General features: G+C 61.4%; 65 protein-coding genes and 1 tRNA gene. 23 read left to right on the forward strand and 43 right to left on the reverse strand.

The features are described from left to right. From HUK84_RS00750 to HUK84_RS00795, 11 genes are all read right to left on the reverse strand, one after another. A partial coding sequence (locus tag HUK84_RS00750) for a hypothetical protein (protein WP_176638493.1) occupies positions 1 to 205 on the reverse strand: 205 nt, incomplete at its 3' end. A 78-nt stretch (positions 206 to 283) separates the two neighbouring features. After that, the gene (locus tag HUK84_RS00755) at positions 284 to 655 is read right to left on the reverse strand and encodes a hypothetical protein (protein ID WP_176638494.1); all 372 of its coding nucleotides are present in this window, start codon (positions 653 to 655) and stop codon (positions 284 to 286) included. Next, positions 652 to 1,143 (reverse strand): hypothetical protein, encoded by a 492-nt coding sequence (locus tag HUK84_RS00760; protein WP_176638495.1) that lies wholly within the window; start codon positions 1,141 to 1,143, stop codon positions 652 to 654. The genes HUK84_RS00755 and HUK84_RS00760 overlap by 4 nt, the downstream gene beginning before the upstream one ends. After that, positions 1,140 to 1,409, reverse strand: a complete 270-nt coding sequence (locus HUK84_RS00765) for a hypothetical protein (protein WP_176638496.1) — start codon at positions 1,407 to 1,409, stop codon at positions 1,140 to 1,142. The genes HUK84_RS00760 and HUK84_RS00765 overlap by 4 nt, the downstream gene beginning before the upstream one ends. Positions 1,410 to 1,446: 37 nt before the next feature. Next, positions 1,447 to 3,051 (reverse strand): hypothetical protein, encoded by a 1,605-nt coding sequence (locus tag HUK84_RS00770; protein WP_176638497.1) that lies wholly within the window; start codon positions 3,049 to 3,051, stop codon positions 1,447 to 1,449. Positions 3,052 to 3,067: 16 nt separating this feature from the next. After that, complete coding sequence (locus HUK84_RS00775) at positions 3,068 to 3,256, reverse strand: hypothetical protein (RefSeq protein WP_176638498.1); 189 nt, start codon at positions 3,254 to 3,256, stop codon at positions 3,068 to 3,070. Between the two features lie 10 nt (positions 3,257 to 3,266). Then, on the reverse strand, positions 3,267 to 4,550 hold the full coding sequence (locus tag HUK84_RS00780; RefSeq protein ID WP_176638499.1) for a hypothetical protein: 1,284 nt from the start codon (positions 4,548 to 4,550) through the stop codon (positions 3,267 to 3,269). 11 nt (positions 4,551 to 4,561) lie between these two features. Continuing rightward, positions 4,562 to 5,179: a DUF2612 domain-containing protein gene (locus HUK84_RS00785; protein WP_176638500.1), complete on the reverse strand. Its 618-nt coding sequence runs from the start codon at positions 5,177 to 5,179 to the stop codon at positions 4,562 to 4,564. A gap of 1 nt (position 5,180) precedes the next feature. Beyond that, a complete protein-coding gene (locus HUK84_RS23005; RefSeq protein ID WP_246285257.1) occupies positions 5,181 to 5,816 on the reverse strand; it encodes a hypothetical protein in 636 nt (211 codons plus the stop codon). Further along, positions 5,792 to 6,394: a baseplate J/gp47 family protein gene (locus tag HUK84_RS23605; protein ID WP_317135197.1), complete on the reverse strand. Its 603-nt coding sequence runs from the start codon at positions 6,392 to 6,394 to the stop codon at positions 5,792 to 5,794. The genes HUK84_RS23005 and HUK84_RS23605 overlap by 25 nt, the downstream gene beginning before the upstream one ends. Before the next feature lie 19 nt (positions 6,395 to 6,413). Then, positions 6,414 to 6,764: a hypothetical protein gene (locus HUK84_RS00795; RefSeq protein WP_176638501.1), complete on the reverse strand. Its 351-nt coding sequence runs from the start codon at positions 6,762 to 6,764 to the stop codon at positions 6,414 to 6,416. Positions 6,765 to 7,211: 447 nt separating this feature from the next. Here HUK84_RS00795 and HUK84_RS00800 point away from each other — a divergent pair, with 447 nt between their 5' ends. Further along, positions 7,212 to 7,655: a DUF29 domain-containing protein gene (locus HUK84_RS00800; protein WP_176638502.1), complete on the forward strand. Its 444-nt coding sequence runs from the start codon at positions 7,212 to 7,214 to the stop codon at positions 7,653 to 7,655. Positions 7,656 to 8,059: 404 nt separating this feature from the next. Here HUK84_RS00800 and HUK84_RS00805 read toward each other — a convergent pair whose 3' ends face one another. From HUK84_RS00805 to HUK84_RS23025, 22 genes are all read right to left on the reverse strand, one after another. After that, positions 8,060 to 8,428: a DUF2442 domain-containing protein gene (locus HUK84_RS00805; RefSeq protein WP_317135206.1), complete on the reverse strand. Its 369-nt coding sequence runs from the start codon at positions 8,426 to 8,428 to the stop codon at positions 8,060 to 8,062. 22 nt (positions 8,429 to 8,450) lie between these two features. Further along, positions 8,451 to 8,831 (reverse strand): DUF4160 domain-containing protein, encoded by a 381-nt coding sequence (locus HUK84_RS23015; protein ID WP_176638504.1) that lies wholly within the window; start codon positions 8,829 to 8,831, stop codon positions 8,451 to 8,453. Positions 8,832 to 8,891: 60 nt separating this feature from the next. Beyond that, positions 8,892 to 9,533: a phage baseplate assembly protein gene (locus tag HUK84_RS00815; RefSeq protein ID WP_246285261.1), complete on the reverse strand. Its 642-nt coding sequence runs from the start codon at positions 9,531 to 9,533 to the stop codon at positions 8,892 to 8,894. Then, positions 9,533 to 10,426 carry a baseplate hub protein gene (locus HUK84_RS00820; protein WP_176638505.1) on the reverse strand — a complete coding sequence of 298 codons (894 nt, stop codon included), beginning with the start codon at positions 10,424 to 10,426 and terminating at the stop codon, positions 9,533 to 9,535. Before HUK84_RS00820 ends, HUK84_RS00815 begins: the two co-directional genes overlap by 1 nt. Continuing rightward, positions 10,423 to 10,725 carry a phage baseplate plug family protein gene (locus HUK84_RS00825; RefSeq protein WP_176638506.1) on the reverse strand — a complete coding sequence of 101 codons (303 nt, stop codon included), beginning with the start codon at positions 10,723 to 10,725 and terminating at the stop codon, positions 10,423 to 10,425. Before HUK84_RS00825 ends, HUK84_RS00820 begins: the two co-directional genes overlap by 4 nt. Then, positions 10,725 to 11,423, reverse strand: a complete 699-nt coding sequence (locus tag HUK84_RS00830) for a hypothetical protein (protein ID WP_176638507.1) — start codon at positions 11,421 to 11,423, stop codon at positions 10,725 to 10,727. The genes HUK84_RS00825 and HUK84_RS00830 overlap by 1 nt, the downstream gene beginning before the upstream one ends. Positions 11,424 to 11,433: 10 nt before the next feature. Next, on the reverse strand, positions 11,434 to 13,443 hold the full coding sequence (locus tag HUK84_RS23610; RefSeq protein ID WP_317135198.1) for a hypothetical protein: 2,010 nt from the start codon (positions 13,441 to 13,443) through the stop codon (positions 11,434 to 11,436). Between the two features lie 145 nt (positions 13,444 to 13,588). Continuing rightward, positions 13,589 to 14,068: a hypothetical protein gene (locus HUK84_RS00840; protein ID WP_176638508.1), complete on the reverse strand. Its 480-nt coding sequence runs from the start codon at positions 14,066 to 14,068 to the stop codon at positions 13,589 to 13,591. Then, positions 14,065 to 14,502 (reverse strand): phage tail fiber protein, encoded by a 438-nt coding sequence (locus tag HUK84_RS00845; RefSeq protein WP_176638509.1) that lies wholly within the window; start codon positions 14,500 to 14,502, stop codon positions 14,065 to 14,067. The genes HUK84_RS00840 and HUK84_RS00845 overlap by 4 nt, the downstream gene beginning before the upstream one ends. After that, on the reverse strand, positions 14,502 to 15,887 hold the full coding sequence (locus HUK84_RS00850) for a DUF3383 family protein (protein ID WP_176638510.1): 1,386 nt from the start codon (positions 15,885 to 15,887) through the stop codon (positions 14,502 to 14,504). Before HUK84_RS00850 ends, HUK84_RS00845 begins: the two co-directional genes overlap by 1 nt. Before the next feature lie 4 nt (positions 15,888 to 15,891). Continuing rightward, entirely contained in the window at positions 15,892 to 16,446 is a 555-nt protein-coding gene (locus HUK84_RS00855; RefSeq protein ID WP_176638511.1) for a phage neck terminator protein, read from the reverse strand. Then, complete coding sequence (locus HUK84_RS00860) at positions 16,398 to 16,781, reverse strand: hypothetical protein (RefSeq protein ID WP_176638512.1); 384 nt, start codon at positions 16,779 to 16,781, stop codon at positions 16,398 to 16,400. The genes HUK84_RS00855 and HUK84_RS00860 overlap by 49 nt, the downstream gene beginning before the upstream one ends. Then, positions 16,778 to 17,275, reverse strand: a complete 498-nt coding sequence (locus HUK84_RS00865; protein WP_176638513.1) for a hypothetical protein — start codon at positions 17,273 to 17,275, stop codon at positions 16,778 to 16,780. Before HUK84_RS00865 ends, HUK84_RS00860 begins: the two co-directional genes overlap by 4 nt. Next, entirely contained in the window at positions 17,275 to 17,706 is a 432-nt protein-coding gene (locus tag HUK84_RS00870; RefSeq protein ID WP_176638514.1) for a DUF4054 domain-containing protein, read from the reverse strand. The genes HUK84_RS00865 and HUK84_RS00870 overlap by 1 nt, the downstream gene beginning before the upstream one ends. Then, the gene (locus HUK84_RS00875; RefSeq protein WP_218064115.1) at positions 17,706 to 18,158 is read right to left on the reverse strand and encodes a hypothetical protein; all 453 of its coding nucleotides are present in this window, start codon (positions 18,156 to 18,158) and stop codon (positions 17,706 to 17,708) included. Before HUK84_RS00875 ends, HUK84_RS00870 begins: the two co-directional genes overlap by 1 nt. Before the next feature lie 3 nt (positions 18,159 to 18,161). Then, a complete protein-coding gene (locus HUK84_RS00880) occupies positions 18,162 to 19,226 on the reverse strand; it encodes a DUF2184 domain-containing protein (protein ID WP_176638516.1) in 1,065 nt (354 codons plus the stop codon). Then, the gene (locus HUK84_RS00885) at positions 19,226 to 19,969 is read right to left on the reverse strand and encodes a structural cement protein Gp24 (RefSeq protein ID WP_176638517.1); all 744 of its coding nucleotides are present in this window, start codon (positions 19,967 to 19,969) and stop codon (positions 19,226 to 19,228) included. The genes HUK84_RS00880 and HUK84_RS00885 overlap by 1 nt, the downstream gene beginning before the upstream one ends. A 12-nt stretch (positions 19,970 to 19,981) precedes the next feature. After that, the gene (locus tag HUK84_RS00890; RefSeq protein WP_176638518.1) at positions 19,982 to 21,184 is read right to left on the reverse strand and encodes a DUF2213 domain-containing protein; all 1,203 of its coding nucleotides are present in this window, start codon (positions 21,182 to 21,184) and stop codon (positions 19,982 to 19,984) included. A 1-nt stretch (position 21,185) separates the two neighbouring features. Beyond that, positions 21,186 to 21,992 carry a phage head morphogenesis protein gene (locus tag HUK84_RS23615; RefSeq protein ID WP_218064116.1) on the reverse strand — a complete coding sequence of 269 codons (807 nt, stop codon included), beginning with the start codon at positions 21,990 to 21,992 and terminating at the stop codon, positions 21,186 to 21,188. Position 21,993: 1 nt separating this feature from the next. Next, positions 21,994 to 23,379: a phage portal protein gene (locus tag HUK84_RS00900; protein WP_218064117.1), complete on the reverse strand. Its 1,386-nt coding sequence runs from the start codon at positions 23,377 to 23,379 to the stop codon at positions 21,994 to 21,996. Between the two features lie 203 nt (positions 23,380 to 23,582). After that, positions 23,583 to 24,992: a phage terminase large subunit gene (gene terL / locus HUK84_RS00905; protein WP_176638520.1), complete on the reverse strand. Its 1,410-nt coding sequence runs from the start codon at positions 24,990 to 24,992 to the stop codon at positions 23,583 to 23,585. After that, positions 24,907 to 25,350 (reverse strand): hypothetical protein, encoded by a 444-nt coding sequence (locus HUK84_RS23025; RefSeq protein WP_317135201.1) that lies wholly within the window; start codon positions 25,348 to 25,350, stop codon positions 24,907 to 24,909. The genes terL and HUK84_RS23025 overlap by 86 nt, the downstream gene beginning before the upstream one ends. 562 nt (positions 25,351 to 25,912) lie before the next feature. Here HUK84_RS23025 and HUK84_RS00915 point away from each other — a divergent pair. The 5 genes from HUK84_RS00915 (at position 25,913) to HUK84_RS22770 (ending at position 28,098) form a co-directional block, all read left to right on the forward strand. Next, positions 25,913 to 26,182 carry a BrnT family toxin gene (locus HUK84_RS00915; RefSeq protein WP_246285258.1) on the forward strand — a complete coding sequence of 90 codons (270 nt, stop codon included), beginning with the start codon at positions 25,913 to 25,915 and terminating at the stop codon, positions 26,180 to 26,182. Beyond that, on the forward strand, positions 26,170 to 26,505 hold the full coding sequence (locus HUK84_RS00920) for a helix-turn-helix domain-containing protein (RefSeq protein WP_176638522.1): 336 nt from the start codon (positions 26,170 to 26,172) through the stop codon (positions 26,503 to 26,505). Before HUK84_RS00915 ends, HUK84_RS00920 begins: the two co-directional genes overlap by 13 nt. Before the next feature lie 523 nt (positions 26,506 to 27,028). After that, positions 27,029 to 27,259: a hypothetical protein gene (locus HUK84_RS00925; protein WP_176638523.1), complete on the forward strand. Its 231-nt coding sequence runs from the start codon at positions 27,029 to 27,031 to the stop codon at positions 27,257 to 27,259. A 135-nt stretch (positions 27,260 to 27,394) separates the two neighbouring features. Further along, a complete protein-coding gene (locus HUK84_RS00930) occupies positions 27,395 to 27,772 on the forward strand; it encodes a type II toxin-antitoxin system RelE/ParE family toxin (protein ID WP_176638524.1) in 378 nt (125 codons plus the stop codon). Next, on the forward strand, positions 27,769 to 28,098 hold the full coding sequence (locus HUK84_RS22770; protein WP_218064118.1) for a helix-turn-helix domain-containing protein: 330 nt from the start codon (positions 27,769 to 27,771) through the stop codon (positions 28,096 to 28,098). Before HUK84_RS00930 ends, HUK84_RS22770 begins: the two co-directional genes overlap by 4 nt. Positions 28,099 to 28,792: 694 nt before the next feature. Here HUK84_RS22770 and HUK84_RS00940 read toward each other — a convergent pair. The 8 genes from HUK84_RS00940 to HUK84_RS00970 form a co-directional block, all read right to left on the reverse strand. Then, on the reverse strand, positions 28,793 to 29,185 hold the full coding sequence (locus HUK84_RS00940; protein ID WP_218064119.1) for a hypothetical protein: 393 nt from the start codon (positions 29,183 to 29,185) through the stop codon (positions 28,793 to 28,795). Between the two features lie 22 nt (positions 29,186 to 29,207). Further along, positions 29,208 to 29,396, reverse strand: coding sequence for a hypothetical protein (locus HUK84_RS22775; RefSeq protein WP_218064120.1), 189 nt, complete (start codon positions 29,394 to 29,396; stop codon positions 29,208 to 29,210). Further along, a complete protein-coding gene (locus tag HUK84_RS00945; RefSeq protein WP_176638527.1) occupies positions 29,393 to 30,775 on the reverse strand; it encodes a helicase RepA family protein in 1,383 nt (460 codons plus the stop codon). The genes HUK84_RS22775 and HUK84_RS00945 overlap by 4 nt, the downstream gene beginning before the upstream one ends. Continuing rightward, entirely contained in the window at positions 30,772 to 31,773 is a 1,002-nt protein-coding gene (locus HUK84_RS00950; protein ID WP_176638528.1) for a CHC2 zinc finger domain-containing protein, read from the reverse strand. Before HUK84_RS00950 ends, HUK84_RS00945 begins: the two co-directional genes overlap by 4 nt. After that, positions 31,770 to 31,985, reverse strand: coding sequence for a helix-turn-helix domain-containing protein (locus tag HUK84_RS00955; RefSeq protein WP_176638529.1), 216 nt, complete (start codon positions 31,983 to 31,985; stop codon positions 31,770 to 31,772). Before HUK84_RS00955 ends, HUK84_RS00950 begins: the two co-directional genes overlap by 4 nt. Next, complete coding sequence (locus tag HUK84_RS00960) at positions 31,982 to 32,284, reverse strand: hypothetical protein (RefSeq protein WP_176638530.1); 303 nt, start codon at positions 32,282 to 32,284, stop codon at positions 31,982 to 31,984. The genes HUK84_RS00955 and HUK84_RS00960 overlap by 4 nt, the downstream gene beginning before the upstream one ends. A 118-nt stretch (positions 32,285 to 32,402) precedes the next feature. Then, positions 32,403 to 32,822, reverse strand: a complete 420-nt coding sequence (locus HUK84_RS00965) for a RusA family crossover junction endodeoxyribonuclease (protein WP_176638531.1) — start codon at positions 32,820 to 32,822, stop codon at positions 32,403 to 32,405. A gap of 118 nt (positions 32,823 to 32,940) precedes the next feature. Then, positions 32,941 to 33,291: a hypothetical protein gene (locus HUK84_RS00970; RefSeq protein WP_176638532.1), complete on the reverse strand. Its 351-nt coding sequence runs from the start codon at positions 33,289 to 33,291 to the stop codon at positions 32,941 to 32,943. Between the two features lie 68 nt (positions 33,292 to 33,359). Between HUK84_RS00970 and HUK84_RS00975 the strand changes: the two genes are divergently transcribed. The 17 genes from HUK84_RS00975 (at position 33,360) to HUK84_RS01050 (ending at position 42,958) form a co-directional block, all read left to right on the forward strand. Next, the gene (locus tag HUK84_RS00975) at positions 33,360 to 33,641 is read left to right on the forward strand and encodes a hypothetical protein (protein WP_218064121.1); all 282 of its coding nucleotides are present in this window, start codon (positions 33,360 to 33,362) and stop codon (positions 33,639 to 33,641) included. A 115-nt stretch (positions 33,642 to 33,756) separates the two neighbouring features. After that, positions 33,757 to 34,026, forward strand: coding sequence for a hypothetical protein (locus HUK84_RS00980; protein WP_176638534.1), 270 nt, complete (start codon positions 33,757 to 33,759; stop codon positions 34,024 to 34,026). Positions 34,027 to 34,188: 162 nt separating this feature from the next. Further along, entirely contained in the window at positions 34,189 to 34,692 is a 504-nt protein-coding gene (locus HUK84_RS00985) for a hypothetical protein (RefSeq protein WP_176638535.1), read from the forward strand. A 490-nt stretch (positions 34,693 to 35,182) separates the two neighbouring features. Then, positions 35,183 to 35,944, forward strand: coding sequence for a helix-turn-helix domain-containing protein (locus tag HUK84_RS00990; RefSeq protein WP_176638536.1), 762 nt, complete (start codon positions 35,183 to 35,185; stop codon positions 35,942 to 35,944). A 353-nt stretch (positions 35,945 to 36,297) separates the two neighbouring features. After that, on the forward strand, positions 36,298 to 36,438 hold the full coding sequence (locus HUK84_RS00995; protein ID WP_176638537.1) for a hypothetical protein: 141 nt from the start codon (positions 36,298 to 36,300) through the stop codon (positions 36,436 to 36,438). After that, positions 36,435 to 36,902, forward strand: coding sequence for a hypothetical protein (locus tag HUK84_RS01000; protein WP_176638538.1), 468 nt, complete (start codon positions 36,435 to 36,437; stop codon positions 36,900 to 36,902). The genes HUK84_RS00995 and HUK84_RS01000 overlap by 4 nt, the downstream gene beginning before the upstream one ends. Continuing rightward, the gene (locus HUK84_RS01005) at positions 36,899 to 37,747 is read left to right on the forward strand and encodes a Rha family transcriptional regulator (protein WP_176638539.1); all 849 of its coding nucleotides are present in this window, start codon (positions 36,899 to 36,901) and stop codon (positions 37,745 to 37,747) included. The genes HUK84_RS01000 and HUK84_RS01005 overlap by 4 nt, the downstream gene beginning before the upstream one ends. Further along, complete coding sequence (locus tag HUK84_RS01010; RefSeq protein ID WP_176638540.1) at positions 37,747 to 38,286, forward strand: hypothetical protein; 540 nt, start codon at positions 37,747 to 37,749, stop codon at positions 38,284 to 38,286. The genes HUK84_RS01005 and HUK84_RS01010 overlap by 1 nt, the downstream gene beginning before the upstream one ends. A 38-nt stretch (positions 38,287 to 38,324) precedes the next feature. Then, positions 38,325 to 39,773, forward strand: coding sequence for a hypothetical protein (locus HUK84_RS01015; RefSeq protein ID WP_176638541.1), 1,449 nt, complete (start codon positions 38,325 to 38,327; stop codon positions 39,771 to 39,773). Further along, positions 39,770 to 40,048, forward strand: coding sequence for a hypothetical protein (locus HUK84_RS01020; protein ID WP_176638542.1), 279 nt, complete (start codon positions 39,770 to 39,772; stop codon positions 40,046 to 40,048). The genes HUK84_RS01015 and HUK84_RS01020 overlap by 4 nt, the downstream gene beginning before the upstream one ends. Continuing rightward, a complete protein-coding gene (locus HUK84_RS01025; protein WP_176638543.1) occupies positions 40,048 to 40,248 on the forward strand; it encodes a hypothetical protein in 201 nt (66 codons plus the stop codon). The genes HUK84_RS01020 and HUK84_RS01025 overlap by 1 nt, the downstream gene beginning before the upstream one ends. Beyond that, positions 40,245 to 40,520 (forward strand): hypothetical protein, encoded by a 276-nt coding sequence (locus HUK84_RS01030; RefSeq protein ID WP_176638544.1) that lies wholly within the window; start codon positions 40,245 to 40,247, stop codon positions 40,518 to 40,520. Before HUK84_RS01025 ends, HUK84_RS01030 begins: the two co-directional genes overlap by 4 nt. Then, complete coding sequence (locus tag HUK84_RS01035) at positions 40,517 to 41,086, forward strand: hypothetical protein (protein ID WP_176638545.1); 570 nt, start codon at positions 40,517 to 40,519, stop codon at positions 41,084 to 41,086. The genes HUK84_RS01030 and HUK84_RS01035 overlap by 4 nt, the downstream gene beginning before the upstream one ends. After that, positions 41,083 to 41,364, forward strand: a complete 282-nt coding sequence (locus tag HUK84_RS23030) for a hypothetical protein (RefSeq protein WP_246285259.1) — start codon at positions 41,083 to 41,085, stop codon at positions 41,362 to 41,364. Before HUK84_RS01035 ends, HUK84_RS23030 begins: the two co-directional genes overlap by 4 nt. After that, positions 41,361 to 41,597, forward strand: a complete 237-nt coding sequence (locus tag HUK84_RS23035) for a ClpX C4-type zinc finger protein (protein ID WP_456306654.1) — start codon at positions 41,361 to 41,363, stop codon at positions 41,595 to 41,597. Before HUK84_RS23030 ends, HUK84_RS23035 begins: the two co-directional genes overlap by 4 nt. A gap of 78 nt (positions 41,598 to 41,675) precedes the next feature. Then, positions 41,676 to 41,900 carry a helix-turn-helix transcriptional regulator gene (locus tag HUK84_RS01045; RefSeq protein WP_317135205.1) on the forward strand — a complete coding sequence of 75 codons (225 nt, stop codon included), beginning with the start codon at positions 41,676 to 41,678 and terminating at the stop codon, positions 41,898 to 41,900. 11 nt (positions 41,901 to 41,911) lie between these two features. Further along, positions 41,912 to 42,958 (forward strand): site-specific integrase, encoded by a 1,047-nt coding sequence (locus HUK84_RS01050; protein ID WP_218064122.1) that lies wholly within the window; start codon positions 41,912 to 41,914, stop codon positions 42,956 to 42,958. A 31-nt stretch (positions 42,959 to 42,989) separates the two neighbouring features. On the opposite strand, the gene HUK84_RS01055 is transcribed toward HUK84_RS01050, so the two are convergent. Then, positions 42,990 to 43,065 (reverse strand) — tRNA-Glu (locus HUK84_RS01055). A 67-nt stretch (positions 43,066 to 43,132) separates the two neighbouring features. After that, on the reverse strand, positions 43,133 to 44,756 hold a 1,624-nt coding region (gene recJ, locus HUK84_RS01060), incomplete at its 5' end, for a single-stranded-DNA-specific exonuclease RecJ (RefSeq protein ID WP_176638549.1).

Below are 44,756 nucleotides of genomic sequence, written 5' to 3' on the forward strand. Positions count from 1 at the left end.
CGGCCAGACCGCCGAACACCCGGGCCAGCGCCGCGTCGACGGCGCTGAGGTCGAGCGTCGGATCCAGGCGCGGGACCAGCGTCTGCGCCAGCAGGGACACGGCCGTGCCGGCGATGGCGATGTCCGCCTTGACGGCGGCGCTTTCGCTCTTACCCGCGACGTCGGTGATCAGGGTTTCGAGGGCGGTGACAGATTTCAGATTCATGGGGATCTCCAAATGCAAACACCGCCCTGGGGGCGGTGCGAATTGAATGAACGAGGCGCGCGCGCCGGATCCGTCCAGTCAGCCAGGATCGGGCGGCGGCATGCCGGGCAGCCCGTGCGACCGCAACAGTCGGCGCGGGTTGGCCTGGCCTGGATCCAGGCCGATCCTAGCTGCCAGGGCGCCGCGATCGGCGTCGGCGGGGATCGCAAGGCTCTTGATCCCAGGTTGGATGACCGGGGCATTGCGCCCCCGGGCAGCGTTCAGCCAGGTCAGCAGCCGCCACAGCCATGTCAGTCGCGAGCCCGCGGCGGGCGTCCAGATCTGCAGGATCACGCCAGCGCCGCAGCTACACGCGAGCGCGAACAGCGGAATTGCCTGCTGCCAGTGCTGCGGCAGCATCGGCGCGACCAGCGACCATACGGTCGCCACCAGGGAGGCAGAGTCGTTCATGCGTCAATTGCCTGCTGAAAGAGTGCGATACGATCGCGGTCGACCGCACCGGCGCCGAGGGACGTGTTGTAGCCGGCCTTCCACGCTCGGCATTGAGATGCCGCGTCGCCGCGCGGCGGAAGGGGCACGGGGCTGCGCCAAAACACGATCGCCGACATCGCGGCGGCATAAGCGTCCGACTCGATCATTGCCGGCGCGGCGCCGACCGGCTGCCCTCTAAATCGTGCGGGCAGATATCCCAGCACGACCTGTCTCAAGGGGGGCTCGACGACCAGAAAATTGCGCCAGACGTCGTCGTGAGTGCGCGGCTCTACCTGCCAAAACCCCAACGCGGGGCCGCCTTCCTGCACCTTGGTCCGGTATCCGGTTTCGGCATTGCCGATGCCGGTCGCCAGTTGCAGGCGTGCGACTGGATCGCCGGGTAATGCCAGCGCCGCCAGGACGGGCAGGATGATGCGGGCCTTGATGTCGCTGATCAGACCGGTCATGGCGCCAGCCCCAGCAGCTTGGCCGCACCAAGTGCGAACCCGGTTCCAACCGCCGCCCACCCCCCGTTGATGATACCGCGCAGGGACTGGCTCTTCTTGACCTCCGCCAGCAGGTCTCGCAGTCCCTGCTTGAGGTCCTGCAGGTCCGCCTTCGTGCTACTGACCTCGTTTTTCAGGATTGCGATCTGACGGTCAATGTCGCGCACGTCCTCGCGCATCGCGTCGAATTCCGGCCGCCGGATATAATCGGCAGTCTCGTCGGCCATCCGGCCCTCCAATAAAAAAGCCGCCCGGTGGGCGGCATCAATTCTGGCTAGCGGTCTGAGTGGCCCACGTCAGGGTCTGGTTGGGCGATCCGTTTTGATAGGTCGCGGGCGCTGATCCAGATCCGTAATAGCGCTCGGGGGGCACAGCCAGGTTAATGACGTTCTTCGTGGATCCCGTTGAGCACGATGCCCCTGACGTCACATACATGGTGCCATCGTTGAAATCATGATCATCGATGATCAGACTGCCCCCATGGACGACACTACAATTTGACGTCGAATTAAACACGATGGACGCGACAGCAGGGTGCTGCGTGTAAATCCGACCAAACTGGACAAACGCGCTGCCGTCGAGAGCGATATCTCCGCTGTTTGCAATAGCCGCCGGCGTCGCTGCCGTCAGATCGAGATGTTGGGTTTCCATTTGATCGATCTGGAATGATGCCCCATCACTACCATTCCAGACACACCGTAATCCCTGGTCGCAATCGATCGTCCCGATCTGGACTTTGGTTGCTGTGCCGCCTGGCCGTGTCGCGCCGGTAGCGTCGGCAGCCGATCCGTCTGCAAGGGTCCTGACCCCGGACGCCACCCCAAATACGAATATTTTATCCAGCATGGGGCTATCGACACGCCCAAGCTGTATAACGTTCGTATTGGTTTGTTGGTATTTTAAGACATCTAGTCCACCCGAGACGTAATCCCATTCGTGTATATTATAGATACGGTCCACATCATATGAATGATGAATGTCGGAGAGATAAATGTAAACTTGCCCGAACTGATTGTATATGCTCACTCGTCCTGAGAAATCAGCATGAATACCCCTCGTCACGCCCATCCACGTCAAATCACTGAACTCGATGCTTCCAGGGACCGTTTCAACGTCAAAGACGGGCGGATAATTGTTCGGCGTCCACGACGGTATCGAGCCCCCGGGCGATGGATTTGCAGATGGAGGCTGTCCCTCATAGATCTCGCATCCCCGTATCTTGGTGCCGATCACGCCAGATCCTGTAAAAAGAAATGGAGACGCGGTAGAGCCAATGAAGGACGACGAAATGCTGAATATCGTGCCTCCCCCAAGCGCATTTGCCTGCTGGAGAGACGATGGGACGCAGTCAAACACGCCCGGATTAAGCGCAGAAATTTGCGAGGCAATATTGTAAACACGTGGAAGGAATTTAATCCTTACCCCGCCTCCGTGGCTGGTGGCTGAGTTTATCGCGCGTTGGATCGAAGGCGCATCGTCCGATCCATCTGCAGGAATCTTCAGAGAATCAGGAACAACAATGAATTGTTCGGTGACATAGCTACCCGCTGAGACGGTCGTTGTGCTGGAAATGGACGGCGAAGAGCTTATTGTTGCGCTAGTGACGGTCCCGCCATTAATTGCCGGCGCCGTCAACGTCTGATTGGTCGACGCTCCGCCTTGCCGCAGCACCAGCCCCGCCTCGGCCTCCGTTGCACGCTGGATCTCGGCCGTGAGGCCGGACAGGTCTGCCTTGCCCTGCTGCATCGTGTTGAGCGCCGCCGCCGTGAGCACGGTGCCCGGAGCGAACGGCACGATCTGGGACTGTGCGTGCGCAGCCCCAATGCCCAGGGTGCAGCACAGCAGGGTTGCTGTGAGGATTCGGATCATGTCGTGCCTCTGACAATCACGACGTAGGCGCCGTGTAGGTGCTGCCGATCGGATATTGGGCGGTCGGGTCTGCGACGGCGGCGCTACCGGCTGGGGGCGCCCAGGTGGACGATCCGTCCCACATCACGCGGTTCCAGACGTAACCAGCCGCGCCGCCGTCAGTCTCGGTGGTGTAATAGACTGCATATTGTGTTGCTGTGGCCATGTCGGGTGCCTCACGCGCTGTAACATTCTATCTCGACAAACCCTGCGCCCCCGCTCCCGCCGGAGACCCCTGGAGAGTTTCCCGACGACGCAACGGTAGGGCACGCCCCAGATCCCCCCGCACCGACGGAACCCCCGTTGCCAGCGCTGCCCGTCCCTACTGAGCTACCGCCGAGCCCAAACGGCCCAGAGCCGCCGGAGCCGGAGAACCCGTAAAAGCTGCCGGATGGGTCGATCGCAATACCGAACCCGCCGGGCGCTCCAGGCAGATTGACCACCAAATTGAATGATCCTGCGGGGAACGAGCAAAATGCGGGTGACGGCGCCCCCGAACTCAGAACGGACGAGCTGTTGCTATTGGGCGCCGGCGCGGAGATTCCGCCTGGAGCGATCACGGCGTTGCCAATACTGGTCTGTCCGCCATTGCTCGCCTGGCCGCCGCCGGCGCCGACGGTCACCGGGACGGTCGTCGCCGATGTGCTGCCGAACAATTCGGCGTAGGTGAACCAGGCCTCGAACGAAGACCCGGCCGAGCCGCCACCAGATGGATTCGCCTGCCCAGCAGGTACGCCGCCGGCGTAGTAACCGCCGCCTCCGCCCCCCGTGCCGCGAACTCGGAATTTGCTGTTCGCCGTTGCGCCGGTGGGCGCCGTGTAGGTGCCGCTAGCGGTGAATTGCTGTGTCGCGATCAGGCGTCCGGGGTTGACTGCGGCTTGGGCGGCAGTCACATCCGCGTAGTTGGCGAGATCTTCTTCGTCCGTATTGTCGATCTGATACCGGAGGCGACCGGATCCAGTGTTGTCCCATCCAAGATAGACCTTGTTGGATCCTTGATTTGCTCCGCCGCCCTGCTGGACGGGGGTGAAGCCGAGGGCCGGCTGAAGGCCTGCGAACAATGACTGCCAAGTAGCACCTGATGCGCCCGGCACCGTCGTGTTGTTGTCCGCGGTCGAAACCCAGAACTGCCCCGGCGTCGACCCGGCGAGCACCGCGCCCGCCGGATATCCGCCGATCGCCGTAGCAAATGCCGTATCGAACTGCGGCCAGTTTCCCGCGCAAAATGCCTGATCGACCGCAGACGTCATGTTGAGGATGCCGTTGACGTCTCTCCCGTCCTGCGGGGTTCCGCCCGAGCCTAAGGGCTGGAATGTCTGGGGCGGAAACCCGTCCGTTAACGACGCCGCACCAGGATCGGTGGAGATCTGAGAGGCCGTAGGAATCTGGCGGATGTAAGCGTTTCCCGCTCCGCTCGCGAATGGAACGGAGATCTTGGTCGGGAAGTCGGACTGTTTCATGGGATCGCTGCCTACGACATGGGACTGACGTCGAGGTAAAAATCATTGTCGAGAGTGGTGCCGGTCGCCGTCTGGCGGTACGATATCTGCACGCCCGCGGGCCTGGGCAGGATGCCGGACGTCACGACCACAGACACATCGACGGGCGTCAGGACGAATTCGAAAACATAGGTCATCGTCATGTTGCCGCTGTCTGCGACGTAGCAAGCCCCGCGGCCGGAAAAGAGGATGGCCAGGATGGCATTGATCGAGGTGATCGACCCGTTCGTGATATTCGCCGCCGCCTTCGCCATGATGAGTTGGCGATAGGCATCGTCGGTCAGGGAGTAATTCCCTGTGGTGGCGCCGCCGCTGTAGAGGATACCAGATCCAAACGTCGTGACGGTTGGCGACTGCTGGGCGAATCCGATGTAGGAGGTGTTCGCGACCTGGAGCACCCGCCCCACACCGACGATCCTGCCCCAGACGTCCAGGCCGTACCCGGTGGCGGTCTGGACGTTCCAAATCAGGTCATAGAAGTTCTGGATATCGCTCGATGGGTCGATCGACTGGTTCCAAGCTTCAATCAGCGCATTGATCGTCGGTGAATTCGCATATTGCGAGATGATCGTCTGCTGGACATTGTCCATGTCATGCTAGGCTCATCGTTATGTTGGCATCAGCGATCGTCGGGACCTGATTGATGTTCAGTTGGGCCGTGAAGCCAACCGGGTTCACTGCCAGGCCGATCGTGATTTCGACCACCTGTGCCCATGCGCCAAGCGCGATGATGCCGGCCATGTAGCGACTGGCAAGCAGTTTCGCGCCGATCCGTGCCCGCGTGCCACCATCCGATCCGGTGAAGGCATTGATGACCGCCACCTGGATATCTTCCAGTGCGGTGGATGGAACCGAAGTTGAGTTCACGATCACCACGTTGATGTAGATCGGCGTCGGTTGCGCAACGTCATAGAGCACATTGTAGCTCGGCCCATTGCCTCCGTAGACCGGGTTAGGGTCTTGGACGGTTACCGACGTGCCACCAGTGTAGGAGCAGCCTGGCGGCTTCTTCTGGATAATCGCGACGCCGATATCGGATGGTGCGCCGCCGGCAACGCAGCAATAAAGCGAATTGGCGGCCACAGAGACGCCACCGATGGTCTGCGCCTCGTTCGTCGGGTTATCGACCACGTACGCGTCAGTGACGCCAGGCACGCCAGGCGCGCCGGAGCCGCCGAGGATATTTCCCAAGACCGAGGCGTTCATTCCGGCGGAATTGGCCGCCACGGTCTGCTGCCGGCGCGCTTCGAATGCCGCGCGGCTTCGACGTCAGACCCGATCACGCCTTCGGATGGATTCGTCACGCTGGTCAATCCTGGCACGGATTGCGCCAGAGAAATAGCACCCGAAGCGCAAGGGATCGGACCGGTCGTCGTGCAAGCGAACTGGACGGTAACCGATCCCGATGCCGATATCGTTGCCGCAGCAGACGAGGTGTATGTGTTGCCCGAGGTATCCTGGGCGAGCGTTCCTTGATTGATGACCGTGCCCGGCGCGCCTGCACAAATGCATGCCACGGTCGTGGCCGTGGCGGGCAGGCGGGTCATGAAGTAGATGAGGCCGATAGCATCCTGCCAGATCCCCGACGATGTCGCGGGGTCGACCATAGCGGTCAGGGAAAGGAACGCGCCGTTCTTGTCCTGGATGATGGCCGCCAGAGAGCCTGCAAGCTGACCTTGAGGCGTCCGGTCGTCCATGTTCAGCGTGCCGCCGAACGCACCATTGATATCGCTCTCTGTCCCTGTGACGACATCCGTTACCGCGGGGGCTACGGGTCCGGCGGCCGAGAACGTGATGTCCGGCACTGACGTGGTTAGGGACGTGCTAGAACCCGACACTCGCGGTCGCTCCGGTTACGCTGGTGATCTGGATTTGCCCGCTCAGGGCGCGAGCGTTGAATGCTGTGAAGAAGCACTGCGCCGACGCGACGTCAGGCACCTGCTCCGCATTGCTGATGATGTAGGATCGGACCAGATTCGCCGGCGGCAAATATCCCAGGATCTGGGCGAAGAATGGGATGCCAAGATCCTGGTTGAACCAGCATTCGTTGGAGAATGTCCGGACATAGCTCGACGCGTCTTGAGCCAGGGAATACGGTTCCGACGCGACCGCTATGTTTCCGCTGGCGTCAGATACCAAATCCCACGTCGTGCGATCGAGCAGGAGGGTTTGCATCTGGCCTCTGCAACAAAAAAAGCCGCCCCGAAGGACGGCTCTGGACGCAAGTATGGCGTCAAGAACCATAGATGGTTCGCGGACCGGGTGTCAAATGAAAAGGGCGGCCGATTCACACCCACTCCGTGATCCGTGTTATGGCGAAGCGTGATCCCGCGACCCAAAGATTCGCAGCCCTCGAAGCTGACGCAGAATGAGCAGATCAAGCTGACGGCCGGATTGGCGACCCATGCTATTGCCCGCACCAACTTACGGAGTCTGAAAGAATGAGCCCGAGAGATATATTGGATTTTGGCCCTCCGATCGCCGTAATCGTTATCGGATTGATCTCCATCGCAGCCCTTCGGTGGGGGCACCGTCACTGAGCTTCGCCGCTCATTGACCCGCCACGCACTCGCCTCGTGATCGATACTACGGCGCCAGTCAGACACACAAGGGACCACGACCATGACGGTCAGCTACGATCAGGACATCGTCGCATGGGCTGCCGAGCAGGCGCGGCTCATTCGCGCCGGGCAATTCGACAAGCTCGATATCGAGCATATCGCGGACGAGATCGAAGACGTGGGCAAGGGCGAGCAGCGCGAATTGGCGAGCCGCATGGCGATGCTGGTTACTCACCTGCTCAAATGGCTCTATCAGCCGGCATTTCGGTCGGCATCTTGGTCCGGTTCGATCCGCGAGCAGCGGCGACGTATCCGGCTGGCCCTGAAGAGGACGCCAAGCCTTAAGGCATCGCTGATCGACCCAGACTGGCTCGAGGAGGCATGGAGCGAAGGGCTTACGAAGGCGATCACCGAGACTGGACTCGATGCCTTCCCTGAGGCGCCGATCTGGACGGCCGACCAGATGTTGACCGAGGGATGGCTGCCGGGCGGAGCCGAAGACTGATCACCAAAGATTCGGCTCAAGACCCCAGAGCCCAGCGTGTAGGGCCACAAAGAACGCCAGCCCGTTGAAGGCTGATTGAGCGTTCCCAAATCGGAAAGCTCAAAATCTCGCCCTCAGAAGACGAAGGAATACCGTCTCACGCTTGACGCGGCGAACATATCGCCATGGTCGAGAAAAAGGGCCAGCCGCCTTGGCGAAGCTGGGCGCGTGCCTTACATTCCGCTGCGCCAGTTCCGCGACTAGCTGTGTCATTCGCGGTGTCATAAGCGGCGGTGTCCGTCCTAGCGCCGCTTCTGGCTCCATCATTCCTGCCGGCACTGCCGCGCGCGCCTGATAGAATCGGCTGCGGGTGCGGCACAAGAGCAATGAAGCCACCTGCAGCAGTATATGATCCCCTTTTTGCGTCACGCTGTCTTGCGTGGACGGCCGCCTTTCTTTCCGTTCTCACGCGCGGCTGTTGCTTTCGCTACGCTGCGGGAAGATCCGCCGGTGCGCCCCATCTGCTGGGCCATCCACTTTCGCGAGCCAAAAATCCCCTGCATCAGCCCCTCAACGGACACGTCAGCATCCAAGTTCGGCCAGTGCAGTCCCGTCCCGAGCGGCGTGATTTCGATTGCTGACAGATCCGCCGGCGTGGCCCCCTTCAACCCCTCGATCAGATCAGTCGGGACCGTCAATTCCACCCCATTGTTGAGCGTGACAAGCAGGCGGCGGCGGCTTCGGATATAGCGGGCCTGTGTTGCCTGGGGGGTTTGCGACAGATATTCGTCCATCGCCGCTTCGGCGCGGCGAAGTTCACTCTCGGTTACCATGAATGTTCTCCCATTCGCGCAGCAGAAGCGCCGCATTGTCTTCGACAAGAGATATCGCCAGCGTCAAATCACGGGCTTTGAAGCCAGCGACACGAATGACTTGAGCCGCCTTCCCAATTTCGATTACGGCCTCGCCACCGGCGCCAATCACATGAACATGCGGCGGCCGATGATCGTTCGGATAGATCGTCACTCGAAAGCCGTAAGCGCGGATGATCGTTGGCATGGCCATTTCATAGCATAAACCCAAGCGTTTGGGAATAAGGAAAATCGATACTGGAATCGTCGGCTTACCCGACGCTTGCGTGAGATTCCCCTTCCGCCGCGGGCTGGCGCACAACTGTCGTTCTATCAGTCCGGCCATGCCGCCGGCGAGATCCAGCGCCAGCGTGACGTCGACGGTGCCAAGAGTGGGGCGAGGGGGCTATTGAGGCTTCCCCGTCGACCCGCTACCCGGCTGGACTCCGGTGTGGGTGTGGTTGTCCAAGCTGATGCTGCCGCCCGTCACGTCGTCGGTTGCGTTGATCGTGCCGTTCACCTGCACCGGGCAGTTGAACACGGCCTGAGCCGCGTCGACCTCGAACGCGCCGGCTGTCTTTACTTTCACCCCGCTGCCGGTCATCCAAATGTATTCGTTTGGGGTGCCGTTCAGGTATCCGCCCAGGTAGAGGCCATCCGACCAACTGTGCTGTCGGCGGCTTCCCGGCCCGGCTGGCGCCCGGGTCGCTTTGACGTTGGAAAGGTCGTGACGCGCAAAGATGCACAGGCCGATATCTCCGATCGCCGGGTCGCAAATGACGGCGCTCTGGCCGCCTTGGAGCCGGAAATATGGGACATTCGTCTGCATGACACTTGGGATGAGATTCCCATATCCATCGATCTGGAACACGAGCGGCTGAACGTCGACGAACCCAACCGGGTTCACGCCGGTTCCATTCACCGCCTTGACCTGAACAAGCGTCGCTCCCGCCATCTTCGATAGGCGCTGCCTAACCAAGAAGTCGATGGCATTGATCGCTCCTGTATCGTCGCCTGGCTTGCGTGCGCCCATATATGCGTCCTGCATCACGGGCCAGCCTTCAGCATGCCGGGAAGGATCTGTGCTTCAATCTGGGACATCCACATGCCGCCTATTACCTCGGATTCAAGATTGTCGATTTTCGAGACGATCGCCCACGATCCATTGAAGGGCGTGATGTCGGTTTGAAGATTGACCATGCGTCCGAAGCTGATCGACCGATTGTAAATGGTCGAGAAGGATATTCCATTCCCTGTCCAGGACGGGTAGCCGATCAAGCCAGTCTCGGAGGAAACAAGAGCGGCGTTGCCCGACAATGGCCGGTCCGTCGGCCAGATCCAGTATGTCACCCCATCGAAATATCTCTGAAACGGAACAGCATTCGCCAGTTCATCCAACTGGCTGGCCGCATCACCTGGAGCAGATACATCGGTTAGGATTGCGTTGACACCGTCATTGACCAGTTTGTAATCGGGGTCGCAGGACGTCAGTATTTTTTTTACGATATCGGCCACTTTGACCGGTCCCCGGAAGCTTATTGCGGGAGCGGCTTTCATAATCATGAAGGCATTCGGTTGCGCGACGATGGTCATGCACGTTTCCGGCATGCCCGACAGATCCTGCCACGCCTGGACGATGACGCCCTTGAAAGCGATTTGTGCCTTCTCTTGTCCTGACCGCGACAGAAGGGTGACAGTATTCAGTCGCCCCCCTTCGGTGTTCGCGACACGATAGAGTTGCGTCAAGGTGTTCATCTCGCTCTGGCGCATGCCGAAGACGCGGATCTGCGCCTCGCTGCCGAAGAGCCCCCCATAAGTCTGGATGGTCGCCGAGACTCTGTGCCCAGCCAGACGAACTTCCGATGATCCACTCTGGCCGAACTGACCTTTTCCAAGATTGAAGATCTGATCGAGGTGTCGCTTTTGGAAGGAGTCGATCATGTCGAAGAAGGCTCTGAATAATAGAGAAGAAAGCGATCCCCCAGCCCATCATAGGTCGGGTCGCTGATGCCCTGCTGGTCGATGAACATCAGGTCCCCGACGAAGTCGCTGTAGGCTGCGCGCACGATCCAGGTCCGGTCGAGACAGAGCCGCCCGCCGACGATCAGCGCATCATCGAGATAGAGGTCCAGGTAGAGGCCATAATTATCCGTCTGAAAAATGCGCATCGAACAGTTCTGTCCATTCAGGACGACGGACAGGGTTTGCGTCGGGGTGGCGTTCACCGGGACGACAAGCATCAGTTCACCCCCGCCGTCGACGCCGGGGCCGCCTGTGCAGATGTCGGCGTTTGCGCCTGGACAAGACCCGTGTTGGTGGTTTCGGCTCCATCCGGAGTTTGGGGATGCGCGAAGCGCCTGATCGCCCCGGTTCGGATCTCCTGAAAGCCGACGGTGACGGCCAAAAGCGACACGCCTTGGCGATGGGTCCGGGTATAGTCGTAATGGACCAAATTGGAGTTCACATAGGTCGCGTCGGGCGTCACAATGCTGAACACATCGGTGGACGAGACGGCTGCTGCGATCGCCGCCAGGAATGCCTGGCGAGTTTCTCCGGCTGTGCTCCCGAAGCCGAACGCGCTGGACCCGCCGAAGCCGAAAAAGCCGGTTCCGTCGCAGGCGAGAGTCACGCGCGCCAGGAAGGGCGTTTCGACCTTGTTGTAGGATTGGAATGCGCCCTGCTCCATCGGAGCGTCGCTGACGCGATATTCCTTGGAGAAATCAAGTCCGAGGAAATATTGCGATGCCGCGATCTTCTTCCCTGTCTTGTCATAGATCCCCCACGGACCATGTTGATCTAGAATCAGAGTCTCGATCAGGTCACCGGCGATCACCGATGCTTCGGTCTCGGCGACCGCAACAGGGTTGCGGATCATAGCCGGAACGCCAAGTGCGTTCGGGACGTCTGGAAACGCCGGTTTGGGCACGCTGATGACCATAGGCCCCTCGTTACGCCGTCACACCGAGATTGGCATGCATGCCCATGCCCTGCGGATTGAGGCGCTGGGCGACGGCTTGCGCGATCGCCCTTGGATTTCCGCTGGGCGCGTGAACGGTGACATGGTTCTCGATGTGGGTGGTATTGGACGCCATCCGCGCCGGCGCGCCGTATCCGATAGCCCGATCGATCTGCCCCTGCTCGAGATATCCGGCCCCGTTCTCGATGCGCGAGATCCCCGCGATCATCCGGCGCAGCACTGCCGGATCATGCATGTTCAGATGCGCGTCCGCCGAAACCCCCATCGATCGCGACAGCGAGGCGATGTAAGCCGCCGTGTTGTTCTCGCCGGCGGGCGCGTATTTGGCGATGATGGACCGGATGCTGTCCTGCCCACGATCGCCGTAACGACCTAGCTGGTCACGCAGCGCGCGGATGCCGTCGTCCATGGTGGCGAAGGCGGCGAACCGGGCATGCTGACCATTTTCAAGGACGGCACCTGACTGACGCATGAAGTTCAGGTTGCCGGGATTGTTGTTCCGGATACCGCGGGGCAAAAAAGCACCCCTGATTGCGGAAGCGCGATCAGCGACATAATGGCCGACGTCCTGCGCGGCATGGCGCACGCCTTCACCTACGGCCGTCGCCGACCGGGCAGCGCCGTGTTCCACTGCGGAACGCCCATGGATTGCCGCCAGGAATGCGTCCCTCAGCCACGCCAGGGCCTCACGGAATGCCTGCTTGAGCGCGTCCAGAACCTCCGGTCCGCCGCTCTTGATCTTGGAGACAAAGGACTCCCAGGACCCCGATAAATCACCGGTCAAGGCGCCCCATTGGGACCGGATCTCATCGGAGTCTCCGACGAAGAGGGACCGGATCGCTTCCCACGCCTCAGTTCCGCCAGCCTTGATATGTGACCATGCCCGCGCGCCGTCGCGCTCCAGATCGTGCCAGACATCTGCCACAGTCTGGTAGAAGTCTGCGAAGCGGGCCTTCCCGCCATGCAGCCATGATGAGATGTCGTCGAACAGGAAGGTGCCTGCCGCGGTCACCCCAGCAAATGCCCCGGCCATGGTCAGGGCGCCCGCATTCGCGGCAGCGAAACCGACGACGAGAGGGCCTGAGAATGCCGCCCCGAGCGCGAGCGCGGCGGCGCCGACGCCCGCGAACGCCGCCTTGACCACGCGGGGATGATGTCGGATCTCGTTCGTCAGACCCCTGATGGCGTTCGTCGCCATGGTCATCTCTGGCGCGAACGCCGCCGCGATCGTCTGGCGCAGGGATTGATATGACGAATCCGCCTCTGCCTGTGCCCGAGCCAAATCGCGTAGTGCTTGTTCCTGCTGCCGGGTGGGGCCGACACCGTTGCGACCGGCTTCGCCCAGATAGGCATCCTCTGCCTGTGTTCCGCCGGTTATCAGGGGTAAAGCGCCATCGGCAATGCCGAAGCGCCTTCCCATTGTAAAGCGCTCACGCGTGTCATGGATGCCCTGCAGGTAGCGGGTGATATTTCTCACTGCTTTGTCCGGTGTGAGCACGTTCCCCTGCTCATCCAGCAGCGATACGCCTTGGGCAGCCATCACCTGCATATGAGCGCCCATGCGGTGATAAAGCTGGTAGTCCTGCAGCTCGTTATTCAGTCCTTGGAAGGTCTGGCGGATACCGTCCGCCGTTCCTCCCGCATACCGGGAGGCGGCCTCCCATCGGTTGAGTGCCTGCGTGGAGACACCCAGGGACTGGGCCAGATTGTGGGATTCGACCGTCGCGCCGGACACGTCGCGGAAGAAGTCACGCATGCTGGCGCCGGCGGTGAACGCCGCGAACAGTCCCAGCACCTTGTCGCGCACGGCGCCGATCGATTCCGTCATGTGCTTCGCCTGGGCCTGCGATTCCTTCGCCGCCTTGACGCTCACGGTCTGGAACCGCTTCAGGATTTCCTCGGCGTCCTTGGTGCCCTTCTTGAACTCTGCCGGGTCGAGACCGAGGGCAACCACGAGTTCGTCGATCGTTGTAGCCGTCATTTTGACCCCTGAGCAGCCTTAGCCAATTGTTCCTGATTGAACGCGTCGACGGCCGCCATCTCGGCCAGGTCGTACAGGTCCTCGATGTCGTAGATCGTCTGCAGTTCGATCAGATTCGCGCGCTTCGACCGGCAGACAGCCCCGATCAGGGGGCTGACGTTGCTGTATTCTGCGAGTCGGACGCCGTGCGCTGCCCCATTCGGGAGATCGAGCGGACGACGCCCTTGAAAAAACCCGTGTTGAACTCGAATGCCTGTTCCTGGATCGCGCCGATCGTCTCGACTTCCTCGACCTGCTGAAGCCAGAGCGGGTATTTCACTCGGGTTGTCGGGTTGGTTGGGTCGGACTGGATCTCTACGCACCGAAGCAGCGTGTCCAGCAAGGGCTCGGCGTCCTTGGGATCAAGGTTGCGCAGAATGGTCATGCCGGCTCCGCTCATCGCGGCTCCAGCGATCCCAAGAGAGGCGACGGATTTCGCCTCTGCCTCGGGCAGCGCGGCCGTGGCAGCGTGCATGAAGGCACGCCCCCACCTGTCACCCTCGACAGCGGTCATGCGCCGGATGATGAAGACCTTGCCTCGATCGGCGCCGTCATCCTCGATGGTGTAGGTGCTTTCTCGGATCACAGCGCGGCCCCCACGCAGGATTCCCACCGGATCTGGACGGGTCGTGCGTCAAGCACGCGGCCGGCCGACGGAAGCGGCACGATCGACAGCAGGAAGCCTCCGTTCAGCGTGAACTTCCGCCCGATCGACGGGAGGGAAATGAGCGCGCCAAGGCGCAGCTTCGTCATCTGCACGCGCTCATACTCCGCGATCATCTCGAACATGGCGTAGCTGTCGGACGAGGCCGCAAGCTGGATCGTCATGTTGAACGGATTGGGAACCCAACCGCCCAGCAGCTTGCCGTCGATCGTCATCTGCGTCTCGGCGCTCTCGACGGATTCGGCTTCGAAGGCCCGATCGGCCGAATATTGCGAAAGCACGAACGGCACAGGAATGAGGCTGCCGGCCGTCATGGTGAAGACGCTGTTGGCAGACGTGATATCCCACGAAGACATTACTGGATCTCCACCGAAGCCAGATTGATGGACTGCACCGAACCCCCATCCGTGTACCAGAAGGAGCAGGGCGGCGACGTGCGGGCAGCGCGCGAGGTCGCGGGCGCGGTAGACGCGCCAGGAAGGAAATACCAGCCACGCGTCGACAGGGTGGTGTCGATCGGCCGACCGGCTGCGCTGTTGACCTGCTGCGCCTGGAGGGCGGTGAGTGTGACGCCAGACCGGATGACACCGAAGGTCACGGCCTGATTGATCGTATCCAGCACGGCTGCCGACAGCAGCGCGTCACCGGTCTCGTCATAGGGAATCTGTCCGACGCTCATCAGCAGGTTGATCATGTCTTCCTGGAACGAGCCGTTCAGCCAGATCTGATCGATGAAGCTGTCCGCCCACGCAAACGGGCCGCTGACTGAACCGTTGCTGAAGAACACGAACGAACCCGTCGACCCGGCATAGGCCCCATAGAAATTGTAGCCGTTGGCCAGAAGCGTCGCCGCGGTTATGCCGTCGGTAACGGCCGCGGTCACCAGGCCGCTATTGCGGAAGGCCAGTGTGTAGCGGCCATTGGTGGCGCCGAAATCGAGCGACGCCATCCAGCCCAGGGCGAGCGCCGCGGCGAGCGGATCCTGATAGACCGCCATGGACCCCGACAAGGTCTGCGCTTTGAGCCATGCCCCGAAGCACGTCGTATTGCCCTGCACCGTTGCGTTCGCATCGGTGTCCCAGGCCACATAGAGGAACCGGTTGTTCTGGGCCCCCGTCCACGTCGCGAACGCCTGCTTGTCGGCAAGGGTGGGCTCGAACGCCGTGGTGAATGCGGCCCAATTCAGGGTAGTGTCGGTCAGGGCATCCATAAAGCCCGGAACGTCGTCGGATGCCGCCGGCGTGATGGTCACAGTCGGAGCGGCAGTATAACCGCTGCCGCCGTTGGTCACGTTGATAGCCGTGACGATCCCCCCGCTGACCGTGGCCGTCGCAGTCGCTCCGGTGCCGCCGCCGCCCGAAAGCGTGACGGTCGGCGTGACCTCATAGCCCGAACCGCCGGCGGTCACCGTGACGCCGCTGACAGCCTCCGACGTCAGTTCCGCGGTCGCCGTCGCGCCACTGCCGGTTGCGGCGGCCGAATACCCGGCGAACAGCAGCGTTCCCGGTGTCTGGGTTGCGCCAGTGAACCCCGAGAAATAGACGTTGGCGATCTTGGCTTCGGCCGACGTCGCGCCGAACTGCGCAGCGACAGCCGTCGCGCTTGTGAACGTCATGACCTGCCCCGGCGTGAGCGTTCCGCTCTCGGTCAGGACAAGGCCGTTCAGGAAGGAAATGCCACTGCCCGCGGCAAGAACGCTGGGCGTGACGGAGACAACGGAGGAAATGGGAATCCCGGCCATGTTCTCACTCTGGTGGGTAGGTTGCGCCGACGTTGATGATGCCGACGGTGGCGGAGGTCGCCGTCTGGATGGGTGTGGTGAGGACGTAATTGACCTGGAAATTCAGGTCGGCGTTCCAGTTGTCCTCATATTGCCTGGCCTCGGAGATGAAGGCGGTCTGGCGTGCGTCCGAGGCGTAGAGAGGAGCGATGGGAAAGCCGCATGCCGCAAAGAAGTCGGCGGCGATCGGGTCGCGGAACAGCGATGTCAGGGTCTGGATCGCGTCGCCAGCACCGGGACCGAAGACGCCGACCTGCACCGAAATCTGCCACGGCGTCGTCGTTTGTTTGGTGGTCGCTGCATAGATCCAGGCGTTCGTTGCCAGCCGTTTTCGGCCAACGATCGTCATGGTGACGAAGAGACCCAGGGGGGCGGCAACCTGATTCTGCTGGCCGGCAACGATCTGGTCGGCCGTGATCGGCAGAATGGTCAGGAGCCAGTTGCCGACCTGCTCGAGGATATCGTCTTCGGTCAGATTGACGGTGACGGTGTCTGCCGGGTTACTACCAGTTTGGACCATTCGCCGGCGCCCCATTCTTCGAGCTGCTGGGTCACCAGCCAGTCGGACCCGTAGAAATTGAACATGTCGCCGCCAGTTTGCGGTCCTCGGGCAATGCCCCTGACCTCGCCGACGACGTAGACGATACGCATGTCGGCCTGCTGGCTGATGTTCTCGACCTGCTGAAGATCCTGAGACGACAGCGCCTGCACCTCGATCATTACAGGGATCTCGGCGTAGGTCGGGATCGGCCTGAAGCCCGGGCCAGGCGTCGATCCTGTCGATTGCTTCAGTGTTGCCTGGATTGAGGGGTTGACCGCCGCTGTGGCGCCACCGGCCGCTGCGAAGATGTTCATTTGCTCTCGACCTTCTTGGCCACCGAGTTCAGCATGTGGCCGGTATCGATCAGGGGCTTTACCGCTGTTGCCATATTGACCGTCTTGAGCGTGCCACGCTTCTTATCGCTGCGGAGTCGGCTCTCGATGGTCGAGGGCGCGAGCGGTGGATCCTGAAGGGCCTGGATCTCCTTCTGCATCTGCGCGACCAGCTTCTCGCCTGCCATATCTAAGGCCTGCTCAGCATCCATTCCGGTCGCCTTGAGCGTCGCGCCCAGCAGGCGACCCCATTGGTCTTGGTTGTTCGCGACCATGTTCCGCATGAAGGGGCGCGGCGGAATGGTCCTGGTGCCGAACTCATTGTAAGCGCCGACCGCCGCCACTGGCGTTCCATCGCCATAGGTCGCATCCTCGAAGAACCCGACCTTCAGCGTCGCGCCGCGATCCACCTTGGCCGCCAAGGTCTGCAACGTGCGGCGAAGAGTATCGCCTCCGCGAATGATTTTTGTTGCCATTAGGGCCATATCCTCGGTCGTTGCGGCCGGCCGGGTATGAACGCGGCTTGACGAAGGGACGCGGTCGCCGCCCAGAACTCCGCTCCATAGGGCGTCTGGTTGAACCAGGCTGCCGACCCAGGCTGCGTGCCCATGTCGGCGCCGACTGACACGCTGCCGCGGGATGCGCTCGACACACGCCCCACAACCATGTTGCCCTGGCCGATCTGAACATTCAGTTGGGCAAGATGCGCAGTCAGGAGGTAGAGCAGGAGCGTCCGCCTCCCTACGCTGCGACAGCGACTATAGGACGAATTGTCCAGGAATAGCGTGGCCTCTTCAAAGTAAAGGGAGGCCGCCGTCGCATTCACCGCGGGGACCAGGACGGGGAAACGGGCCGACCACGCCGCATAGTCGAACGTGACGATACCCGGCGTGACCGTGTCCGACATCAGCCGTCCTCTTCGCGCTGTGTGACGCCCACCACCGGGAGATTTTCAGGGTCGAGTCCTTCATAGCCGGTGCGCTCGTCCGAGCGCTCACGGATCGCATCCTGCGCGCGCGCTCCTGTCCGCTCGGCGAAGATCAGACCGGCGCGTAAGGGCGAATAGGACGAATTCTGCTTCGTCCACGCGGCCCAGAAGTCCGCATCGACCTCAGTACGCCCCACCATGCCCAGCATGCGATTGTCGCGGATGTGGAAGCGTGGGTCATGTTTGGCGCCCTTCAGCCGCACGGTGGCCTTCGGCTGCATCGGCGCCATGTTCGGGAAACCGCGCTTCGACGCTTCGGAGCGCGCCTGGATTTCGGCTTCGTCATAGAGAGACAAGACGAGACCGGATGGCATCCGACACATGACGGATACCGTATTGCCGCTGCGGGTCGCCTGCTGTTGCGTGGTCATGGATCAGATGCCCTCCATGGTGGCGCAGGCCATCGGGTAGAACCAGATGGTCCCCCAGGTGCCCTGCGACTTCTTCTGGCGGAAGTTCGAGGAATAGCGCTCGACCGCGTGCGCACGCAGCTTCTCGGTGAACGCCGTGGTGACGGACTTCTGTCCTTCGATGGTGTCGACGAACATCTGCATCTTGCAGACGGTTTGCGTGCCGCCGCTCATGACGATGCCGGCTTCGGGAAGCGTCTCGATCTTCAGGTTCGGCAAGGACTTGGAGATCAGATCGCGCAGCGTCGTGTTGTAGCTGTTGGCATATAGCAGGGCCTGTTGGCGCTCGGTCGGAAGCACCAGGGTCAGCGGCGTCTCCAGCGTGAGAACGCCCATCATCTGGTTGTTCAACTGGCCGAAGAGGGCGATGATGTCGCCGTACACCGCGACCGGATCGGACGTATCCGTCCAGGCGGTAACCGTTCCGCTGCTGCCGGCCTTCGCCGTCGGCTGGATTGCGGCAGGCAACCTGGGGTCGTTCAGCGCCCCGTAGCATTCCAGTCCGGAGATCCCGAACAAATACACGAGGTTCTGCTGCTTGTTCAGCGTGGACGCGGCGCCCAGATTCTTCTGGCTGACCCAGTCCAGCTTTCCGGCACCCATGCGCTCGATCTCGCGCTCGCCCCACTGGGTCCAGATCTGGTAGTGGAAGGACTGGCGGTTCACCCAGTTGGCGTTCGCGTCGGCCGTTCCGTCCTGGCTGGAGTCACCGTAGGCCGCCACGCGGCCGGTCAGGCTGACGACCGGGAACAGCGCCGTATCGGTGATCCAGTCGCCCTTCTTCGCCTCGCCATAGACCTCGGCGGCCCGTGTCGGCGTGATGAACGCCTTGATGACGGCTGGATCGACATACTGGGTGAAAGCGAATGGAACGCCCGAATTGGGTGCCGTGACAGAGGGAAACTGCCCGACGCCCGGGTCTGCGTCCATGACGATGCCGCCGGCGGGGATATAGTCCCGGACGCCCTCAAGGATCACACCATAATCCAGCGCCAGGCGCGGCGCATCCTGTCGAAAAGAAGAGGTCATCAGACGACGCCTTTCGTAATTGCAATGATGTCGCCGGCCGGAGCGGCCAGAGAGACGAGCCAGTCCGTCTCGATGTAGCCGGAGATCGTCTGGCCGGACGCATTCGTCTGGATGGATCCATCGGTCAAAGAGGCATAGACTTTCTGGCCGCGGGCGGCGTCGGTAGCCGAGACGCAGAACAGGTCCCCGCCATCGGCCAGCGTGACCATAAACCCGGGCGGGATGGTCATTGTGGCTTCCTGCAGATACTGCGTGGTCAGGCCCTGCTGCTCGCGCGGCACAAAGCCGTCCGGTATGCTCGGAGCGATTGTGGCCGGCGTCAGCGTGACGGCCGGTGCTGAGGTGTAGCCACTGCCACCGTTCGTGACGTTGATCTCGGTGACGATACCGTTCACGACGGTTGCGGTCGCTGTGGCGCCGGTCCCGCCTCCGCCGGACAGGGAGACGGTGGGCGGCAACAGGTAGCCTGTCCCTCCAACCGTAACGGCGATCGAGGACACCGCCTCGGCGGTCAACGTGGCCGTTGCAGAGGCGCCGCTGCCGCCGCCCGAGGTCGGATCGGAGTTCAGGACCGTCACGCCGTCGGGCTGGATCCAGGCGAAAGCAGCGATGGCCACAGCAGCCGCGCCGGCGCGCAGGCCCAGCGGCCAGGTCAGCGTCGAGCGGCGGGGGTTGGTGCTGGCCCAATCGCCCGGATTGCCGACGGGCCAGTTATAGTTGACCGAACTGGGGAAACCAGTCATCGGCGTTTCTCCTTAAAGCTTGCGTGGCGTGGGAACGCCGAAGCGGGTGGAAAAATCGGCGCTATCGGATGCCATGACTGGCACTCGTGCGGCGCGGGCATTGAGCGCGACACCGACAAGCGCCTTCAGTCCGGCATCGTTCACGCCATCGGTGGGCACGCCGACCTCTTTCAGGGCGTAGCGATAGATGTCTCCGGCGCTGTCCATGCCGATCACGTCGCCGACAAGGGCGCGTACGGCCCGCCGGGCTTCGTCGGCACCCTTGCGGATAGCGCGGTCATGCGCCAGCGCGGCGTCGATGCGCTTCTGGATGGCGGCATCGTTGGCCTTGCGCTCCTTCTCGTCGTCCTCTGCGCCTTCTCCGTCATCGTCATCATCGGTGGCACAGGGCTTCTCATCCTTGCCCTTGTCCTTCGCGGATTTGTCGGATGCCTTTCGCGCACCTTCGGGTTTCATCGGCCCTTCGTCCTTGGCCGGCTTCTTTTCGTTTTCGTTTTCGTCTTCGTCGTCCGCTTCGGTGGCAGATTCCGTCACGCCCGAGTTTTCCTCGTCCATGCATTTCTTGGCGTCTTCCTCGCTGGCATCCATGGCCAGCTTCCCGGAAGCAATGGCTGCACTCAGCCGCGCCAGATACTGGCCAGCAGTCCGCATCGTCTTCACTCCTGTGGGTTTTGCGTCAGCGACGAGCACATCTGATCCGGCCCGTCCTTTTTCGACCAGGGCAACGTGATTGCCCCGGATGTTCCGCATGACGCCGTCGTATGGCACCCCCTGATAGGTGCCTGGCGTCATGTCAGCCTCGTAGCGGTAGGCGCAGGACAGTTCTCGCTGCTCGCCGCTCTTTATCAGTTCGATGGCCTCGCCATCCCAGATGGCCATCGAGTTATCGAGATACGGATCGGCGAATTCTGCATCCGACCCGGTCGATCCTGCCACAATATCCTTGCGTGGCGTGTCCGCCGTGACATGCACATGTTCGATCAGAACCGGAATGTTGTTGAACGACGCCGCCGCGCGCTCCAGTTCGTCGGGGTGACGAAGAAGCTGGTAGATCCGGTTCGGATCGAGACCGAGCGTGGAGGCGTTCGGGATCTCGCGCCCGTAATATCCATTCACCGTCGCCTTGCTGATGTGGGTCCGGGCGATATACAGGCGGCCGTCTTCATCCGTGATCCGGACGGAGCCGACACGGTCATAGGCGAGGGCATGGGTCATGTCAGTCGTCAAATCCCGGAATGATGACCGATGACGTGCATCGGCAGTTCGGCAGTTCGCCCGGGTGTATCCATTGTCCGTCGATCAAGGCGCCCTTGCTCAGGTCGTAGCGAAGACGTTCGCGACCGGCCTTCACATGCGATTCCCGCGGGTGTCGACCGGCCGATGAGTGAACCCAGATCGCCTCTTTCAGGCCCAGTTCCATCTGCCGCGTACGGTTGATGGTGGCCGTGGCCTTGTTGTTCTGGTCCCGGGCGATGAAGGCGGCCCGGCGCCGGATGATGCCATACCGCGCCTGCAATTCCTTGGTCAGCGTTCCCAAGTCTCGTCCTGCGATAATCGACCGCATGACCAGTCCATTGACCTCCACCATGTGCTCTTCAGCGATCGATTTGATCAGCGACACGTTTTGGAAGGTCGTGGCCTTCAGAGCGTTCGTGACCCCAGGAGAAGGGCGGAACTTCACTTTGAATCCGGCACCTGCCAGCTTCTTGGCGAATGCCCGATCCGCATGGCCCGCCGCCGCTTCGGAGAAGTGTTGCGCCATCTGTTCGGCAACCTCGTCGAACCGCTTGCGCCACCGGTGGGTCAGTCGGTTCATTACCGATTGTAAAAGGTCTGCGGCGCTATCCTGGGCAATCTGCGGCTCTACCTTTCGGTAATTGGCCTTCAGCCAGTAAGACAGGCTGTCGTCCATCTCGCGGATCAGTGCCATCAGTTGGCGATAATAGAGCGCTTCCACGCCCGCACTTGCCCGAACCGGCGCGAGGCGCTTTCCTCGCGCGGACTGGCAATAGAGTTTCGGCACGCTATTCTTCTTCCTCTCCGCGCTTCAGGATGCCTTCCAGGCCCGCACCGTCCTGCTCAGGATCGGGCGGCTCCGGGGGCGGGCCGGTCAGGTCGACATCGCGATAGTTGGACTGTTCGTCTGTTGCCTGGCGCTCGCGACCTTCCTCAGCCGCGATGATGCCAGCTTCGACCAGAACCGCGTCCGTGTCGGCCTTGATCTTCTGGATTTCGGCAAGTTGCTTCTCGTCCATCTGCCAAAGATGGACGAACTCGAAGTCCAGGTCGGGATCGATCTCGCCCCAAAGGTTCAGTTGCGACAAGTGGAAGATCTTGCGCAGGATTGGTCCGACATTCGCTTCTTGGAAGGCAGCGATCTCGTCGTAGAACACGCGGATCTCGCCGTCAGATGAGGCGTTCAGCCCAGTAGGCTGGATCCCGAACAATTTCACCAGAGGAATGCCGGGGATGCTGGCCATGAATTCCTGCGACTGCGCCTGAAGCTCGTTCAGGCCCGACAGGTTTGCTGTCAGGACTTTGATATCCTCCGATTCCTTATCGTACACCCATGCCCCATTGTTGGTCTTGATCCGTGTCAGGGCCTGCGCACGACCGATAATGCCGTCCTCGCCGGCCGGAGTGTCAGACCCGGGGAACGGGTTCTGCATCGTCGCCTCCATGTTGGTCGCGATGCCGATGAACGAATAGTTGGACACCATGTCCGACACGCTCTGCCGCGTGCGCAGGAAATTATGCACGTAGGCACGCAACTGCTGCGTCAGCGATAGGCCGCCGAAATTGAATGCCGGCTTGAGGATGTCCGAAACCTCGAACGGAACCATGGTCAGGATCCGTGATTGGTCGACCAGCGTTCCCTGCACCCACCAGTTCTGCGGCCGGTAGTAGTCCGGCTTCAGTGGGTTGTCGGCATTGTAGGTGTTGGGGTTGGTCCAGATCGGGTCGATATTGACCAGGCGTTCCACAGACCCTTTTGCAAGGCCCTTGGAGCCGATCACCAGTGGGACGTCCTGGCCGGCCGAATTGAGTGCGGCTCCCTTAATCCCGATCCAAACATGACCCAGCCCGTAAGCCAGACCATGCCAGATCTGCCGGCGCACCACATCGCGGACGCGAAGGCGACGGAACTCGGCCTCCAATGCCTTCATCCGCTTGGCTGCACGTTCATCCTGAACCATATCATCGCCGCTACGGGTCGATGTGAACTTGATCCATTCGCGCGTGGATTCCTTGGCGATGACCTCGACGGGCTTCCGGAACTCGGCTCGCTGCATCATTTCCGCAAGCTGCGGATAGCCCATGAAGCCAAGACCGTCGGCGAGAAAATTACTCAGAACGCCGTAATTGTCCTCGATCCACCCGCCGAGTCCAGGCGCTGACATGCTGTCCATGGCAAGCGCTCCAGCGCCACGGACTCCCGGAGGCGGCCTGTAGGGCTTGAACCTGCCCGCCACAGACGCCATTCCCAGATCATAGGCGCGAGGACGAAAGACCGCGCCACGCTGCGAAGATTTCGCCACGACCGGTTCGACCCTAGCCGGACGATCCGGTGCAGGCGTCGATCTGCGAAACAGCTTCATGAATGTTCGATCCTTCAGCGCCCTTGCGGACGGAACATGGGCAGTTTGCGTTGCAGCCCCACCACCGAGAACGCCCGGCTGCACGCATCCACTTGGTCGTCGTGGGTCACGGCCGGAAATCCAGACAATTCGTCGAGGAGCGCCCGATTCCATGGTGCTCGCACCATCGAGACATTCCCGGCGTTGACCTGCGAGGCGAACGGAGCCGCCCGCGTGGCCTTGTCACCCGTCTCGGGCGTTGCCTCCACAGTGAAGCCGGAAAGACGGCGTGCGAAGTAAAGGGCCTGCGTCTTTCCTGCCTGGCCAGGATCCTGCGGGAGGCTGATGCGGACAGAGGCGCCATCAGCTTTCGCCGTGTTGACGATTCCCGCCTCGACCTCATCTGGGCCGCCACGGAACCGCACGACATCGATGATGACATACCCGCCAGCGGGTGTGCGGCTCATCTTGACGCCCACGGTCCAGTCAGGATCGCGCCCTCCCATAGCCTTCGTGGCAGCCAGGTCCCACGCCCGAACGGTCATGCCTCCTGCGGGAACTGCGTCTGTCGTCTCGATCAGGTGCGCTTTGATCAGACCCCCACCGGCTGGGCGCGGGGTCTGCATGTAGAGCGCGGCCCAGTCGCGTTCGCCGATCGCTGCCCGGATTTCATCGAGCCGGTCGCGTCCATACCATTCCGGCCATAGCGCGTGCCCAGCCTCGTCGATCGCCGGCAGGTTGACGATTTCCCACTGGTCGCCACCGTTCTCCATCTCGGCCAGCAGGCGGCCGGCAAGGTCGTCCTCATGCCAGCGGGTAAGCGTCAGGATCACGGCGCCGCCAGGCATCAGGCGTGTGTAGGCGGTGCTCGTATACCAGTTCCAGACGGCGTTCCGAACCGCCTCACTGTCGGCGTCCTGGCGATCCTTGACCGGGTCGTCGATGTTCAGGATGTCCGCGCCGCGGCCGGTAATGGCCGATCCGACACCCGCCGCCACGTAGGACCCGCCCGCGCAGGTATGCCACCGGTTCTTCGCCGCGCTGTCGGATGCCAGAGCCAGTCCCGGGAACAGGGCCGAGAACTCCGGAGATCCGACGATGTTCCGCACGTCACGCCCAAAGTCGTTTGCCAGGTCCTGCCCGTAGCTGGCGGAGATGATCTGCTTCCTCTGGTTGCGCCCAAGATACCAGGCCGGGAAGCGTCTGCTGACCAGCTCCGACTTGCCGTGGCGCGGCGGCGTGAAGATCATCAGGCGCTTGATCGCGCCGCGCTCGACTGCCTCCAGTTTCCCGCAGATGACTGGATGGTGCGGTCCAACCAGATAATCAGGCTTCGTGTAGGTCGTGAACGGCAGGAGGCTAGTGCGGGCCTCCTGTCGGCGGCCAAGCTCCTTCCTCGCTGCCGTCATCGCCTTCTGCCTGAGCAAGGGCAGCGAGTTCGGCATCGGAGAATTCGGTGATGGAGCGGCGTACGGTTGCATTCATGTCGATCGCGGCGAGCTTCTGGTGGACGTAGGGGGCAGCTTTTTCGGCGGCCATCATCGCCAGCTTGATGTCTCTCGCCATCAAGGCCATGCGCATCACGCGCAGCATGACTTCCTTCGGCGTGATCGAGGCGATCTGTTCGGGCGTCAGGTCGGCCAGGGCGTCGGCGGTCGCCTTCGCCATAGACGCCATCCTCTCGACTGTCGCCTTGTTCGGCGTGCCGGGTGCCCTGCCGCCGGTCTTCGGTGTCCCGGGCTTGCGTCCGGCCATTTCTACTTTTTCCGTCTGGGTTTCTACTTCGAGGGTGCTGGGTTCCACCAACTCGGCCTGTCGGCGCCTGGGCAACAAAAAACCGGATCGGCACAGGCCTGATCCGGTTCGAAATTCGTTCATGCGCTTTGGACGCAGTTATGGCGTCGTGACTATGCACATTTTTGACGGGGAGCGCAAGGGGGAATCGGGGTGCCGAGATGCCCCACATTCTTGATCTGGCCCACGTCGGGTCCGCGCTTCGTGGCCTGGACGACGATGAGAAGGGTCTAAGGATTGTTGAGACCCCTGGCGGGGAACAGTCAGTCTCTCCCATCACCGGGCGCTCCGAGCCACCCTGGGACAGCCTGCTTCTGGGCCGAGCGGAGCGGGTGCCCAGAAGTGCGGGCACCGCACTGGCACAGGGGGGCTCTTCGCGAGGGAAACTGCCACCCGAACTTCCGAACTTCTCTATAGGGGGCCGGAGAAGTTCGTCGGCATTTCCGAACTTCCGAACTTCTACAAGTTCGCGGAAGTTCGGAAGTTCGGGACGTGGGCAAATCATACGCTAACAACGCATTTTCCTCTTGCAGAAGAATGCGCGGCTAGCGTATAAATCCTTATGACGACGATGGACCGCGCCTTCGGCTGGCACGATGCCAAAAGCGAGCAGTGCCTTCGGGACCGTGGCTTCAGTTTCGCCGACGTTCTTCCGATCTTCGCGGGCGAATTGTTCGAGAAGGTCGACGACCGGAAGGACTACGGAGAGGTTCGTATCCGGGCGGCCGGTCTGATTGAGGACGTGCCGTTCATGGTCGTCTACACGCAGCGGGATGACGTGACGTGGATCATCTCGGCCCGTCGCATGCACGACAAGGAGTGGCGTAGATGGCGAGAATGACGTTGAAGGAAGCGATGTCCCGTCGGTCCACGATCGACTGGAACCGCGTCAGGGCGACCACGGACGATGATATAGCCCGCCAGGCGCTCGAGGATGGCACTGAGACCCCTGACGGCCTGGGAGCGGCCTATCCGACCCCAGCAACGGTTCGACGCCATATGGGGATGACACAGGCGTCCATAGCGGCCTTGATCGGCGTCCCAGTGGCAACGTGGCGGAACTGGGAGCAGGGCCGTGTGCGCCTCGACCCTGCCGTGCGGACGCTGCTGCGCGTGCTGTGGCGGGAACCGGATGCCGTCCGGCGAGCGATGGAGGCGGCTTAATGGCATTCATTGGAGGCTGGAGCGCCCGGATTCGGGCGCTCCCTGTCACGACCAGTAGAGGTGAGGACGCCGCGTCCCGGTGTAGGGAAAAACAGCATCGGTAGGATCCATATCACCCTTGACGATCAGCCGAGCGACGCGATTGTCGAGGTGACGACCAGGGCGTATGCTGTACATGTGGCTATGCCAATTGGGGGATTCGGATGCGTCCCTGTTGCCGCCGTATCCGGCGCGATCAAGCCGGTTAGGTGCCCAGCGGTGATCTTTCCCAAACCTGCGGCTATGATGAAAAGTGCGAGACATGGCGTAGGTTCCATGACGCGCGGATTGATTTCCGAGCGTGCCTACATGGCTGCCTCCTCTTGGGCTGATGGTGACGATGATCGAACTTGACCCGAATAGCGCACGTCGGGGCGCTCGTTCAACGCCCGATTATTACCTTCGCCCTCCATCAGCCCGCATTGCCCAGTTCTCACCGCGGCGGCATAGATAGGGAACGAGCAATGTCACGCAGGGGGGACGGATGGACCATGGCGATTTCACGATCGGTTCGACCTTCTGGACGGCCTCCGGCGAATGGCGCTGCACGGACATCGGCCGCCGGACGGTGATCGCCATCAGGATTGATCCCGGCCGCGATGCGTCTTGGTATAGCGGACCGCCATATGCCGTCATGGAGACGGTGCTCGACGAGGACGACCTTGAGTCCTGCTTCCCTACGGAAGCGGAAATGAGGGAGCAGATGGGCGGCTGACCGCGACTTCAGGGCCGCGTCGTCGGGAAGTGGGTGTGGAAGTGAGGGTTTGGGATTCCCATGCCCGATTTGCGCATATCAAATTTCAAACTGCGTAATTGACGTAGTGCGTAAAACTCTCATATAGATTGGCTCATGGAATCGGACAGCCTGCACGCCGTTTGTGAACTTCAATCTTTCCGTCGGTCGGCTTTTGACGCTGGTATGACTGAGGACGATATCGCTCGGGTCGTGAATATCGTTGCAGCTAATCCTCAGGCTGGAGACGTGATGAAGGGAACAGGCGGATGTCGAAAGCTTCGGATATCCGGACGCGGAAGAGGAAAAAGCGGAGGATATCGCACCATCACATTTTTTGGAGGCGATGATCTTCCGGTCTTTCTTATCACCGTGTTTTCGAAGGGGGAGAGGGCCAATCTAACGAAGAGTGAACAGAATGCACTATCGGTAATATCTGGACAAATTATTGAATCATATCAGAAAAAAGTCGTGAAAGTAGGTATAGGGGCATGAGCAAGAAGGCATTCGACAAGATCTCCGAAGGTCTCTCGGAAGCCCTTTCCGTAGCGAGGGGGCAATCCGAGCCCGCGCGACTGCATATTCCTCCAGAGATCGATGTTCGGTCTATACGCCACAAAACCGAACTCTCTCAGGATGAGTTTGCCTCCACCTTTGGTTTTAGCGTCCACCAAATCCGGCAATGGGAGCAGGGTCGCAATAGGCCCCTCGATGGGTCTCGGGCATACCTGATGCTGATTGATCTATATCCCGATGTGATTAAGCAGTGGAGACAAGAGGCGCTTCAAGCGCACGATGAGCCGCAAAGGAAATGCGGATAACGAACAACCCCGCTCCGGCGGGGTTTTCTTTTGCCCAGATCCATGCGTACCGGCGCGGGCTGATCCCGGGCGAAATAGCCCAGCCCGCCACCCATAAACGGCAGTTTTCTGCGGATTCCATGGCGGGCGAGGCGGTGTACGGCCACCGGGTCCGAACTTTGCCGAAATCGCACGGATCACCACCATAGAACGGCAGAAATCTGCGGTTTTTACCCAGGATTTGGCCTTCAACCAGCAAGCATGCCAGCAGGTCACGCGGACCCGGAGGGTCGGGCGCGTTTCGACACGTGATGCAATCTGCGGGTCCCGCGTGCCGGCCCGCATCCAAGGCGCCTACCACCCTCGGCCGGCTCCAGCCGTGAATGGAGCCGCCTGAAGCCAGCGCCGCGGCGGGATACCGGCGGCGGATGCCCGTGCCGCGCCTATGTGCACGCCACTTATCGTGGAATTATCCGTCTTAGGGTGGTTTAGGGCGGAACGGCCGGCCCAACATATCGATAGCCGACGCGCGCCATGTCATCAGGCCAGTGCTCGAGCTGGTCCATGAAATGGATCCACGCTCCCTCGAACCATAAGACGGCTTCGAGTTGACCGGTGCCGTTGGCCAACCAATGCACGGTTTCGCTCTCCGTCCCTGTTGGCGGATGGCACGCGTTTGCGGGCGCTGCCGCGGGAATCCGACCGAAGCGCGCAATCACGACAGCCTCAGTTCATCGGCAATCCGATCCAACCCCTCCGCCAGGTGGGACACGCCCATGTGCTGGTCCGGGAACTCGCCGCGCACCAGGCGCATGATCTGAGCCCGTGCGCTCGTCGGAACGACCCCCACAAGCTCATTGTATCGCTTCCAAGCGCGGCCCTCCTGCTCGTCATCCTCCGGAGACGATAGATCGGCTCCGCGACCGCCCAGATCGGCCACGACGCGGGGGCGGCCGAACGCCAGGGCATAAAGCCGACAGACCTCATGGCCGGCATCGGCCTGCCGACGAGTCAGCGCATCGATGTCGACGTAGAAGGACAGCACGCAGTTATCGAGCATGCGATCGGCGCCGACCTCGCGGTCGTAGACGCGCCGGCGCGCCAACATCGCGGGGCCGTTTGCGCCGCGGTCAGCTTTTTGCATGTGCGTCATTCGATTTCCTCAGTCGTTGAGCCATGTGGCGCAGAAGATGTTCCAGTTCGGACTTCTCGGTGTGGAACCGCTCCGGGTCGCGTCGGTCGGGGATGAGACGCCGAAGGCGGGAGGCGATGTTCTCGATCTGGGTTGGGTCGATCGGGTGCGCTCTGTTGGCGGTCATTCGTCTCCGCCATCATCTTCCGGAGGATAATTCGCGGCGGCCTGCCGCATCTCGGCCAGTTTCACCGGCGAGACAGTGATGCAGCCGGTCGTTTTGTGCTTCAAAGCCGGCGACCGGTATTCTCCCTCAATGATCACCCCGTTTTCCTTCCATGATTTCAATATGCTGAGCGCCTGGAACTCAGACTTGTCGGCCATCTCCATGACCACGTTCCCAGCCCAGCGCGCCTTCGCCTGCTTCCCGAGGGCGTACCGCTCACCGGCAGACGGCCCGCGCTCGATCTGCTCAAGGATCCGCACGATCATCGAAAACGGCAGATCCCTCCATGTTGTCGGGGGCGCCCAGGGCTCGACAGACTGAACGCTGTCCCCATCCGGGTATTCCTCCGTCGCATTGCCGATATTGATGCCGACAAGCTGGTACCATTCCGCCGCTTCGGCCGGCGGCCCCATATTGGCCTTGGCATTGTCCAGCCGCACGAAGGACCGGCGCTTGTCGTCCGTGACATTCAGCTTGGCCGCCTCGTCCTTCGACATCGCCGAAAGGGTGGACATCACCCGGGCTGCGCCCTGAATTGCGGCGGCACCGCGGAAAGCTTCGCTGTCGCCCGCCTGGCCTCCCTTGCGGAAGTGATGGACCAGCCATACCGCGCACTCAGCCCGATGCGCCACCTGCCCCCACAGCGCCATCACCAGGTTCATCTCGTCATTGCGGTTTTCCTCTGCACTATGGGACTGCACGAACGGATCAACCACCAGCAGCGCGATCTTCCGGCGCCGCAGTTCGTCGACCAACTCGTCCACGATCGGCGTGGCTACCAGGTTCCCGGAAGCGTCCCGATTGGCGATCACCAAGGGCCGGTCGCGCCCGCTATCGACATAGACCGTGTCCTTGATCGCCGCGTAATCAACCTTGTGGTGCATGATCGCGGCCTTGATGCGGCGGCGCATCTCGTCTTCGGGATCCTCCAGGTTGTAGAACCACACGGCCCCAGTCTTGTGGACGCGCTGGAAGATCCCCGGGTTCAACGGGTCCGCTGCCAGCAGCGAACGCCCTGTGGCGACGGACAACCCGACAACCATCGTGAAGGCAGTCTTGCCGACACCTCCGGGGCTGCCCAAAACGGACACGAAGCCACGCAGCAGTTCACGCCCATAGAGCCAGCGCCGCGGCGGGATAAGGTCGAGATCCAGTGAAGCCAGCGACGTCGCTTGAAAACCCGGCGCGTGCCCATCAGCGACCTTCCTGTCCTCGCTTGGATGGAAGAAGGGCCGGATACCCTCCGGATCAACCGGCTCGGGATCGGGCGCGCCGGCAACATAGCGCTCGATGTCCGCAAGCTGATCGAGATCCAAGTCAAAATCGAACGGGCCGTTCAATGCATGGCCCTCCGCATGATGACGTCGTTCCAATCCTTCTCCGCCCGCGGCGTCAGGATCTCGACATTGGCACCGGCTTTCGACCAGCGTGCAGCGCAGACCCGGGCCGCGCGCAGGCCGTGCCCGTTCTCGTCCCGATCGGCATAGATCGACAGCTTCTGGATGACCGGATGCGGCGGCAGACGCTCTATGCCGCCGGCCGTCGCGCAGGCCCACATGGCGACGTTGCGCAGATGCTGTTGAACCGAGAGCGCGGTTTCAATCCCCTCGGCGATGCCCAGGGCGCCGGCAATCTCGGTCTGGCGCTCCAGGCAGATGATCCCGGCCCGGCCGAGCATCATCTTGTCCTGGCCTTCCGCCTTCCCGCTCCCGTCCGGGCGCAGGAATGTCCGGTGCAATCCGCAGGGCTCGAAGGTCACCGGATCGATCATCAGGGCGATCATGGCCGGCAGGCGCTCGTTCCTCCCGCGCGGGCACGCCGGATGAAAGCGCAGACAGCCGGTGTCCTCGCTCAACGATAGTCGGCGGGTGCCCAGATAGATCTCGACCGGCGTTCCGGCCGGTTCCAGCCCCTCGCCCCAGATCGAGAGGGCGAATTTCTGGTTCCGACGCACGACCTCGTCATTGGCTTCGTGCGACAGGCTGACCTCGGGAATCGGCAGGCCGGTTGGCAGGTTGGTCCTGCCAGAGCCACCGAAAGGCGGCGCAATCCCGACTTCCTGTGCCAGCGCGTTGACTGCTTCCTGAAACGAGCATCCGCAGCAATGCTGCAACCAAGAGAAGGCGTCCCCATGCGCGCCGCAACCGAAGCAGTGATATCCACTTTCGTAAACTGCGAAGGAGGGATTCCGCTCGGCGTGGAACGGGCACAACCCCTGGAAGCAGCGGCCATTGCGGCGCAACTGGACCGTACGGCCGATCAGGGACGCCAACGGGTTGCGTGCGCGGATCTCGTCCAGGACCGCCTCGGGAATGCGGGATGCCGCCGTTGCCCTCACGCGTCCCCCTCTTCGATCCGCTCGAAATAGGTGACGCGGCGCAGCCCGGCCGCCTTCAGCACGGTAGGAGAAAGCTGGCGTCGGCCACGCATCATGTCGGACACGTCTTGCTCGCGAATGCCGTGCGCCCGCGCAAAACTACGCTGATTGCCGTATTTCGCGATCGCCTGGCCGACGATCCGGAACGCGTCGACGGAATCGAGACGGTTCATCGCATCATCCTCGCGCGCTGGGCCTCGGCACGTGCCACCTGCTCAGGCGTCGGCCGGCGCACATATTGCGGCTTCGAACCCGACCGCTCTGTGGGCCGCCGTGGGTCCTGTAACTTCAGGCTGAGGAATTCCCCCGATCGGCCGTCCTTCACCCAGGCGCAGATTTCCATGTCGCGGCCGCCGATACGAACCGTGCCGACATAATCGGGAGCCCGGTCCGATGCTCTCTGACGGTTCAGGAACAGGACGCCCGTGTTTTCGCGCTGCTGACCGCGCAGGTCGGAATCCGCTGGTGTCATAGGGTCTGGAAGGTCTGTCATCGGCCACCTTTATGCGTGTCTTGGTGGCCAGACCGTCGGGTGGGCTCGTCCAGAGTGCGACGAGAAAAAATGACCGGACGTGATTTTTTTTCGGGCCTCATGCCGGCGCCTCGCCAATCACCCGCACCCGCACGACCGTCTGATCGCACGGGCCATACCGCCTCACGGCCGACACCGACGCGATCAGGCTGTCATCACGCCAGATAATTCCGTTGAGGGCATCGCCCAGCAGTTTCACCACATTGTCCAGATCCGGCTTGCCCGTGGCCGGCAATGCACCCTCGAGCGCTTTCCGGCGACGCACGTTGGACCACGACGCCGGAACGGCCTTGGTGATCTCGATGTCGAGCGACACGGGGATATCCAGCGGAACGGACGGCATCGCGTCCATGGCGCACGCGCGCACGAATGCCTCGGCGTTCAGTGTCTTGCTGTCCGTGTAGGTTCGGCCGTTCCCGAAACGCGGTCGGCCTTTGCCGACAGCCGCACCGGGGATGGTGATCGTCAGCGCCGTCATCGCCGCGCCCTCCGGCGCCAGACGCGGGCACGTTCTCGGGCGTGTTCAGCCTTCTCGATGGCCGAACGCTCGACGTCCTGCCACCATTCTTGCATCCGCAAACAGAGCCATTTCCAGATCATGCAGCCTCATTTCGGAGCGCATCCAGGCGGACACGCATCAGATCGGCCTCGGCGTCCAGACGGCGCGCCTCAGCTTCCAGGTGGGCCGCGAAACGCGCGCGCACGCTCAGCCATTCGGCTGCCGTGACGCTGCGGATTTCGCGATAGAGACAGGCGCGGACACGACGCTCCGTCATGTCAAAGAAGCGCGCGACCTCGTGGATCGCAGCCTTCAGGCCGCGGTCCCGCTTCCGGCCATCAACGGCCTGCGTCACGAGATCTGCGAATTCCTCGACGACGGGGTCGGCTGTCATCTTGCTTTCGCGGACAGATCGCTCCGCGCCTTTGGACGAAAAACTCCATGCCACTGGACTGCTCCTGAATGAGACTCCGGGTTGTCGAGACCGTAGGAGGCACCAGAGCAGTGCGAGGTGACGTGGAGAAAACTGGAAAATCGAACGGCGATGCGGTGGGGCAGTCCGTCCTTGACCGCATCGACGCCACGCTGATCGGGCTCGCGCACATGCGGGCCCGCGTCGGCGTGTACGAATACATCCCGGCCGCCAGGCTGAGCACGGCGCTGACCAGGGCAATCCTGGCGCCGACCCTCTGCGTCATGCCGGCCGTTCCCATGCCGCCGACCATGGCGCGGCAGATCGACGCCCTGAACGCGTCGCTGCGCCGGGCCGGCGCGGTCACGGAAGCGGATCTGGGGTAAGGGGATGGCCTGCGTCATTGTCCAGGCCGGTCATTCTCGGTGACACTCGGGGTGCACGGGGGAGCTTCCGACTCCCCCGCGCTTTCACCATCTGAACCACCAGAGGATGAACCGGATGTCTCTGCCAGCCATGACACTAAAACTTCTGTCGCTACGTCGTGAAGGCGAAGGGATTGAAGCTCCGAACGTAGAACTGACGATACGGATTCAAGGATCGAACGGACGTCTTCCGTTCTCAGGAACTTTGACAGTGCTGGTTCCAGAGACTGGATTGCCCGATTACACTCGGCGCGGACCGTCTGGAGCTGCGCTTCAAGCCGTCGGCTCAATCGTCGAAGCGTTTGTGACTCTACAAAACGCACATAAGGCGCCTGATCTGGAGTGATCACGGCACCATTAAACTGCATCGCGCTCCGCTGGAGCAGTTCCAGCGGGGTCATAGCCCCGCCTCCGATGCCCCAACCGGACGGAGGCGGCAGCGTCCAATGACTCCGCCGCCTCCCCGTGCCACCATGCGGTCACCACAACACGACATGGAGGAACCCTGATGGTCGAAGGAAATCATATTGATGAAGCGATCTGGAGACCGATTCTTGAATTTCTGAACAAGAATCCCTTTGGTCCGCATAGATATCTTAAAGATATAGCGCCAGACATTGATAGCAACATTGCGCTCCAGAATATTTACTATCTGGCGCAGAACAAACTTTGCACAGCCAATATAGAACCCACACCGCAGGGCAGCTTCCGTTATTTTGGAGGAGTACAAATTACCACCCGAGGAATCGACTTCCTCAAGAACGACGGTGGCCTCAGCAAGCGGCTGCGCACGATCACCGTCGAACTCGACGGCGACACCATCAAGGCCCTGATTGCCGACAAAGTCGATCAGTCCGACGCACCCGACGAAGACAAGGGGAAGATCAAACATGCAATCCGCTCCCTTCCTTCCAACGCGCTGACAGCCCTAACAGGTGAGCTTGTGAAGCGGGGTCTGTCCTCGGCTTCGGATCTATTGCCGTGGCTCGAAACAGCACTTCGTCACCTATGATCCCGGCAAAGCTGAAGGTGACCTCATGCGACACCAGGCCAAAGTCCAAAGACGTCCGGAAGTCGCCCGTCAGGTGCGCCGGGCGGTTGAAGGACGCCATGAGGATGGAGCCATTCTCGTACGGCTCGACCCAGATACGCGATGCTTCGACACAGAGGGGCGGATTGAACCACGGCTCGCTCATCCCGCTGCCTCCGAGGTGGTGGGGGCCGGGGCTTCGACCGGCGGGAAGAAGTCGTTGGGGGTGACGAGGCCATGCGTTGCCTCTGCGATGCGATGCATAATGGAACTTCGAGGAACGCGATGCCCACTGCGATATCTGTTGACGGAGGCCTGTGACACATCAATCAGACAGCCAAACTGCCGCTCCGTGATCGAGTGAACCGCAAGAAAGTGAGCCAGCTTCATATCGTGGATATGCCATTTTGGTATGATTAAATCAATACCAAATTGGTGTTAGACCGAGAATACCGATGTGGTATGATATTGCATGATAAAAACCAACAACATTCGAGCCATTCGAATGGCTCGGGGCCTGTCCCAAGCACGGCTTGCTGAGATCATTGGGACATCTCAGCCACAAATCGACCGGCTAGAAAAAGGCGAACGGCGCTTGTCGGTGGAATGGCTTGAAAAAATTTCTACTGCTTTGGATGTCTACATTGGCTCTCTTATCCAAGTCTCGGACCCAGATGAAAATCAAATTCAATCATTCAATGACATTGCGGGAAAATCTATCAACATAGAGGTAAGAAAGGCTATACAGTCAGCATCATCTATGGAGTTTGATATAATCAACGACGTAGCAGTTTCCGTAAATTGCCCACCAGGACTCATGAAAATATACAATAATTCTGAGACAAATATTAAGAAAAATGTTGTAGCATTCCGTATCCCAAATGATTCTCTTCATCCTCGTTGGAAGCGCTCTGAGATCGCATATTTATCCATTAATAATGATTTAAAGAATAGAAGCAATGAGGAATTTATAAATGAAAACGAAACAGGACATTATGCAATAAAGCTGGAAGAAGGAAGCTACATTTTAACAAAAATTCTCGGAAAAAATGGGAAAAAATTCAGGTTATATTATCTTGATTCAAGGTCTGGTCAAAAGGAGTTTTTTATAAAAGAAGAGGATGTAAATTCTATATATAAGATTTTTGAGTGGGAAGAGCTTCTTTATGGCTGGAAAATGGAAACTCTTTATTATCGCATTGCCGATCTAGTGGGATCAAAAAACACCAAATAGGCATTGACCACAAAACCAAAACGGTATTATCTCACCTCATCAGCCACCACTGGTGGGGTTTTTCGTCTCAGGACGCGGGCCTCCGCTGGCATGGCTGACCAGTTTACAATGCCATGGGGCCAAGATGTCAGATCGATATCGAATGCCGGAGGCGTCGCGGGTCTATCTCCGCATCCCTCCGGACCTGCGTGAATGGCTCGAATGTCGAGCCGCAGGACGTGTGCGCAGTCTGAACGCGCACATTACGGACCTCCTTGAAGAGGCCCGCGAACAGGAAACAGCAGCGAGGAACGCCGGCAAGCTCACCCTCGCCGCTGCCCGTATCACCAATCCGCAAGCTGGAGAGCCCGCCAATGGGTGACCACCTCTATATCATGCCGCCGGTCGCGGGGGCAAACGACCTGGTTTGCGTCACGCCCACTCTTCGCTCGATGCTGCTGATCGGCGCATCGGTGTTCGTCGCCACCCTCTATGTGCTGGGGGCGGTGCGATGAACGAACTGCACAATCCCATCTATACCGGTCAGTTGCGCGGACACGCCATCCGGTTCTTCGCTGCCCCCAACGGCGTGGTCGCCTTGCCGTGGCACTCCTGCGCCGACCTGGCGAGTGCTGCCGGACTGCCGGCCGACGCGCAGGACGTGTTCCTCCAAATGACACGCTCTGGATCGTTCCAGGACAGTGTTCGGATGGTCCGCACCGATGCGGGGGAAGTGCTGATCGCCCCGCATTTCGTTGCCCAGGGCACGATCGGCGCATTCAAGCAGTGCGGCTTTCTACCGGCCGACGATGCCTTCGAGAATGAATTCTATCGGGCCGGAATTGGCGCTGCGAAGGTGCTTCAGGCAGGCATGAGCCCGGAGGAACGCTTCGCCAATATCATCGCCTTGGGGCGCCAGCATCTCGGTGCCGACGATCCGATCTACGCTTCGACTCGTGGTGAAGGAAGCGCCGCATGAACGCGATCCTTCCGACCGATGCGCCCCGCACCATGTCGTCGCGCGAGATCGCCGAGTTGACGGGCAAGGCGCATAAGAACGTGATCCGCGACATCGAGACGATGATCGCAGACATAGAAAAAGATGGCTCAGATTTGAGCCATCAAGCAAAATCAAATGGTTACAGAATTGACCGCGACATACGCGGGTATGTGTCAGCGATCCACCTGACGCAGGATCTGACCTACAATCTCATCCTCGGATATGACGCGGTCCGTCGCCTGAAGGTGGTGCGCCGCTGGATGGAACTGGAGAGTGGTGCGGCCTCCGCCCCCAAGCCCAAGGCTCCCCGCGCGCCGGCGCTGATCGGTCCGCGCCGCCAGACGCTCGGGCTGATCGAGCTTTACACCCGCGTCAACGAGATGCGCGGGCTGGACCGGAACGCGGCGCTGATCTCGGCGAACGACCGCGCGACGGTGAAGACGGGCATCAACCTGTTCGAGGAAGCCGGGCCGGTGCGCATGGACGCGCCGGATCAGGAACCGGTGATGAACGTCACCGCCATTGCTGCGGCGATCGGCGGCATCAGCAACCGCCGCATCAACCCGGCCCTGATCGAGATGGGCTACCAGATCAAGGGCGGAAAGGGTTGCCGTTGCCCTTACCAGGCGACCGACCTGGGCAAGCCGCATTCGCGCGTGGTCGATTCCCCGCGCAAGCATGCGTCCGGCTTCTCGCAGGAGCTTCTGTGGAAGCCGTCGATCATCCCGCTGATCAAGACCCACCTCGCCGGCGCGACCTCGCCCTACGCCGCCGTCGCGCTGGCGGCCGATGCCGATCTGGTGCCGCGGGGAGGGCTGCTGTGATGGATCGCGCCACCCTTCTTCATGTCGCGATGGTCAATAGCCACCCCGTGCGGTTCTACAAGGCGCCGCGCGACGATAGTCAGTATCCGTGGCATGACCATGAAGCCCTGCTTGTTGCCGGAGGGTTCAATCTCAATAATGGCGCGCAGGTCATACCGGATTCCATCTGGAAAGAGCCGCATTTGATCATGCGTGTCATCTGCCCGGCAACAGGGCGTCCAGTCGCCATTGCCGACAACCGGCTGGCGCGGGAATTTTTCAATTCGGCGCCGCTCGGCATGCCTCTCATTTCTCGCGGGTTCGGTGAATACCGTGATGCGCTGGCGGAAGCGGTCGGCCTGCTGATCGGCGCCATGCGTGATCCGGAGGATCGGTCCGTGTGGCTGAGCAACGCCTGGCTGCGCGACCAGGGTGAGCAGCCCATGCCGCCGACCATGGAAACCGAACTCAGAAAGATGACGCGGGCAACAGGGCGAACGCTCTTCGATCCCGGCGACGGTAACGGCCTGCCGGCCGGCACGCGTTCCGCCATCCACTGAAATTCACTGGCCGCAAGGCCAAGCCAGGAACCATCAAAATGGTCAAGGTCACATCGCGCCCGAAATGCGCCCAGAAGACGGCTGCGCCCGTCATTATCGAAGATCAGATCGACGCGGCGATCGCGCCGGCCGTCCGAACATCCAGCGTCGTCGGTCGGGAGATGGCCGAATACTACGCGACGTTCCGCGACGCCGAGGACGACGAGCGCACAACCGCCGAGGTCGAGGTCCGAAGGGAGGCCGTCAGTGAGCGGATGTGTGCTCTCTGGGCCGAATATGAGGACAGTCCTCTGCCGGTCGCGACAGCGGCGGATGTGCTGTCCGAACTGATCGCCGTCGTCTCTCGCATGACATCATCAGTCGAGCCGGGCGGGTTTGACCTGCCGGAGTCCTTCAGGATGATGGAAAGGCTCTGGCGGATCATTCGCCCCGCATCTGAAATCTTCGGGATCGATCCAGATACGATCGGGGCCGATGCCATCTCTCTGCCGATTGATGAGAACATCAGGTCGGAAAACTTTTACGCACGCTATGTCGTGATGCGGGCCTTGGAAGAAGGCATCGCGTTCCGCCTGACGCCGCGTGGCAAGCTGGAGATTTTCCGTAAGGACGGGAAGCGGGCTCCGAATGCTCTGCTCGATAGCATTTCCGAGGAAGATATTTTGAAAGAGGTCAAGAGCCTCATCGTGGGGAAAGGGCCCTCCCTCACTATCCCATCCCAAGCCGCGCATCTGGCAGGCAAGACATGGTGGCTGACGCGCGACGACATGCGCAATGTCCCTTGTGACGCTCTGCGCCGTGTCAGCGTCGGCTGGGGACCGCGTTCTCCCGACCATGATCTGATCGTGGCGTGCAAGCGCCTTGAGGCCATCGAGAACGAGCATTGCCGGATCTACAACGAACATCCCGCCGAAGAAGAGAAAGATGCCCTCTGGGATCAGCTTTCCGGCGAGCGCGATGAACTGATGAAACGCGTCTGCAGCATGCGTGCCATCACGACGGCTGGGATTGCCGCCAAAGCCAGAGTGATCCTGGCGAACGGCAACGACATGGCTACCGGCGAGGGGGCGAATATCGACCAGATGATGCGCAACGCCCTGCTGCGCGACCTGATCGCCATGGATGACGGCGAGAAAACTCGCCAGCGCCTGTTCCCGGATCAGGAAGAACTGAAGCGTGCAGATGACAATTATCGCCTGCAAAGGCTCGTCAATCAGGCAGGCATGGCCTTCTATACCATGGACGCATCCCCGCTCGATAAAGACATTCCGAACGAGTTGGTGGATGAATATTGGGGACTGGTTAACCAGGCTTGCCAGATCCGCGCCACATCGACGGAAGCGCACCTTGCGCGCGTCAGGATGCTGACCTTCGGCAATGTCAAAGATGGCCGCTTCGTCAAACTTCCAGAATTTCCGGATCAGGTCGTCCGCGCGTTGGTCCGCGATGTCGTCGGCATGCAGGACGACCAGGGAGATGCCGCATGAGCGCGAAACTGGCAGCCGGATGGAAATCCGGCCTGACCCCGCGCGGAATGGGTGTCCGTATCGCGGAAGAGATGGCGTCCGAACCCGACAATGCCTTTCTCAGCCGGTTCAGGATGGAACTGACTGACCTGTGCGAACTGTGGGCTGACCTGGGCTATCCGACGCAGATCCGGCGTTTGTTCGCCCTGCAGTTCGAAGGGGGAGCGATCATGCATCGCCTGACGATCCGGCAGGACCGGCAGGCCTGGCGGCAGATCGAAGGAGTGCGCATGTAATGGGACGTCCACGCAAGGAATGGCCGCAGCGCGAAATCGGAATCCTGGTCCGCATGCGCCGTGCCGGCCACACCTGGAAGCAGATCGGTGACCGGCTGGGCAAGCAGCGCAACACCTGCCGACGGTTCTGGATCGAGGTGCTGGGATATCCGGCAACACGCGTCCGCCCGGGCAACAGGCATCAGGAGGTCATCACATGACCCCGCGTGAAGCATACGCGGCCCTCGGCCTGCGCGAGCCCTTCTCCCATGGCAAGGCTTGGGCTGAAGCAGTGTGGGGCGTCGAAGGTCGCCCCCTCCATGCAATCATGCCCAGCATGGAAGCTCGGGCCGAGGTCATGCGTGACTGCATGGAACATGATCTCAATCTCCCTGAAACCATTATCGATAAGCACATCGAATGTTTTGTTACGGCAGCAAAAGCCCGGCTTTACGATCTGGCCATGGCCCCCAAGGTGGCGGGGAACGCATGAAGACAGCGATTCATGGCAGGGCATTGCCGCCCGAAAGCATCGACTGGAGCGCGGTGAAATGTCTTTGGGTCCAAGATGCGTTGGACGAAATCAACGCACCGACCGTCTTCTTCCCGTGCGTCGTCTTCATGGATGACACATGGAGCTGTCTGGCCCTCACCACGGACATCACCAGCGCGCGGCAATGTGTTGCATGCCTCGGCGCACTCTACGACAAGCCGGTGAAGGATTGGACGAGGCCTGCGCCGGAAACGCTTGCGGAAGACAGTTTTTTCTACAGCATGCGCGATCTTCTTCCGGAAAATCATGGGCGGGAAATCCCCGAGCAGGAACCGCAATGGGGGGCGGGCTGGTCCGAAACCGACCATCTGTTCCGCGATGGCGCAACAGGTGCTGAGTTCATGCATGAACTTGCCGAGATGGATCGCATCTTCAGGGAAGGAATTGTCGAGGAAGACCTCGACCGGGCGCGTGTAAGCATGGCCCTTCGCGCCACGCGGGAAACAGCCGTCCGTCGTTGGATCATGCTCCACGTCGCCAATCCACGACATGAGGCCACACCATGAAAATCACCGTCGAAGTCGATCTCGAAGCCGTCGGCAGGGCGATCGCAGATCACGCCCTGGTGGACGAGCGCGAAGGAGTAGACGCCATGTCCCTGATGCTGCGCGGCGCCGGCTTCGCCATCAGCCTGGGCCGCGCAGGAGGGCCGGAGTTGGAGCATGCCGCCATCGTTATAGCCTCGCTCGCAAAGGCCGCCAGCGACAGGGCGATGGAAATCGTCCAGTCGATGGCTCTTCCCGATCAGGTTCTGGACCTATTGGAAGGAAGAAGGACGCCGTGAGCGACAAGAAACCTGAAGCCCTTTTCTGTTCATTTTGCGGCGCGTCAGCAAAGGAGGCGAAAATTCTGATAGCCGGTCCGAGCGTCTTTATCTGCGACGAGTGTGTGGACGTGTGCCGAGACATCATCGTGGAGAAGAAGGCTACCAGCGTGGCCACGAAGCTCTTGGGCCCGCCTATTCGGTTGCTTCATTTCCTGCGGCCGCGCCGGAAAAGCATAGGGCTGGCGCCATGACCGATCGCGAGTCTCCCTTGATAGAGGGCTGGCGTTACGTCGGACCCTGCCTGCCGCCGGAGGTGGGAAATGAGTGACGTGACCCCTCGTGCCCTCGGCACTGACGAGGCTGCGCGTTACCTCAGCCTGTCTCGCGAGACGTTCCGCAAGCATGTGGCGCCCGACATCCGACCGATCCATATCGGCCGCCGGATCGTCTGGCTGCGCGAGGATCTGGACCTATGGCTCGACCGGGCAGCCGGGAAGGAAGTGGTTGCAGAGCCGATGGCGAAGCGCCAGAACCCACTTGATGCCCTGCTGTGATCGTTGTCCGCTTGCGCTACATTCACCGGGTGAAAGACCGGTATGGGCGGCTGCACTTCTATCTGAGGCGCCCGGGCCATAAATCGATCGCGCTGCCGCATGAGAACGACCCTGGGTTCATCTCCGCATATCAGGCCGCCCTTGCCACGACTGAAGCAGCAGTCGCTGCACCCAAGATCGGAACCGACACGCTCGGCGCATTGATCGAGGCTTGGCAAGTCAGCGCGCATTTCCGGCAACTCGGGCAGTCCACGCAGTCGAATTATCGCCGTATCCTGGCCCGCATGGGCCGCGAGGATTACGCAACGCACAAGGTGCGGGACTTCGAAGCGATGCATGTCCGGCGATTCGTTGCTCGCGCTGCAGAAACGCCGGCCGCGGCGAACCACCGGCTTCGGCTCTTTCGGATGCTGTTCCGCTTTGCTGTCGACGATGGGTGGATCGATAAAGACCCCACGATCGGCGTGCGCCGCCTCAAGGAGAAGGGGGAGGGGGCCAAAAGCTGGTCCGAGGCCGAGATAACGCGGTTCGAACATCGGTGGGCGCCCGGAACGCAGCAGAGGCTGGCCTTCTCGCTCCTGCTCTATACCGGTCAGCGGCGCAGCGATGTCGTCAAGATGGGCTGGGATGACGTCGAGGACGGCTTATTGCGGGTCCATCAGATCAAGACGGGTGCCGCGCTTCTGATCCCCATTCATGAGATGCTGCTGCGCGAGATCGAGCGATGCGACCCTGCGGCTCCGCGATTTCTGATGACGCGCGAGGGACGGTCGAAGCCCTATAGCCCGAACGGGTTCTACAACCATTTTGTCGAGTGGGTGGAGGCCGCCGGGCTGCCAGCGGGACTGAGCCCCCACGGTCTCCGCAAGGCGGCCGCCAGGCGCTTGGCCGAATCGGGATGCACGCCGCACCAGATCGCGGCCATCACTGGCCATAAAACCCTGTCAGAAGTGGAGCGCTACACCCGCGCTGTCGATCAGGTTCGCCTCGCTCGGGAGGCGATGGAGCGGATCGCTCGTGTAAAACTCAATCCAGGTGTTTGTAAAACACCAGACTAAGATATTGATTTATGAGGGTATTTTTTAGCCGTGGCGTCCCATAGGGGATTCGAACCCCTGTTGCCGCCGTGAGAGGGCGGTGTCCTAGGCCTCTAGACGAATGGGACAAAAGGCTTGGGCGGCTTCCTATCGTGGGTAGAGCGGGGGGTCAAGTGTCTTGTGTACAGATTGGGGTTATGATTCGGCAACTGCCACGTCACGGATAAAAAAGCCGGCAGTGACCCGGTCGTTCCAGTGTTCTGCACGTAGCCAGCCGGCGAGGTGTAATGGGGGTGCATTGCGGTCTTCCAACAGCGCGGAAGCTGCCGGATGCTCACCAGTGCGGAATAGCAGGGCCTTCAGGCGAGGACCGCCACCTTCGCCTTCAACAAGCACGCGCAGTGTGTCGCCCTCGCGTCCGATGCGGTCCGAGCGCACCACGCGCGCACGGGGGACGGCCAGAAGCGGTTCGTCGTTGCCGGCTCCGAATGGGGCGAGACGTCCGATATCGGTTGCCAGTTCGGTGGTGGCTGCGGCGACATGCACCATACCTTCGATCTGCATCTCGACTGCATCAGGCAGCTTGGCTGCGTGAGCGAGACGATGATCAAGGTAGTTGTGCAGCGCCTCGATATTGTCATTGGGCAGCGAGAAGCCGGCTGCCATCGCGTGTCCGCCGCCCGTCGTCAATATGCCGGCTTGGCGCGCGGCGATGATGGCTGTTCCAAGATCGATGCCGGCGACCGAGCGGCCCGACCCCTTGACGGTGCCGTCCTCGAGTTCCGCGCCGACAAGCACCGGACGGTTGAAGCGTTCCTTGATCCGTCCTGCGACGATGCCCACCACGCCGGGGTGCCAGTCGCGGCCGGAGAGTAGCAGCACGGCACGGCCGGCGGCGCGTTGGATTGCGGCTTCGTCGATCGCACGGTCCAGGATGGCGCTTTCGACCGTCTGGCGTCGGCGATTGACGGCGTCCAGCCGCTCGGCCAGACGGCGGGCTTCGGCGGGATCGGTGCAAAGCAGCAATTCCAGCCCCAGGCTGGATTCTGCAATTCGGCCGCCGGCATTGATGCGTGGGCCGAGCGCGAAGCCGCAGGTGAAGGCCGATAGCGGCTCGCGCGCCCCGGCGATTTCAAGCAGTGCGTCAAGGCCGACGCGGCGGCGGCGGCTCATGATTTTCAGGCCCTGGGTGACCAAGGCGCGGTTCAAACCGGTCAGCGGCATGACGTCGCATACGGTCGCCAGGGCCACGATATCCAGGAACCCCAGCAGATCGGGTTCGGGTCGGGTCGCGAACCAGCCGGCACGGCGCAGGGCGCGGACTGTGGCGACGGCGGTGAGGAAGGTGACGCCCGCGGCACACAGGCCGTTCTGGCGGGATGTACAGTCCAGCCGGTTGGGATTGACGGTGGCGAGAATCGGCGGAACGGCGCCCTCGACCTTGTGGTGATCCAGGACGATACCGTCGGCGCGCCCGGCGAGGGTGGCGAGGACGTCGCTTGCGGCGGTGCCGCAATCGACGCAGACGACCAGCGTGGCGCCGCGGGCCAGCAGGCTGTCGAGGGCTGGACTGTTCGGACCGTAGCCTTCGGTCATGCGGTCGGGGATATGGGTGACGACGGGGCAGCCGAAATCACGAAGCAACTGGGTGATGAGGGCGGCGGCGCAGGCGCCGTCGACGTCGTAATCACCGAAGATGCCGATCGTTTCGCCGTGGCGGACGGCGTGGGCCAGGCGATCGGCGGCGGCATCCATGTCCTGCAGCGCCGAGGGATCGGGCATGAGGGCGCGGAGCGTCGGGTCGAGGAAGGCGGCGGCG

This window comes from Nguyenibacter vanlangensis (genome assembly GCF_013376155.1).
In the GTDB taxonomy this organism is placed as follows: domain Bacteria; phylum Pseudomonadota; class Alphaproteobacteria; order Acetobacterales; family Acetobacteraceae; genus Gluconacetobacter; species Gluconacetobacter vanlangensis.

What these genes read in the sequence shown, in the direction of transcription:
- HUK84_RS23015 (WP_176638504.1), bottom strand. Translation starts at nt 8,831, where the DNA reads ATGGCCGGACTGATAGAACGACAGTTGTGCGCCAGCCCGCGGCGGAAG.
- HUK84_RS00775 (WP_176638498.1), bottom strand. Translation starts at nt 3,256, where the DNA reads ATGGCCACAGCAACACAATATGCAGTCTATTACACCACCGAGACTGAC.
- HUK84_RS00955 (WP_176638529.1), bottom strand. Translation starts at nt 31,985, where the DNA reads ATGAACCGTCTCGATTCCGTCGACGCGTTCCGGATCGTCGGCCAGGCG.
- HUK84_RS00860 (WP_176638512.1), bottom strand. Translation starts at nt 16,781, where the DNA reads ATGAACATCTTCGCAGCGGCCGGTGGCGCCACAGCGGCGGTCAACCCC.
- HUK84_RS00815 (WP_246285261.1), bottom strand. Translation starts at nt 9,533, where the DNA reads ATGCAGGACGCATATATGGGCGCACGCAAGCCAGGCGACGATACAGGA.
- HUK84_RS00780 (WP_176638499.1), bottom strand. Translation starts at nt 4,550, where the DNA reads ATGAAACAGTCCGACTTCCCGACCAAGATCTCCGTTCCATTCGCGAGC.
- HUK84_RS22775 (WP_218064120.1), bottom strand. Translation starts at nt 29,396, where the DNA reads ATGACCGCCAACAGAGCGCACCCGATCGACCCAACCCAGATCGAGAAC.
- HUK84_RS00875 (WP_218064115.1), bottom strand. Translation starts at nt 18,158, where the DNA reads ATGACCACGCAACAGCAGGCGACCCGCAGCGGCAATACGGTATCCGTC.
- HUK84_RS00880 (WP_176638516.1), bottom strand. Translation starts at nt 19,226, where the DNA reads ATGACCTCTTCTTTTCGACAGGATGCGCCGCGCCTGGCGCTGGATTAT.
- HUK84_RS00795 (WP_176638501.1), bottom strand. Translation starts at nt 6,764, where the DNA reads ATGCAAACCCTCCTGCTCGATCGCACGACGTGGGATTTGGTATCTGAC.
- HUK84_RS01005 (WP_176638539.1), top strand. Translation starts at nt 36,899, where the DNA reads ATGAACGCGATCCTTCCGACCGATGCGCCCCGCACCATGTCGTCGCGC.
- HUK84_RS00870 (WP_176638514.1), bottom strand. Translation starts at nt 17,706, where the DNA reads ATGTCGGACACGGTCACGCCGGGTATCGTCACGTTCGACTATGCGGCG.
- HUK84_RS00980 (WP_176638534.1), top strand. Translation starts at nt 33,757, where the DNA reads ATGTCTCTGCCAGCCATGACACTAAAACTTCTGTCGCTACGTCGTGAA.
- HUK84_RS00800 (WP_176638502.1), top strand. Translation starts at nt 7,212, where the DNA reads ATGACGGTCAGCTACGATCAGGACATCGTCGCATGGGCTGCCGAGCAG.
- HUK84_RS00830 (WP_176638507.1), bottom strand. Translation starts at nt 11,423, where the DNA reads ATGGTCATCAGCGTGCCCAAACCGGCGTTTCCAGACGTCCCGAACGCA.
- HUK84_RS22770 (WP_218064118.1), top strand. Translation starts at nt 27,769, where the DNA reads ATGAGCAAGAAGGCATTCGACAAGATCTCCGAAGGTCTCTCGGAAGCC.
- HUK84_RS00920 (WP_176638522.1), top strand. Translation starts at nt 26,170, where the DNA reads ATGGCGAGAATGACGTTGAAGGAAGCGATGTCCCGTCGGTCCACGATC.
- HUK84_RS00760 (WP_176638495.1), bottom strand. Translation starts at nt 1,143, where the DNA reads ATGACCGGTCTGATCAGCGACATCAAGGCCCGCATCATCCTGCCCGTC.
- HUK84_RS23610 (WP_317135198.1), bottom strand. Translation starts at nt 13,443, where the DNA reads ATGACGGCTACAACGATCGACGAACTCGTGGTTGCCCTCGGTCTCGAC.
- HUK84_RS00960 (WP_176638530.1), bottom strand. Translation starts at nt 32,284, where the DNA reads ATGACACCAGCGGATTCCGACCTGCGCGGTCAGCAGCGCGAAAACACG.
- HUK84_RS00915 (WP_246285258.1), top strand. Translation starts at nt 25,913, where the DNA reads ATGGACCGCGCCTTCGGCTGGCACGATGCCAAAAGCGAGCAGTGCCTT.
- HUK84_RS00990 (WP_176638536.1), top strand. Translation starts at nt 35,183, where the DNA reads ATGATAAAAACCAACAACATTCGAGCCATTCGAATGGCTCGGGGCCTG.
- HUK84_RS00850 (WP_176638510.1), bottom strand. Translation starts at nt 15,887, where the DNA reads ATGGCCGGGATTCCCATTTCCTCCGTTGTCTCCGTCACGCCCAGCGTT.
- HUK84_RS00855 (WP_176638511.1), bottom strand. Translation starts at nt 16,446, where the DNA reads ATGGTCCAAACTGGTAGTAACCCGGCAGACACCGTCACCGTCAATCTG.
- HUK84_RS01010 (WP_176638540.1), top strand. Translation starts at nt 37,747, where the DNA reads ATGGATCGCGCCACCCTTCTTCATGTCGCGATGGTCAATAGCCACCCC.
- HUK84_RS01015 (WP_176638541.1), top strand. Translation starts at nt 38,325, where the DNA reads ATGGTCAAGGTCACATCGCGCCCGAAATGCGCCCAGAAGACGGCTGCG.
- HUK84_RS00940 (WP_218064119.1), bottom strand. Translation starts at nt 29,185, where the DNA reads ATGTTGGCGCGCCGGCGCGTCTACGACCGCGAGGTCGGCGCCGATCGC.
- HUK84_RS00845 (WP_176638509.1), bottom strand. Translation starts at nt 14,502, where the DNA reads ATGTCTTCGTGGGATATCACGTCTGCCAACAGCGTCTTCACCATGACG.
- terL (WP_176638520.1), bottom strand. Translation starts at nt 24,992, where the DNA reads ATGCCGAACTCGCTGCCCTTGCTCAGGCAGAAGGCGATGACGGCAGCG.
- HUK84_RS00890 (WP_176638518.1), bottom strand. Translation starts at nt 21,184, where the DNA reads ATGACCCATGCCCTCGCCTATGACCGTGTCGGCTCCGTCCGGATCACG.
- HUK84_RS01035 (WP_176638545.1), top strand. Translation starts at nt 40,517, where the DNA reads ATGAAGACAGCGATTCATGGCAGGGCATTGCCGCCCGAAAGCATCGAC.
- HUK84_RS01000 (WP_176638538.1), top strand. Translation starts at nt 36,435, where the DNA reads ATGAACGAACTGCACAATCCCATCTATACCGGTCAGTTGCGCGGACAC.
- HUK84_RS00770 (WP_176638497.1), bottom strand. Translation starts at nt 3,051, where the DNA reads ATGATCCGAATCCTCACAGCAACCCTGCTGTGCTGCACCCTGGGCATT.
- HUK84_RS00785 (WP_176638500.1), bottom strand. Translation starts at nt 5,179, where the DNA reads ATGGACAATGTCCAGCAGACGATCATCTCGCAATATGCGAATTCACCG.
- HUK84_RS00765 (WP_176638496.1), bottom strand. Translation starts at nt 1,409, where the DNA reads ATGGCCGACGAGACTGCCGATTATATCCGGCGGCCGGAATTCGACGCG.
- HUK84_RS23030 (WP_246285259.1), top strand. Translation starts at nt 41,083, where the DNA reads ATGAAAATCACCGTCGAAGTCGATCTCGAAGCCGTCGGCAGGGCGATC.
- HUK84_RS01025 (WP_176638543.1), top strand. Translation starts at nt 40,048, where the DNA reads ATGGGACGTCCACGCAAGGAATGGCCGCAGCGCGAAATCGGAATCCTG.
- HUK84_RS00925 (WP_176638523.1), top strand. Translation starts at nt 27,029, where the DNA reads ATGGACCATGGCGATTTCACGATCGGTTCGACCTTCTGGACGGCCTCC.
- HUK84_RS00820 (WP_176638505.1), bottom strand. Translation starts at nt 10,426, where the DNA reads ATGATCGACTCCTTCCAAAAGCGACACCTCGATCAGATCTTCAATCTT.
- HUK84_RS00865 (WP_176638513.1), bottom strand. Translation starts at nt 17,275, where the DNA reads ATGGCAACAAAAATCATTCGCGGAGGCGATACTCTTCGCCGCACGTTG.
- HUK84_RS00885 (WP_176638517.1), bottom strand. Translation starts at nt 19,969, where the DNA reads ATGACTGGTTTCCCCAGTTCGGTCAACTATAACTGGCCCGTCGGCAAT.
- HUK84_RS00985 (WP_176638535.1), top strand. Translation starts at nt 34,189, where the DNA reads ATGGTCGAAGGAAATCATATTGATGAAGCGATCTGGAGACCGATTCTT.
- HUK84_RS01030 (WP_176638544.1), top strand. Translation starts at nt 40,245, where the DNA reads ATGACCCCGCGTGAAGCATACGCGGCCCTCGGCCTGCGCGAGCCCTTC.
- HUK84_RS00805 (WP_317135206.1), bottom strand. Translation starts at nt 8,428, where the DNA reads ATGGACGAATATCTGTCGCAAACCCCCCAGGCAACACAGGCCCGCTAT.
- HUK84_RS00825 (WP_176638506.1), bottom strand. Translation starts at nt 10,725, where the DNA reads ATGCTTGTCGTCCCGGTGAACGCCACCCCGACGCAAACCCTGTCCGTC.
- HUK84_RS00995 (WP_176638537.1), top strand. Translation starts at nt 36,298, where the DNA reads ATGGGTGACCACCTCTATATCATGCCGCCGGTCGCGGGGGCAAACGAC.
- HUK84_RS00965 (WP_176638531.1), bottom strand. Translation starts at nt 32,822, where the DNA reads ATGACGGCGCTGACGATCACCATCCCCGGTGCGGCTGTCGGCAAAGGC.
- HUK84_RS00930 (WP_176638524.1), top strand. Translation starts at nt 27,395, where the DNA reads ATGGAATCGGACAGCCTGCACGCCGTTTGTGAACTTCAATCTTTCCGT.
- HUK84_RS01020 (WP_176638542.1), top strand. Translation starts at nt 39,770, where the DNA reads ATGAGCGCGAAACTGGCAGCCGGATGGAAATCCGGCCTGACCCCGCGC.
- HUK84_RS00900 (WP_218064117.1), bottom strand. Translation starts at nt 23,379, where the DNA reads ATGGACAGCATGTCAGCGCCTGGACTCGGCGGGTGGATCGAGGACAAT.
- HUK84_RS00755 (WP_176638494.1), bottom strand. Translation starts at nt 655, where the DNA reads ATGAACGACTCTGCCTCCCTGGTGGCGACCGTATGGTCGCTGGTCGCG.